Here is a 46791-nt window from a genome sequence, read left to right on the forward strand (position 1 = left end):
CGACGAACTCTCCGAGCAGGGTTCCTTCAAATGGACTCCATGGCGCATTCCAGACAACGTCAAACCCGTGCCTATCGAAACACTGTTTCCTGTTGTGGATGGTGACGAGGGGTAGCATCAAGGTTGGAGGCGATAGAAGTGTATCAAACTTTAGGCGGCTCACAATCAAGGAGATGGACACGTAACGTTCTCAATGCCCGTGAGGAGGCCAGCTGAGCGGGCCAACGAGTCGGACTACGGCCTAACTGGTAGTTAAGTGGAGTTTTTCAACGCAACAGCTTGAAGTCTCTCGGATCCAAGCTGGCAGCACACAGTTTCCCGCCCCAGTGTGCGCCCAGAATGCCCTGGCTGACGACGTCCTGCCCGCACAGATAGGGGCAATGCGCTTTACGGCAAACACCCCTTTACCAGCTAACCCCAATCGATACTGCAGACCAAGCAGGAGGATAACACCAATGTCGGGTCAAAGGTTCTTTGCCCAGCTTCCAGTTCAGTCTACCACTGAAGTCATTCTAGTTCTTGCCTTTGGCAGGCACCCAGACCGACATACTGGCCACTCAATACCTCTGTTCTGCTTGCTTCACTCTTCGGATAGCATCAATACCCTGCGGCTTGGGTCGTAGAGTATTTCAGCCCGGCGCGAGCTTACGGGGATCTCTTCCCCCCTATGCGACTTGAGTGCCAATTCCCTTTCTCAATTTCCTGGCTATTTCAGGGCATCCTTTTGCCAGGCGACGAATAGGCCGCTTTGTTCAAGTTGGATTCGCTAAACGAGGTTTGCGCCATCTCAAAAAGACACGTGGCCGATCAGCAAAGCGTCCCGCATCTTCGACCAAAACATCTCCACCGCTCCGGACCAGCTCAAAGCCCGCCTTTTCATAGAATGCGATTGCAGGGTTTGGCTCGTCTGTTCCAAACACACGCAGCATGGTGCGCACTAGGATGCTTTCAAAGGCGCTATCATTTTCTGCGATGAGGGCGCCCAAAAGCTTCGTCCCGACTCCGCTATTTCTGGCGCTGGCATCAACACCGAACTCCGAGAGATACATACAGGTCTCCGGTTCAACGTCATATGCCGCTGCCGAACTCAGAAAGCCTTCATAGGATTGGTATGGTTGCCCAAAACAGTATCCAAGAACCTTTGCCCCTTCAAATGCCAAAAGGACAGTCTTGGAATCGCCAATCGCTTTGGGTGCCCATTCCTTTGCCAACATAGAACCACTTGTATCGTTGTAGGGCACGCCTGCCTGAACGCGGTCAATGAGGGCAAAAAGCGCGTTCGGATCGGCAATTTGCGATGCAGAAAATAGGCGAACGTCCACCATGATCCTGTGCCTTTATTCCTTTTTTCGAGCAGCGCGACGACATCGTAGAGCCAACCAAGCTTACTTTGGTGCCTTGAAAAGTTTCAAATCCCAACATAGAGGTGTGTAACACTATAACACAAGCAGAACACTCGCCCTTCATGCACGCATTTCACAATAGGCGACCCCGAGGCATGAAGGACAAACCCCAAGACCATTTTGGTATCCTGCTTCGTGTATTGTCGGGCGTTTTCTTTGCGGCCATGATTGTCGCAGTGAAACTTGTAAGCACTGATGTGCCGCTGGGTGAGATCGTCTTCTTTCGGTCAGCGTTTGCTTTGATCCCATTGGTCGCCTTTTTGTGGGTACGGCAGGAGTTCCCATCAGGTCTACGGCCACGACGGCCCTGGCTTCATGTTGTTCGATCAGCGCTTGGCGCCATGGCTACTTTTACTTCTTTTGCAACTATTGCGCGCCTTTCGGCAGCAGAAGCCACATTGATTTCCTACCTCGCGCCGATCTTGCTAGCCATGATTGCCGTTGTACTGCTCGGCGAGAAACTCACCGTTTTTCGCGTAACCGGTCTTCTTTTAGGACTTGCCGGTGTCGTCGTTTTGATTTGGCCAGCACTTTCTTCCACGTCATTGGAAGATCAAGGTCGGGAAGGACAAAAGCTGATCGGCATCGCTTTGGGGCTTGCCACCGCCATTCTTACCGCTTTCTCTCTAATAGTGACGCGCATTTTGACCCGAACAGATAACCTAGGCGGTATCGCATTCTGGTTCGCGGTTGCCACTGCCGGCGCTGGATTGGGAACGTTGCCTTTGGGCTGGGTAATACCAGATCCGAAAACCATGGCGCTGCTCGCCGCCGCCGGTGCTTTCGGTGGTTGCGCGCACATAGCCATGACAATGGCTTTCAAATTTGCAGAGGCCTCGCGTCTCGCGCCTTTTGAGTACATCGCGCTGGTCTGGCTTGTGCTGGCGGACCTCATCATTTTTGAACTGCCATTGTCTCCAGCGTTTTTTGTGGCGCTGCCGTTGGTTCTAGCTGGCGCAATGGCTGCCGCTTTGGAGCGCGCCAAAAGAACCTAAAGTCGTTGCGAGATTTAGGTCTTGGCAAAATGTTACGTTATAACATATAGCCCTCATCAAGGTGGCGGGCTGATGCCATGCGACTCGACTCTTCAACACCAGGGTGGATTTGACACAATGAAAAAACTCACGATCGGCGTTGCGCTCGCCGCAGTTTCCGTAGGGGCTGCAATGGCACAGGACTTTCCGCTAACCGTCGAAAACTGCGGTCACGAAATTACCTTTGACGCACCGCCTGCAAGCGTAGTCAGCATCGGACAGGCGACGTCTGAAGCGCTGTATCTACTAGGACTTGGCGACAAGGTGGCCGGCACCGCAGTGTGGTTCACAGACGTATTGCCAGAATTCTCTGAAGTTAACTCAAAGGTTGAGCGCCTTGCAGACAACACCCCAAGCTTTGAGGCTGTAGTGAACAAACGCCCAGGCCTCGTGGCCAGCCAGTACGAATGGTATGTGGGTCCGAAGGGCTCAGTTGGCACTCGTGAACAATTCCACGATCTCTCCGTTCCAACCTACATCTGGCCCGCAGACTGTGTTGGAAAGGACAACAGCGTTGGTGTGGATGGCACGCGCCAAGAGCTGATCTCAACCGAAGTGATCTATCGCGGCTTGATCGAACTGTCTCAGATCTTCGGTGTGCCGGAAAGAGGCGAAGCAGCCGTGGCCGATCTCAAAGCACGCGAAGTGGCTGCCATTGATCGCGCCAAGGCGCTTGGCCTAGAAGATACATCCGCCCTCTTCTGGTTCTCCAGTTCCAAAATGGATGCAGACCCCTATGTCGCCGGAGAAAAAGGTGCGCCGGGTTTCATCATGACACAGCTCGGCATCGACAATGTAGTGGACTCCAACGAGGAATGGCCAACCGTCGGCTGGGAAACCATTGCCAAAGCCAACCCGACTTACATCGTCCTTGCCGACCTGCAGCGTCGCAAATTCCCAGCCGATGCGATTGAAGTCAAACAAGAGTTCTTGGCAACGGATCCGGTGGCAAGCCATATGGATGCCGTAAAAGCAGGCCGAGTGATTGTACTCGACGCCCATGCCATGGATGCAACGATCCGCACCATCTCTGGCCTCGAACTTCTGGCAGATGCCATGGAACAGCAGGCAGCAACTCAGTGACGACACGATCCTTCGGCGGGGGCAACCCCGCCGTTTCACTTTCATTTGGAGTGGCAGCAATGGTTGCCACCCTTGGCTTTGCTCTGGTGGTTGGCGAAACGCGGATCCCGCTGGAAGTGATTTGGAGCGTTCTGCGGATTGAGGCCGGTTATACTGCGCCTGAAGTCAATCCGATTGATCACGGCATTCTTTGGAGCTACCGCCTCCCACGTGCGATAGTTGCGATGGCTTGCGGTATGTCACTGGCGCTAAGTGGCGTTGTGCTGCAAGCTCTCCTGCGAAACCCGCTCTCCGATCCCTACATTCTCGGCCTCTCCGCCGGTGCGTCCACCGGTGCTGTGGCCGTGGCGATCCTTGGCTTTGGAGCTGGCGCGCTGACACTGTCAAGTGGCGCATTTATCGGCGCAATGCTGGCCTTTGGCTTTGTGGCTTGGCTGGCACGATTGGCGCGTGGTCCTGGTAGCTCTGCGACCTCCAGTCTTGCACTTTTGCTGGCCGGTGTTGCTGGTGCACAGCTTTTCCACGCACTCACCGCGCTGATCATCGCCAAATCTGCCGACGCCAATCAGGCGCGCGGCATCATGTTCTGGATGATGGGCAACCTATCTGGCAGCCGTTGGCCGGATGTGTATCTCGCAGTCCCAGTTGCTTTAGCTGGCGCTGGCGTGATCTTCGCCCATTTCCGAGCACTGGATGCAATGACTTTTGGCCGGGAAGCGGCGCAATCTATGGGCATCCGAACGGGGCTTGTTATGGCGGTCCTCATCGGCGTAGCTGCGTTGCTGACCGCTGTGATGGTATCCCTCACCGGCGCCATCGGCTTTGTCGGACTCGTTGTGCCCCACGCTATGCGTTTCATGGTTGGAGTGCAACACGCACGGCTGATCCCAGCGACCGCTTTGGCAGGAGGCATTTTCTTAATCCTAGCAGACATTGTGGCGAGGGTTCTTATACCGGGACAAACCCTCCCTATTGGTGTTGTTACCGCCTTGGTCGGGGCCCCCGCATTTGCTGTCATTCTGGTCCGGAGTTCCCGTGCGCATTCAAGTTGAGAACATCTCCAAGTCTATTAAGGGCAAGCCAATCCTGCGTGATGTGTCCTTGACCATAGCCTCCGGACAGTCTTTGGCATTGATCGGCCCAAACGGATCCGGCAAATCAACGCTTTTGAGAGTGATGGCCGGCCTGCTGTCTGCGGATCGCGGCCGTGTCACCGTTGATGGCGATCGGGTCGACAAACTATCCCCGCGCACACTTGCCCAGCGTTTGGGTTTTGTCACACAAGAAGCCGGAACCACCGACGCCATCCCTGTCATCGAAGCTGTAAAACTCGGGCGCACGCCTTGGTTGTCATTCGCCGCACCGTTTAGGACCAATGATCAGCAGATTGTTGATCAAGCGATGCGTGCCATGGCGATAAGCGAATACAAAAACACGTTATTCAATGCGCTATCGGGCGGGGAAAGGCAACGCGTGCACATCGCGCGCGTGCTGGCACAAACGCCACAAGTATTCCTCCTAGACGAACCGACGAACCACTTGGACATCCGCCATCAAATTGCGATCATTGACTGGGTCAAACAACAAAACGCAACGGTGGTGCTTGCCTTGCACGATCTAAACCACGCATTCGCGTGCGACCGGGTAGCTGTCATGAATGGTGGCGCGCTGGCAGCATTTGGACCGCCAAAGGACGTCTTGGTCCCCAGCGTAATTGAACCAGTTTTTAAAGTGGGAGTTCAACAGAACCATAGCAATTACTCAGACCACCCTGTCTTAACTTTCGTCAAATACAAAGCTGCTTAGCGATTGCTCAATACATCATGGGAGACAGAGCAACGGGTTTTCCTTTATGAAACTGACAACGATACCTGATGCAGCAAATGTCGGACTTCCGCCCATTCTGTACAGACGATTGGAAGTCCAGAAAAGGCCTCGGCAAGCGAAGCATCGAATGTCCTCTCCAAACTGCAAGACGAGGATTGTCGAAGTGTGGGATGCAAATTGATGAGGGTGATGCCTTAGTTTTTTCTGTTTGTCCTTAACTCCAAAAGACTAACGCACAGTTGGCATCTGGAATGCATCCGGCACCTGACGCGCCGCCTTTCGAAATACTTGCGCGAGGCTGTTGTCCGCGCTCGCAAAATCTCGCAAACACGTCCTAAACCCCATAAAGAAATTGCCTTCAGAACACCTCACAAAACTCTGTGCGACCGAATTTCGCCACCAGATTTTGCAAAAGAACGACATACCAAGCTCCGACTTTGCCCCAACCCATCCGGTGATTTTTCGAATCATTTTTTCAATTGACTCGCGAACGCAGCTTTGGCTAAGTCGGCGCATTCTGGTCCGGTTGGGATTCCATCCGGTGAAAAGGGAACGAGGTGCGGCGTCTGCCAATCCCTCGACTGCCCCCGCAACTGTAAGCGGAGAGCGACTTCGGCATATGCCACTGTCCCGGTGTTTGGGATGGGAAGGCCCGAGTTAGCTTTGACCCGCGAGTCAGGAGACCTGCCAGAATGATCACCCTGTCCGGACGCGGGGCGCGTCAAGGGCAACGGACCTTCCGTAGTGGTGGCATATGCTTCACCGTCTGCGGAGGATCTCCCTCCAAAGACAATTTAATTTGACTGGTCCTTATTGGGCCTAATGTCGGGAGTCGTATTGTCGGCTTCCGCAATGGATGGGACATGAACATCAATCTCCTGCGCGCCTCAAGCGCCCTTGCCCTGCTGCTCTCTCAGTCAGCCTTGGCAGACGAAGTAATCGACCTGGGCGAAATCATCATCAGCGGTGGCCTTACTCCGGTCGAAGAGTCGAAATACGGCCGTGCGTCCACGGTGATTACTTCGGAAGAACTGGCGGAACGCGGCATATCTTCGGTACAGGATGCGCTCCGCTCTGTGCCCGGTATCATGGTAAACGGTTCAGGCGACAGCTTTACCCAAGTCCGCATCCGTGGTGGTGAAGCCAATCACACCCTGATCCTGATCGACGGTGTCGAGGCCACGGGCGGCGACCGCGAATATATCCTTTCCGGCCTGGACACCGCAAACATCGAACGCATCGAAGTTCTGCGAGGGCCGCAATCGGCTTTCTATGGCTCTAACGCATCAACGGGTGTCATTAATATCATCACCAAGACCGGCAATGTTGGCACCGAGTACAGCACCAGCGTTGAGTACGGATCGGGGGGCGTCCGTGGGTCTGCGCGGGTTTCCACGCGCACCGAACGCGGCGGTATTTCATTTAGCCTGGCGCATGAGAACGACAGAGGTTTCGATATCTCTGGCGATGGCGGCGAAAAGGACGGCATTCGCCGCAATACACTTCAGTTCAAAGGTGACTATCTCGTCACTGACCAATTGAAGCTGGGTTTCAACTTCCGCAAGTCCAATGAAGCCTACGAGTCTGACAGCAACTCGAACTCGGCGACGAACGCCGCGCAGTATGTTGTCGACGATACTGCTCCGTTCAGCGATCGCGACGAGCAATTGGCGCAGGTCTATGCCGAGCTTGATACCCTGGGTGGCCGTCTCAAGCACCGCCTGTCCTTTGAACGTACGGACTATGACCAATCTTTCAGCGGCTTTGCCCCGACCGAGACCAAGACCGAAGCAGCCAAGTACCTTCTGAGCTTTGGCCTCGACGGACAACCTGCAGACTCTGCCAATCATCTTTTGAACGCTCTGGCCGAATGGGAAGAAGACAGCAGCAGCAGCAACGCGGCTTTCAACCGTGAGACAAAGTCTCTCGCACTGGAGTATCGCGGCAGCTTTGCCAATGGCTTCAACATTCAGCTTGGCGCGCGTCGTGACAACAACAGCGTGTTCGAAGATGCCACGACGTGGAACGCAAGCGCGTCTTACACGTTCCAGAACAGCGGCATCCGACTGCACACCTCGGCAGGTACCGGTATTGCGAACCCTTCGTACTTTGAATTGTTTGCAAACAACACCTACTCAAGCTCGTGGGGCACGTCGACCTACATCGGCAACCCGAACCTCAAGCCCGAGGAAAACCGGAGTTTTGACATCGGCGTCGAAGTGCCTTTCCTGCAGGAGCGTGGCTCGATTGACGTGACCTACTTCCGGGAAACACTGACTAACGAAATCGAAAGCTACTATTCGCATACCGACGCCACCCTTGGCGATGTGTATAACTACCGCAACCAGGCCGGGGACAGCGAACGCAAAGGTTTCGAAGTCGCAGCCAACCTCGAAGCCTCCGAAAAAGTCGACTTGCGACTGTCCTATACGCACCTCGACGCCACTAACCCGAATGGTTCGGTCGAAGTGCGACGCCCCGAGCATGAGCTACTTCTGAGCGCGACGGTACAGTCATTCTACGGCCGTGGGGCCATCACCACTGACATTCGCCACGTTTCAGGCAACTGGGACACCCAGTTCTTTGGCTCGTATGCAACGGCGGAACTGCCATCCTACACCACGGTAGATGTTGCCGCTCGCTATGATCTGACTGACAACGTGGTTCTGACCGGTCGCATCACCAACCTGTTCGACAAAGAGTACTCGGACGTTTGGGGCTACGCCAAACGCGGTCGTGCGATCTACGTTGGCCTGGAGTCCACGTTCTAAGGTGCAGCTCCGCATCCTGACATCAGCTTTGGCGGCCCTTTTCCTTTCTGGGGCCGCCTTCGGGCAGGAGGAAATTTCGCCTCCTGCCCATCCTGTGCGTGTGGTTTCCATGAACCTCTGCACGGACCAATTGGCCATGATGCTTGCGAAGGAAGGTCAGCTTCTTTCGGTTTCTTACCTTGCTCTCGACAAGCGCAGTTCGGCCATGACGGAGGAGGCCGAAAACTATGTCATCAACCACGGGCGCGCCGAGGAAATCTATCTTCTGCAACCCGACCTTGTGATTGCAGGCGCCTATTCGACACGCGCCACAGTCGACATGCTGCGTCGGCTTGGTGTTCCGGTGGCTGTCATCCAACCCGCACGATCCCTTGAGGATGTGCAAAATCGTATCGTTGAAATCGGCACCCTGCTTGGACGGGAAGATAGCGCGAAGAAAACCGCGCAGGACTTTTTGCGCCAACTCGAGATGTTGCGGGAACCGGATCACGTTGGCCCGCGTGCCGCGCTCTACTCTGCGCGCGGCTGGACGGCGGGTGATGCGACGCTGGCGGGTCAGATCCTGCGCGCGGCGGGCCTTCAAAACATCGCGGCGGAAATGGGTTTCGAACACGGTGGTGCAATGCCGCTTGAGGTTCTCGCCATGGCCAATCCCGACATGGTCATCACCTCCGCGCCCTACAGCGGCCATTCCCGATCCGAGGAAATCCTCCTGCACCCTGTCGTCGACACATACCGTCAGAATGGCGCGCGCGCCGGCATGCGCGACAGTGACTGGGTGTGCGGCACACCACATGTCTTGCGGGCAATTGAGCGACTTGTCGCTGACCGCGAACAGTTTGAAACGGAGGGCCGCTGATGCGCCTCGAACTTGGCCTTCTCCTGGTGTTGATCGCGCTCTTCGTGGTCTCGCTGACCGTCGGGCCGGCAAATGTCCCCGCCCGCGACAGCCTTGCTGCCCTGTTCGACCCCGGCTACGGGCCGCTGACGTTGGTCATGCAGGAAATTCGCCTGCCGCGCGCCCTGTTGGCGATTATCGTTGGCGCGGGCCTCGGGTTGGCGGGTGCTTCCATGCAGGGCTACCTGCGTAACCCTCTTGCTGAACCGGGGTTGATTGGTGTTTCCGGCTCCGCGGCCCTTGGCGCTGTGCTTGCCATCTATAGCGGTCTGGCGGCCGGAGCCTCGCTCGGGTTGCCATTGGCCGCTCTTGCTGGCGCATTGGTGGGAGTTTTTCTGGTCATGACACTGGCCGGGCCGCGCGGCGGGTCACTGACCCTGATCCTCGCTGGGATCGCGATTTCGGCTCTCGCAGGGGCTCTGACATCGCTGGTTCTGAACCTATCGCCCAACCCTTTTGCTGCAAATGAAATCGTATTCTGGATGATGGGTTCTCTGGCTGACAGGTCGATGACCCACGTTTGGCTGGCGCTGCCTTTCGTGTTGGCGGGCATTGCCATCATCGCGACCACCGCACGGGGATTGGATGCCCTCACTCTTGGCGAAGATGCCGCCCAGACCATGGGGATTGACCTTGGACGCCTGCGTCTGTTGCTGGTCTTCGGCACGGCCGCCATCGTTGGCGGCACCACGGCAGTGGCCGGTGCCATTGGCTTTGTCGGTCTTGTTGTGCCCCATATCCTGCGCCCGTTGGTCGGCGCGCGTCCCTCGCGCCTGTTGTGGTCCTCGGCGATCGGCGGCGCGATCATGCTGCAACTGGCCGATATCGCCGTGCGCCTGATCCTGCCTGAACGCGATCTCAAGCTGGGTGTCGTCACCGCCATCGTAGGGGCACCGCTGTTCCTGCACCTCATCTTCAAGACCCGGAAGGAACTGCCATGAGCCTTCTGTCCGTCAAGAATCTGGGCGTGACCCTTCGCAATCGAACGGTGTTCGAAGACATCAGTTTTAGCGTCCCAAAGGGCGAGTTCATTGGCCTCATCGGCCCCAACGGTGCTGGCAAAACCACACTGATGCGAGCGAGCCTTGGCCTTTTGCCTCACACGGGCAACAGCACAATCGCAGAGATGTCTGCGCGCGACCGTGCCCATGCCGTTGCATGGATGCCGCAATCGCGTGAAATTGCCTGGCCGATTTCCGTTGAACGGATCGTGGCGTTGGGAAGACTTCCCCACCTGGGGGCCGGGCAAAAGATGCCGCCTCAGGATCAGGCGCATGTAGATGCCGCGATTTCCCGTCTGGGGCTTGATGCCTTTCGCGCGCGCGCAGCGTCACGGCTTTCCGGTGGGGAACAGGCACGTGCGCTGATCGCGCGTTCGATTGCGCAGGACACACCGCTGTTGATGGCGGACGAACCGATTGCGGGGCTGGATCCTGCGCATCAGATTTCGACAATGCAGGTGTTCAGCGAGTTGGCCAAGGAAGGCCACGCGGTTGTCGTCTCGATCCATGATCTTGGGCTGGCGGCACGCCATTGCACGCGTCTTATCCTGTTGGCCAAAGGGGGCATTCTGGCAGATGGCAAACCACGCGATGTCTTGACCCCCGACCTGATGGCCGAAGCATTCGGGATTTCAGTCTGGCATGAAGAAACCGAACAAGGACCGGTGTTCCAGCCTCTGGAGGTGGTTTCATGAGCCGCGTTGCGTTGGACGCCCCCTGGCTGAGCTTTGACCTTGGCGCAGACATGCAGGTGTTGAGCTGGTCGCTGAACGCGCCCGGTTTCACCGAAGCCAACCGTATTCTGTGGCGGGAAGTGCGCAATCGCGATCTCCCTCCGGGTGCCGATGTGCATGAATGGGTATCGCGCGAATTGGCGAGGCGGGACGCAAGTGATGCGGTGCTGATGCTGACTTCGCGTGACATCACTTTCTACGAAGAACGCCGGACACAGGTTGGCGGCGTGACTGTCGACGCCCTTGCCACCGTCGGTCTTTCGAACGGTGAGCGCGTGGGCTCTCGCGTGGACTACTCGGGGCGCGACTGGGGCACGATCAATGTGGGGGTCCGCATCAGCGAAGGTCTGACGCAGGCGGCGCTGATTGAAGCCATGAGCATTGCCGTCCAGGCCCGCACGGCCGCAGTGATGGATGCAGGTTTTCGACTGCCCACCGGCATCGCAACCGGCACAGGTACGGATTGTGTCGCTATCGCCGCCCCCAAAGGCAGCACGCCTTATGCGGGGCTACATACAGACACCGGCGAAGCCATTGGCCGCGCCGTCTATGACGCGGTCTTTGCAGGGGCCGAGATTTGGATCAACGAAACAAAGGAGAGGCAACGTGCCAGAGCTTGAAAACGTACTGCGCGCAGCGCTGACGCAGGAAGACACCGGATGGAACATGGGGTCCTTTGGGGCCATCGCGGAATTCCATCACGTCTATGGTGACACGGCGCCGACCGCATTTGACGGGTTGCAGCAGGTCACACCCCGCGGCGGTGTTCGGATTGACCGCCTTGAAGGCGTCACGCCAGTTGCCTACGAAACCCTGAGCCCCAAGCCGCACCGCTGGACCCAGGCCGTATCGCTTTGCCTGCCAGAGGCCGAGGCCGCGATGCACCAGCGCGAGGTACTGACGGAACTGGGGCCAGACGCGAACGCGCTGCGCGAGGAAGATCGCGGCGCGGTTCTGTTTGACATGGGATTGGGTCAGTATCAGGTCGATTTTTGCATTCGAACAGCGGATGCCGCGTTGCTCGATGTGCTGCGTGCGCAGGAAGGCAAATCGCTGTTTGATCACGGCAATCCCGCCATGGGCGCCATCCTCAAGGCTCACCCGCATCGCGTTGCGCTTACCCGTCTCGGGCGTGTCGAAGTCTACCAGATGATCGGTGGCCCCGATACCGATGGCAAATCCCCGGAAGGCCCCCACACCCACGTGCTGCCAAAGCTCCTGCGTGCCGGTCGGACCCATTCGGCCAACACGCCCATCCCCGAAGGCTTGGTCCCCTGCTGTGGCGTGCATCCCGAAAACCCTGTGATTGGCAGGCTTGGGGAAGACAAACCCTTCGTGCGTGAGGCTTTCGATCTGTTCCAGGATCTGCTCAAGGCTTGGGGACCCGAAGCCTATGTGACCGGTAAGGACCGTGCTTGGAAGGCGCTGTCGGACGGAATGGCCGCAAGCGACGTGGTCGAACCCGAAAGCCGCGTTGGCCGCGCCGGATGGCGAAACGCGATACGCCAGTGGCGCGTGCTGCATGGCGACAGCGCATTGCTTTCGGACTGGGCAGCAACGTTCGACCGAGATCCGGATCAGGTTGACCCTGAAAACCCCGGACACTGAGCCCCGGAAACTGAGAAAGGACACGCCATGTCTCTCGCTGCACTAACAACTTTTCTTGCCACGGGCGGACCGGCTCTTTGGGTGATTGCCGCGCTCTCGACGATAACGCTTGGTCTTGGCTTGTGGAGGGTATGGGATTTGGCGCTGTTGGGGGTGTGGCGGCGACCGGACGAAGATCGCACCTCGAACGCAACCCCAAGCAGCCGGGTGGCAAAGGCCGCCCGCGACGGGCTGCAGCACCCCAATTTCACCCGTGAAATGGCTCTGGATGAAACCACGCGGGTGGCAAAGGCAGAGTTGATGGAACTGCGTCGCGGCGTGCGGCCCCTAGAACTGATCGCTGCCATAGCGCCCTTGGTCGGCCTGCTAGGAACTGTTCTTGGCATGATCGAAGCCTTTCAGGCCCTGCAACAGGCTGGCAACGGTGCAGATCCTTCGGTGTTGGCCGGAGGTATCTGGGAAGCCCTCTTGACCACCGCGGCCGGGATGGCCGTCGCCATTCCCGCTTCGCTGCTTGCCAGCTGGTTCGAAAGTCTTTCAGAGCGCGAACAGGCGCGTATGGAAGACGTCGCCGTGCGTGTGTTCAATGCCGTGCCGCCTGCCCAGTCAGGACCGGTACAAGCGGTCGCCTGATGCTGTCGTTGCCCGCATCCCGGCCACGCAAGCGGCCCAGTCTGACACCGATGATCGACGTGGTGTTCCTACTTCTGGTCTTCTTCATGCTGGCCTCGCAGTTTGGAATTGACCGGGTGTTGCCCTTGGGGGCGGGCGGGCAAAGCTCGGCCTATTCCGGTCCACCCAGGTTGGTCGCCATAGAACAGGATGGCGTTCTCTTGAACGGGCAACGCATGTCGATCGAGGATCTTGCAGGGGCGCTGACACCGCTGGTCACGTCTCAGGCGGATGCCATCGTGCTCAGGCCGGGTGATGGTGTGTCCTTGCAGTCCTTGATGAACGTGGCATCCGTGCTGGAAGTCGCCGGGTTCACGACCCTTTTGGTGACGGAATAGGATGGTGGACTTCTCTCTCCCACGCAAGCGATCATCAACCGAAGCGGTCTTGCCGATGATCAACGTGGTGTTCCTGCTGTTGATTTTCTTCCTGATGACGACGCGGATTGCACCTCAAGCCCCTTTCCCGGTGACCCCGCCGGACACCGAGACGGAGGCCACCTCCAAAGCTGCTCCCATGATGTTTCTGTCCTCTACCGGAGAGATGTTCTTTGAAGGCGCCCGAGGGGATGCCGCGCTGCAAGTCATCGCCACACACGGCCCCTACGACGAACCGGTGATCCTTCGGGCGGATGCAGAGGTGGCGGCAAAAGAAGTGGCCGCACTTCTGACGAAACTCCGGGCCATCGGTGTGACCGAAGTAAGTCTCGTAGGACAAAACCCATGACATCGGGCACGCGTTTCTTCCTTTTTCTGGCCCTGTCAGCAGGGGCACATGTCCTGCCCTGGGCGTTCTGGGGAGAAGACGGACAACAGGCTTCTGGTGGGCGCGGCGAAGAGGCTATGACTCTGGCGGCCATCCCGGAAAGTCTTGGAGACCTTGTGAAAAAATGGGAAGAACCAGTGCAAAGGCTGGATCACGCGCCGACGCTGCATCGCCCCGCGGTTCCGGAAGCACCACAGATCCCCACCCGACCGCAGGCCTTACAGGAGGTGTCGCAGCCCTCGCCCAGTCTTGCCGCAGCGATTGCCCCGGATTCACGTCCACACGTGGAAACCCAGCCGCCGCCGCCCCCTAAGCCCACGCCGCCCCCGAAGCCTGAACCGAACGCAAAACCCAAACCGCCGGCAAAGCCCAAACCGGCCTCTCCGCCACGGGCTGCCGAAAAGGCCAAAGGCCCCGGTCAGAACATGCATGAAGGGGCCGACAGCAAGGCCAAAGTCACGACCGGTACCAGCAAACGAGAGGCCACCGCCCTCAAGAAATGGGGCGCGTCCATTAGAAGCCGTGTTGAGCGGCAAAAGCGGAAAGGCTCTCAGCGAGGGAAATTGCGTATACGCGTTGAGGTGCATACATCAGGCCGTCTCTCTTTCGTGAGCGTCATAGCACCCTCTGGCAATCCCGCGTTGGATGCCGCTGCTCTGGCCGCAGTGAATCGCGCCCGCCTGCCCAAAGCACCGGCGGCAGTCCCAAAGGGTCAGTACAAATTCAGCCTGACAATGACTTACAGGCCATGAAAGGCGTGTGCGCAGGTTCTACTGAGGCGATGCCCGGGTTCACTTCGCTGTGTCCACCGTAGGCCCTTCCAACACAACACTTCCCACAACACTTGTCCCGCAGTAGCGGTCCTGCAACGACTTTGGTGCAATCTCGTGTTCCTGCGGGTGGCAGACATGTTCCGAAAACTGTCATCGTGATCGATCCCAAGTCATTGGTAATACGTCATCCTTTTTGGATGGTTCAGTTGAGCAGTTCACGAGCAAGGATTCTAAAAAAGCAACCGCTGGGCGTTCTGGTGCGTTTTTTGTCTCTAGGATGTCGCTGCTATTTCAGCACCGGGATTCTTGGCGTTCTATCCAAGTCCCGTAAGGTGCCGCCGTTTGATTTGAACGGTGGAGAATTGGGAAGCTGGTGAAACTCCAGCACTGCCCCCGCAACGGTAACGAAGGTCAGGTTTCGACAAACAACCACTGAGATGAGGATCTCGGGAAGGTGTCGACACCGGGTGAAAGCCCCTTCCAAGTCCGGAAACCAGCCTTGCGCATATGTCAAACCGCGGGTGGCGGTGGGGGCTCGCGACTCGGACGGCGTCCTCAAGCCTGCCGGGAGTGCCTTCCTGTCATCTGCTCAAAAAAGGCCGCGGGGCGCGGCAGGAGAGCCAGTAATGACTTCATCAAGCGAGCTTTTGGCGCGGCGTGTGCCGGGGCATTCCCTCGAACAGGCGTTTTATAACGATCCTGAAATCTTTCGTATCGACCTGGAGAATATTCACTACCGCGACTGGCTGTTTGCCATTCCAGCCTGTGAGTTGGAAAAGCCCGGCAGCTATGTCACCCACACGGTTGGCGCCTATCGCGTCATTATCGTGCGCAGTGCGGACAGCCAGATTCGCGCCTTTCACAACACCTGCCGCCATCGGGGATCGGTGATCTGCAAGGGCAAGAAGGGCCACGCGCCAAAGCTGGTTTGTCCCTACCACCAATGGACCTACGAGCTGGACGGCTCACTGCTGTGGGCCCGGGATATGGGGCCAGACTTTGACCCCACACAGCATGGTTTGAAAACCGTACATTGCCGCGAGTTGGCCGGGCTGGTCTACATCTGCCTCGCGGATGAGGCGCCCGACTTTGACACCTTTGCCAATATCGTGCGTCCCTATCTTGAGCCGCATGATCTGGCTAATGCCAAGGTCGCCCACGAGAGCAGCATCATTGAGAACGGCAATTGGAAGCTCGTCTGGGAAAACAACCGCGAGTGTTATCATTGTGGCGGCAACCATCCGGCTCTGTGCCGCACCTTCCCGGATGATCCGACCGTGACCGGTATCGAGGAAGGCGTGACCCCGCCGCACCTGCAAGCCCACTTTGATCGCTGTGAATCGGCCGGCATACCGTCGCAATTCTACCTACACGGGGACGGACAGTTCCGTGTTGCCCGTATGCCCCTGAAGGAAGGTGCCGAAAGCTATACGATGGATGGCAAGACCGCTGTGCGCAAATGGCTGGGCCGGGTGCCTTTTGCCGATGCGGGCTCCATGCTCAAGTTCCACTATCCTACCACCTGGAACCACTTCTTGCCGGATCATTCCATCGTGTTCCGCGTCACCCCGATCAGCCCGACGGAAACCGAAGTCACCACCAAGTGGCTTGTGCACAAGGATGCTGTTGAAGGGGTGGACTATAACCTCAAACGCCTGACCGAAGTCTGGGAAGCCACCAATGACGAAGACCGTCAGGTGGTGGAAGACAACCAGATGGGCATCGACAACCCGGCCTATGTGCCTGGGCCGTACTCAACGATCCAGGAAACTGGCGTGCAGCAGTTTGTCGACTGGTATTGCGACACCCTGGCCGCCCGATTGGCCCCTGAAACACTGGCAGCGGAATAGTCTTGATGAAGGATCTTGTTTCCACCGTCTGGCAAGATACCCAAATGCTGGAATGCGTTTCGGTGATCCCAGAAATGCCCAACACGGCAAGTTTCACCTTCCGTGCCCCTTCGGGGGCGCTGTTTTCCTATGATCCAGGGCAGTTCCTGACTTTGGAAATCCCGGCGCCAGATCAACCGGGCGGCGTGGTGCATCGCACCTATACGATTTCCTCGTCGCCGTCGCGTCCGCGTTCCATCACGATCACGGCCAAGGCGCAGGAGGACAGCATCGGCACCCGCTGGATGCTGGACAACTTGAAACCGGGGGTGCGCCTGCGCGCCCTTGGCCCAGCAGGCCTGTTCACAAATGCAGGGAGCACGGCGCAGAAGTACCTGTTCATCTCGGCCGGCTCAGGCATCACTCCCATGATGTCGATGACCACCTGCCTTTGGGACGAAGGCCGTGATCTCGACGTGGTCTTCATCAACTGCGCCAAACGCCCATCCGAGATCATCTTTCGCCAGCGGCTTGAGCATATGGCCAGCCGCACGCCTGGGCTGGATCTGAAATTCGTGGTGGAAGAACCTGATCCCTACCGGCCCTGGACAGGATATCAGGGGATGTTCAACCAGTTGATGCTGGGTCTGATGGCACCGGACTACCTTGAGCGAGAGGTCTACTGCTGTGGCCCCGAGCCATTCATGACCGCAGTGCGCGAGGCGCTTGCGGGTTTGGGGTTCAACATGGAGAACTACCACCAGGAGAGCTTTGGCGCACCGGTGGAGAACGAGGCCGATCAACCGCCGCTGGACGACGTCACTCTCGATGACGACACGCGGGCCGAAATCCATTTTTCTGCCTCGGGCGTCACCGCCAAGGTAGCCGAGACCGAGACGGTCCTGGCCGCAGCACGGTCTGTCGGACTGAACATCCCGTCAGGCTGTACTTTTGGCGTTTGTGGCACTTGCAAGGTGAAGAAGACCGAGGGCGAGGTTCACATGGTGCACAATGGCGGTATCTCGGAAGATGACATCGCCGAAGGGTATATCCTCGCATGTTGCTCCAACCCGCTTGGCAAGGTCGCGGTCGAGGTCTGACGCAATGAGGGGCGCTGAGACGCGCCCCTTGTTCTTTGTGCTGAAACCTCTGCCTTGTGCGTCAATTTCTTCCGAGACGCAGACTAGGCAAGCCTTGGTCAGGGCACGGCGCTTATTAGGCTCAGAAAAGCGTGGCTCGTCGGGCAGACGGTTGGCATCCTCGATAAAATGACCCTGACAAACGATCTGCTGTGCCCTTCAGTGGCATGTCGACTTTGAATTGCGTCTTGCTACCAAGATTGAAACTCACTTGGAACTCGAACTGCGTGCTCTTTCATCGACTACCTGCGTGCCATGTCCTCTTGCATCTTTGCAAACAAGCGTTCGAAGATCACCCGCCCAACGCCACTGACTTTGTCATAGCTGATCTGGTCAATATTCGACTCTGGCGATCCCACCACGACCAGCGCATACATCCCGTGCCGACCATGGACCTTGCAGCGAAAGCCGTAGATGCCGGGAATTTCCAATAGGACTTCCGCCTTTGGCTTGTGCTCAATATCCACCAGCCCAGCGCCCTCCGGCCACATGCCCTCAAGAGACGTTACCGTATGATTACCTGTAGAATTCAAAAACCGAACTGAATCTCCAGGCTCAATCCAAAGGTAATCCGGGCTGAAACGATAAACCTCTTCCGGTGTTAGGGCCGAAAGATCAATCAACTGATCGATGTCATGCACTTCGGCCTGAGCCCCGGTCCCTCCCCAAATCATACAGGCCATGCAGAAAGCAATGCTGCGGAATTTCGACATCATGTTTCCTCTCGTTTGATCTGGCTGCGCCAATCTTTTGCTCAATGTGACTCTACCGTTGGGGCGCCAGAATGGCCCTGCCTTCAGTCATGAGAACCACTTCCGGATCTGTCAGGTCAGGATACTTTTCCTTTACCAGATTGGTGACGGCCTGAGGGTACGTCCGGAACATCAGTTTTACATCGACCTCGACAGGAAACGCCGTATCCTCGGGAAGAAGAAACACTTCGTCCCGATATCCATCCGCAGGAATCTTGGAGTCTTCCAGCATTCGTTCATAGCGCCAGAACTCAAAGCCAACCGGTTTTCCGTACTTGTCGCCAAAGACCTTGCGAAAGAACCGCGCGTCTGGATCAACAGTTCCCGCATCGTCTACCTTCCCGCTTTCCAGAACAACCTGACCCGAAGCATCACGCACGGTAACGTCCAGCCAGACCTGTCGGAAGTCGGCAACACCAGTTGGCAAGGCATGCCCTGCCCCGGTGTTGGACACGCGCACGTTCAGATCACCTTCAGCAGTCAGGCTGGCTTCCACATCCGCGGCGGTGCGCAGCAACTCGATGCTCATTTGCTTGAGCTTGTCGTTGCGCAACCCGACCAAGTGATAATTCGCCCCCGTAAACTGGTGGGTCACCACGTTGTCTTTCACTCGCCCACCATCCGTCGAGATACCGGGCACATCTTCTCCAATCCGCTGAATGTCTCCATGCATATGGCAGTCAATACAGCTACGGTGCTGTGCGGGATTTTTCGGCGCATTGAAAGAGGACCGCTGCCATTCACCGTAAGTATCCACAATGACCGACCCGCTGCCCGGCGCGAATTCGTTGTGACACGAACTGCAAAGCGCAGAGTCGTTGTAGAAATCCTGACTGTAGGACTCTGCATGAACTTCAGGTTTCGCGTTGATTGCGTGGTTGGCAAGCCAGTTCAGAACGCTGTTGTCTGAGTTCTCAAAAACATAGGTCTCGCGATCCTTGATATTGACGGTAAAGCTGGCATTTGCCCCCGCTTTGCTACCCTGTGCGCTTTCCAGGTCCGTGATGCGGTGACAGAAAAGGCAACCGGTGCCCTCGTCAAGATCCGGCTCGCCTTTCTCAAGCGCCTCGAACAAAGAAGCACCTCCCCGTTCAAACATGTGCCCGGCATCCGTTGTCGCCGTAAGACCCGACAATAGCCCTTGTGGATGGTGGCAGCCCATACACCACTTGCGGAACTCTTCCCCTTCTGCCGCCGCCGCCACGTCTTCGACTACCTTGTAATAGGGGTTGGAATCCCCCATCAGCCGATGCAGGGAATCCGCCCATTGGTCGAACATGTCCGAGTGGCAAGCGGCACAAGCGGCCGAGTTCGTCCACTCCCCGGCATGGACCGTTTCACGCGCGTCATCCAGTCTAAGCCAGCTGGAGACCAAGGGAAGATTGCCTTTGCGTGTGACGTACGCGTGCAGATCAACCATCATCTCTCCCACCTCGGCTGGCGGGTCATAGGCGTCAACAAATTCTGCCTCCCCTTCCCCGTCATGGCCCATACCACCCTGCGTACCTTGGATGATCCTCACATAGTCTCCGATGAAATCACCTGCGATCATGGCGGCAAGATTGCCATGCCCGATGCGTGCATAGCGATACTTGTCGATTGCCGTATCTTCGAAAAGGTAGCTGTTGGTAAAGTTGAAGCCGTCCACATGGCAGGATTGGCAACTCATCCAGTAATCGCCGGTCATTGGAAAATCGGAATGACGATCCGTGTTGCCGGTATGGAAAAGCGTTTCCCCTGCACGCACCTCCGGCTCAACCGGGTCTGTTTCAACGAGGTCTGAGAATACAGACCTGTCAACGACAATGCTGCCATCGTTTTCTTTAAGGCGCGTCAGGTCAAGGCTCATTGCGTTTTGAACAAACAGCCCGTCTTGCCCAACCACCAGGCCGCGTGGATTGGCACCGGGCAGATGCCGCAGCACCTGAACTGCCTGTGCATCTCGCCTAACCTGCCCTTGGATCGAGAGAGGATCGCGATCCGACAGGTCAAACACCAATAGATCTTCGCTGCCCGCAAGGGTCACGAAGACACTCTGCCCATCTTCTGAAAATGCAGCGTCATGCGGATTTGAGACGATGATGGTCTTTGCTGACCCATCAAAACGCTTCTGCACTGGGTCTTTTAGATCAATCTGGCGGAACAACTCCTTGCGACGCCTCGGTAATTCGCGCTCCTGACCCGCCCGAAGATCGAGAACCGAAACAGCAGGGAAGATCGTCGATTGAAACTGAAAAAGGTGATCGAAGTTCCAGAGCACATGCGGCAACCAGGCTTCTGTTTCGTCCGAGTTGACTGCGATGTCATCCAACAACCGGGGATGACCTTGTGAAACGAACTCATCCGGATCCTGTGTCGACACAAGGCTGATCGTTCGGACGTGCTCCAACGGCAAGGCGGTGGTGTCGTAGATCGACACCTTCCCAACCATCGCATGTGTTACCAGAAGGCGCCCATCCGAAAGCAATGCAAGGCCACGCGGGGTTTCCTCGGTATCAAGCCGATAGACCAGCCCCTGCTCCGGGCTGACTGCGATCACCTGATGGTCCTCGAACAGTGTCACCCAATACACATCCCTCTTCGGATCAAACACAATCCCAAAGGGTCGCTTTCCCACGTCCAAGGCACCGGAAACCTTGCCTTTCTCCCAATTGGCAAACACCACGCGGCCACCGGTATAGTCGGTAACAGCCATGTCACCATTCCTGCCCAGAGCCACCCGCCGAACGTCTCCACCGACTTGAAGCTCTCCCAGCCTTGCACCGGTCGCCTTGTCAATCCAGCTCACGCTACCCGCGTTGAAATTGGCACTGAACAGCTTGGTACCGTTGTCGCCCTCGATCAGGGAACCGCTCTCTGATTGCGCATAGGCCGCGCCGACAATCATCGTCAAAACCAATAAGAAAGCGAGCACCCAGGTCGCAAGTTTCAGCATCGACCACCGCCACGCGTGCCAGACCACCAGCGCAGCCAGAGGCACGGAAGGAAGTAGGTGTCCCCAATAAGCCGCAACACCCGCAAACCCGCCCCGGTTTCCCCAAAAGACGAGGTAGACACCGCTCAGCAGAACACAGACCAACCCATATTCAATTACACGACCGGTCTTGCGTAGGCGCGACTTGGACGAGCGCTCAAGTATCTCCCTGTGAGCCAGCCAAAACGGCGCGACGAAAATAGGAAACAGAACCAGAGATACAAGGATATGAATGGTCAAAGTGCTGCGCTGTAAATGCCAGGGCAAGTCAAAACCATCCCAGAGAACGACACCACTTAACGTGAGGACATACAGGACAAACTCCGCAGGCTTCGAACGATACCCTTCTCGCCGCCAGAAAGAAGAAGTTGCCAGAAAGCTATGAAAACTATCAGATTTCGCCATTTAGGATACAGGTTCCCGCGCGCCTCGTTTTCTTTTCAGAATCCACGTACGCAGAAACCACCTTCCATACATTGACTTTGGACAAGCCGCCCTTTGCCAAACACGAATTTCCGCAGCTTCAATCTTCCGGATGCCCATGATGTTCCGCAAAAAAAGCAAGAAAGTTCGCCCCCAACGTCAACAGAATGCGTTCCCTCTCACGGCCCTAGCGTTTGGTTCCCCGTCTAAGCTCTGACGGCGAGACACCGTGATGTCGTTTGAAGGCAGTAGAGAAGTTCTCCGGGCTGCTGTAGCCCGCATCATAGGCAGCCTGGGCGACACTCGAACGATTATTCACAAGCGTCTCAAATGCTTGATCCAAGCGCACCCCCCGCACAAAATGAAGCGCCGAACACCCGTGAGCAGTGCGGAACAAACGGCTGACCTTCGAGGTGCTCGCGTTTCCCGCCTCAGCAAGGTCTCCAAGGCTCGGCATCTTCCCTTCCCCGCGGGCGAGTTCTTCCATCCGCGCAAGCTGTATCTGCTCTTGTGGCGATAGAACCTGCGCTTCCGTCTGATGGCTCAGTTTCGAAAACGTTCCTGCTACAAGGTTCAGGGCTATCGCCTCAGCCTGCATCCGTTCAACCGGGTCTTCGAAACTGTGCTTCGCCGCCAGCGCTTCCATTGCCGCTATGTCCTCTGCGCTTGCCGACCATTCATACCGAGCCTTTGCCCATTCGTCAGTTGCCGACTTCAATACCCCCAAACCGTTGTCATCCAGCCAATCATGGGACATCAGAATATTCACCTTGCGCACGTATTCACCCGGCAAAGACCGGCGCCAAAACGTTTCCGCTTCCTGCAAAGACGTTAACACCATGCGAACGGGGCGCCCCGGCTTTCGCCCCAGATCCATCGGCCTTCCATCCAAACTGGCCTCTGTATCCCCTTCAAGAAAACAATGAAGCACTGCTCCGGGTTTACGCACGGTTTCAATCTCGAAAGCCTGCACAGCATGCGCGTTCAGGGTATGAAGGCCAAACCCTTCGCGGAAATGCAGCGCCGTGACTGTTCCATCAAACACCTGGTTTTTCGGCAGGTCTGATGACCTGAACCAATCCAGCTGTCGCGGCTTACGCCCTTTTTGAATCGGAAGTTTCAAGGCTCCCATCACCAGCCTCCTGTTGCTTCGTTGCATCATCAAGCTGATCGAAGTGAGCCTATGAACATTGCGCAAAGGATTTAGACCATCGCGCAAAGGTCTTCGACTGGCGGTGTAAAGACGAAATCACTAGTAATCCGACAATAATAGTCAACAAACGAGGAATACACAATGCCGCGGATGTCACTGCGCCTTATCCTGATGGCCAGCACCGCCCTGGTCAGCCCCGCCTTCGCCGAAGAAGCGGGTGTTTACGAACTGGAAGAAATCCGTATTGAGGGCCAGGAAGCCCAGGAACTGCTGGGGAACGCTCAGGTCACAGAAGAAGAGATCGCAGCACGAAACCCGTCGACGATGCAGGACGTCTTCAACGGTGAAAGCGCCATCACCAGCAGCGGTGGTGCCGCGATTGCCCAGAAGGTCTATGTCAACGGCATCGAAGAAAGCCTCCTGTCCGTGACCATTGATGCTGCACGGCAAAACAAGTCTGCGTTCCACCACGCGGGCAACGTGCTAATCGATCCTTCGCTGCTTAAGGCAGTTGAGGTCAGCTCGGGTCTCGCACCAGCCGACTCTGGTCCCGGCGCCATGGCTGGTAGCATTGCCTACACCACAAAAGATGCGCGCGACCTCCTTGAACCTGGCGACAATTTTGGCGGCTTCACAACCCTCAGCGCAGGCACAAACGGCCAGGGTGTGCGCAGCACCCTCACTTTCTATGGTCAAGAAGGTGGTTTCGAGTACCTCCTGAACGGCTCGCGCCACTCTGGCAGTCAATACGAAGATGGTACCGGCACCACGGTCCCAGGGACCGAGCCGGATCTGACGAGCTTCATGGCCAAGCTGGCGTATACCTCTGACGAGGGTCACCACCTGTCGTTCTCGGCATCGCACACCGAAGACACCGGGCTGCGTGCAGCACAGTACAACGGCTACTACGGCGTCTTCTTCACCCGTCCTGACTTTTTCACCACGAACGACCGCACCACCGGCCTGCCGGTTACTCCGGTCCTGATGGAAGCCCTGTCTCAGCGCAAGTCTTATAACCTGACCTATACCAATGAAGCGCCGCAGGGGTGGTTCGCGCCGACCCTACAGATCGCTTACAACGAACAAACAATGGACGTTGTGGGTGTCTGGGGCGTTAACAAGAGCCTGAGCGCCGTGTTCAGCAATGAATTCCAGCTCGGCAATGGCACTCTGAACGCCGGTATCGACTACTTCAATGACTCGGCAGAGGGCTACAGCCGCTCTGCAATCAATCTCGGCTACCTTGGCCAAGAAAAGATCCGTGGTGTCGGCGTCTTCGCCCAAGCCCGTCAGGATCTGAACGAGCGCATCTCGGTCTCCTACGGTGCCCGTTTCGACTCGCAGAACTTCACGGGTGCTGACGGCTCACAATTCAGCGACTCCGGCGCAAGCGTGAACGCTTCGTTTGACTACATGCTCAGCGACACCCTATCCCTGAACGCGGGTCTGGCCTCGTCCTGGGGTGGCTACGAACTTGGAGAAGCCGCGCTCATCAACCTGAGTGCCCCCTGGGTCTATTCTGGCATGCAAACCTCTCGCGCGACCAGCGGCCGGATTGGCCTGCGCTATGCGTCTGGTGGTTGGGATGTCCGCGGAGCGCTGTTCCGGACCGAAGCCAAAGATCTGAGCGCAGTTCTTCCCAGCTTCCCGACCAACAACCGCGCCGCGACGACGACCCTCGACACGCGCGGTTTTGATGGCTCGGTTGGATATGCTTGGCACAACGGGTTTGCCCGCGTGAACTACACTTACGCAGACGTAACCGAGAACGGCGCTCCGATCGGCGGCACCCGCTACTACTACGGTCGTCCAATGGGACACATCTTCGGTCTCGAAGCAGGATGGCAGGCAACCGACAAACTGCGTGTCGGCGGTACGGCCCAGATCGCTCTAGAGAACGACGATGTGGCAACAGGTGAAGCACCGCTTGACGCTTACGAGGTGGTCAATCTCTTCGCGGAGTACCGTCCTGAGACCTACAAGAACCTCACGATCCGCTTCGACGTTCAGAACCTGTTCGACACCACCTATGTCGCGCGTGGTGCTGACACCACCGCGAGCGCCGTTGACCTCACAGAACCCGGCCGCACATTTGCAGTGACCGCCACGTTCGAATTCTGATCCAACTGATTTGAGCGAAACAGAAAGCGCCCGAGCCTTACCTCGGGCGCTTTTTCCTTCTCAGGAACAAATCTTAAACATGGTGAAGCACCAACGGTCTTCCCTGATGCTCAGAAACCTGAATGTCCATTTCATAGAGACCGGACAAGGCGGCGCTGGTCAAAATCTCCTCCGGTGCCCCCTGCAACGCGACTTCACCTTCCCTGAGCGCAACAACATGGTCTGCCCAAGCCGCGACATAGTTGATTTCATGCACCACCATGAGGACCTGACGCCCTCCCGCTGCTCCTGAACGGCTTACACCGTGAACCCGCTTCATCAAAGCGCGTGCGTGGAACATGTCGAGATTGTTCAACGGTTCATCCAGCAACAGCCAATCTGTGCCCTGCGCGAACCCCATTGCCACGAAGGCACGTTGCTGCTGACCGCCTGAAAGCTCGTCGAGAAAGCGCGATTGAAACGACAGCAGATCAAAGGCCGCAAGCGCCTGATCCACCGCTTCATGATCTTCCGGGCCCATACGCCCGCGATGATGCGGCCAACGCCCAAAGCCGACAAGGTCACGAACGCGCAACCGGCTCGCGACAAAATTCTGCTGGCTTACGATGGCCAAGGCTTTTGCGATCTGCGCGGTTGGCGTTTTGCCTACATCCTGCCCATCAATGGAAATGCTCCCCGTTTGCAGGGGTTGCAGACGTGCCACGAGGTTCAACAGCGTCGACTTGCCGGCCCCATTGGGGCCAATGATTGCCGTCGCCCCTGCCCTGGGAATGTCCAAGTTTATGTCTTTCAGAATCCTGGCGGACCCGATGTTGTGATTGACGTCGCGGATCGAGATCACCTGACCGCCCCCCGTAGAACAAGAATGAGAAACAACAGACCACCAAAGAACTCGACGATCACGGCGAGACTGGATTGCAAGCCAAGCACACGTTCAAACACGCCCTGTCCCACAACCAGGATCACGGCCCCGATCAGGGCCGCCGCTGGAACCAGCAGCGCATGCCTGTGAGTCCGCATCAAGGCGTGCGCAAGGCTTGCAACCAACAGGCCAAGAAAGCTGATGGGGCCAACAAGCGCGGTTGAAACCGCCACCAAGGCAGCTGTTATACCCAAGAGACCGACAAGAGCCCGGTCGTACGACACCCCAAGCCCAACCGCGGGCGAGCGCCCAAGCGCGATCACATCCAAAGGCCGCAGCATGGGAACCAGAACCGCGAACACCAGACAGCAAAGTCCTGTAGCCAAGTAGAGTGTCGTGAGATCCACCGCTCCAAAACTCGCAAACATCGCACCCTGTACAACACTGAACTCAGATGGATCCAGCAACCGTTGCAAGAACACTGTCAAAGAGCGGAACAGAATACCAACAATCACTCCGACAAGGATCATCCTGTGCATGTCCCGCCGTCCGCGCCCAAACAGCAGCGAGAACAGAACCATTGCCGCCAACATCATCAACAGCGTTTCCAAAAGGAACTTCGGCGTGACCGGCAAGGCCGCATAGCTCAGCCCGCCGAACAAGAACACCAATCCCGTCTGCACCATCAGGAACAGGGAATCGAACCCCATAATGGTGGGTGTCAGAATGCGGTTCGCGGCTACGGTCTGGAACACCACCGTTGACGCGCCAACTGCAGCCCCGACAACCACCAGGGCAAGCAAGCGCTCGGCCCGCAGCGTGAGGATGAATGGAGAAAACGACGGCAGCCCCCAAAGCATGAAAAACCCGCAGGCCAGCATCAACATACCGAGTAGAAGGATAAGACGACTATGAGGCACGGGCAGGTCTCGACAACAAAAGCCAAAGAAAAATAGTCGCACCGAAGACCCCAAAGATCGTGCCAGCGGGTATTTCATAGGGAAAACGAACAACGCGCCCGATGATGTCCGAAGCAAGAACCAGGATGCCTCCCAACCCCGCGACGATCGGCAGGTTCGCCCGCAAATTATCGCCCATGAACCTTGAGACGATATTGGGCACGACCAGGCCAACGAAGGGCACCATGCCAATGGTCACGACAACCAATGCCGTCACCATCGATACCGTCAGCAACCCCAGTGCCATGACCTGACCATAGTTCAAACCAAGGCTTACCCCGGCGGACTTGCCCAAGCCGGCGATTGTGAACTGATCCGCCGCAAAATAGGCAAGCACGGCCATCGCCCCGGCGAGCCAAAGCAACTCATAACGCCCGGCTAGAACACCGGAGAACTCGCCACTCATCCACACAGCCAGATACTGCAACATATCCGCCTGATAGGCGATAAAGATCACTCCTGCCCCGATGATGCCGCCATAGATCAGCCCTACCAATGGAACCAGCAGCGGTTGTGACGGAGGAAGCCGTCGCGCCAAGAGCAGAAAGCCGCCCATGCCGATCAAAGCCGAGATCGCGGCGATCACCATTTTCAGGAAAATCGGTGTAGATGGTGCCAGCAGAGTGACCAACAGCAATCCCAACATCGCTGCCTCGGTTGTTCCTGTGGTTCCCGGTTCGACAAACCGGTTCCGCACCAGAAGTTGCATGATGATTCCTGCAACCGCCATGCTGCTGCCTGTCAAAACGGCCGCGGCGGTGCGTGGCAATCGGCTGATGAGCAGGATTTTCAGTGCTTCCCGATCCAGCCAGTTTCCGGCCCAGGGGAGATCGGCAGTCCCAACAAAAAGACTGACGCCGCAAAGCAGCGTCAGCAGAAGGGCCATCGCGAGATAGGACGCCCGGGTATTCGAGAAAGCACTGGCTGGTGTCATTTTCAGGTATCTGGCGCGGCTTCTCTTACTGCGTGAACGCAGCGATGATCTCGTCCAAGGTGATCGAGACCGAACGAACACCACCACCTGCAACGTAGATATTGGATGCGCTCAGTGAAACGACTTGCCCCTTGCGCCAAGCCGTTGTCTGCTGGACCAGCGCGTTGTCGAGAGTCGCCATCGCACTTGCTCCCTCGGCACCAATGGCCGCGCCTCGGTCTACGACCAGAAGCCAGTCCGGGTTTGTTTCCGCAATGAACTCGAACGAGATGGCTTCACCGTGCGTCGAAGCAGAGACACCTTCACGTGCTTCCGGAAGCCCAAGGGCCGTGTGCAACCAGCCGAACCGCGATCCCTTGCCATAGGCGGAGATCTTCGGGCCATTGGTCAGAACGATTAGGGCATTGCCCTTGCCTTTCACCGCATCCTTCGCGGTCTGGTGCTTGTCGGCCAATGCGGCGGCCAAGGCCTCGGCTTCTGCTTTTTTGCCCAATAGTGCACCGTAGGCTTCCAGCCGCGCAATACCGATCCCGATAATATCCTCGCCCCAAATCGTCATGTCGATGGTCGGCGCCACGCGCTCAAGCTGCGGTACTACGGTCGAAGAACGACCGCCGGCCACGATCAAGTCCGGCTGCGCGATTGCCAGGGCCTCATAGTCTGGCTCAAACAGGCTCCCTGCCGGTTTCACATCTGCAAGATAGCCATCAAGATAGTTCACAAAAACCTTGCCCGGCGCGGCAACAACCGGAATGCCCAACGCCGAAAGCGTGTCCAACGCCGCAACGTCCAACGCGGCAATTCGGGTCGGAACTTCATCAAAAGAGACCGCGCCTTTCGCGGTTTCGATAGTGCGCGGCTCTGCCATCGCAAAACCCGAAACAACAAGAGATGCACCTAATGCAGCCACACGGCCAAGTCGCCAGATCTTCACGAGATTCCCCAATTCTGTCTTCAGGGCACTGGCGTCTGGCTTGTGCGCATTTTGCTTTATTGCGTTTTACTCCCAAGCGGCAGCAGGGTCCAGAAGACTCTCGTAAGAAAGCCAATAAAACATAAGCATTTCCTCGCATTCACCTGGCAGAGTTGGAATGTGAAAACAATTCCTGAAATGCACTACATGCACTTGCATGAAGTGAGATACATCCCTATAAGCCCGTTGCGAACTTAAAGCCAGGGAAGCCTCCCAAGCCATGTATTCACCTAACATGAGGGTAAGGCATGGCCCCCAAAATCACACACACAACAGCGCTCCTCCTTGGCGCTTCCCTTGCTGCACTTTGCGCTGCAACTCCATCCCTTGCGGATGACTCTGAATTCTTCTCCCTCGACCCAATCATCGTTGAAGGGAAAGACCCGGAAAGCACCTCTGCGGACAAGGCCGCCTCGGTATACGTCGCGGACGCCGAACTGGAACGCGCCCGCATGGGCGATCTGAAAGATCTTTTCGCAGGCATCGCCTCGGTCTCGGTCGGCGGAGCTATTCCCGTGGCACAGAAGATCTTCGTCAACGGCGTCGATATGCTGAATCTCGCGATCACCGTAGATGGCGTCTCCCAGAACAACCGGATTTTCCACCACGCAAGCGCCAACGCGTTTGACCCTGGCCTGATGAAGTTTGTCCGAGTCGATCCGGGTGTCGCAGCCGCTGACGATGGCCCCAACGCAATGGCAGGCGCCGTCCGCATGGAAACCATCGACGTCTCCGACCTTCTGGAAGATGGCGACTCCTTTGGCGGCACCTATCGCCTGAGCTTCGGCGACAACGGCGAAACGCTCCAGAACGCATTGACCCTTGGTGGTCGCGAAGGCAACTTCGAGTACCTCGCCTACTTGAAGCGCGCCGAGGGCAAGAACTACACAGCCGGCGACGGCTCTGAAGTGACCGGCACAGCGGCGAACCTTTGGGCTGGCCTTGTCAAACTGGCGCATACCAACCAGAGCGGTGGCCGCCTCGAATTCTCCGCGCAGCGCATGGATGACACGGAACTGCGCAACGACAAGGCCAACTTTGGCCCTGGAAGATGGGGCATCAACCTCTACGACACCGAGAGAACCATCTACTCGCTCAGCTTTGAAGCAAACAACTCCGGCGAGATGTGGGACCCGACCTTTGCGGTTGGCTTCTCCGAAACCGTCGTCAACAAACCCAACCCTTACGGCAGCATGGGTACGACAAACACCGTTTCGGCCAAGTTCCAGAACACGTTCCACCTGAGCCTAAGCAATACCGTCACAGCAGGCCTCGACTTCTATGATCGGACCGGGGACTACAGTGATCCAACAGACGGTTCGTTCAGCGAAACCGCGCGCAACCACGGCATTTTCGCACAATGGCGCGTGCAACCCACAGACCGCCTGAACGTCTCAGCCGGTGCGCGTTATGACTGGCAGAAATTCGACGGCAAGAACGCAGCCGACCCGACCTACAGCTACTCCGGTGCAAGCGGCAACCTCTCGCTCGTCTATGACGTCACCGACAGTTTCTCCGTGCGAGGTGGCTATTCGAACATTTTCGGTGGTGTCCAGATCGAGGACAACTACCAGTTTTGGCGCACTTTCAACTATGCCAGCCTCGAAGCTGCGCGCGCCCAGAACATCGTACTTGGTGCAGACTTCAGCCGCGGCGGTCTCACCATTGGTGGCGAACTGTTCCGCACCCGTATCGCGGACGTTCGCGAGTTCGACAGCAACTACGACTTTGAAAGCGAAGGCTTCAACATCTATGGCACCTACGGCTGGCACAACGGCTTTGCCCGCCTGACCTTTGCGCACAGCGAAGTCGAACGCGACGGTGTACCGATGTCCTCGGACTCCGTATTGGACTCCGGTACGCCGGTTGGCAGCATCATCGCCTTTGAAGTCCAACAGGAAATCGAAAGCTGGAATCTCCTGATCGGCGGCAGCCTGGACGTGGCGTTGGATTTCGACTCGGGCGCCAGCGAGTACGCAGATATTCAAGAGCTTCCCGGCTACGAGGTCGTGAACATCTTCGCGGAATACTCGCCGCCCAGCCTGCCGAACCTGAAAATCCGGGCGGAGATCCAAAACCTGTTTGACGAGGACTACGCCGACCGCGCCACCTTTGGCGGTGACTTCAGTGGTTTCTCGACCCTGAAAGAACCTGGCCGCACGCTCATGATCTCGGCGGTCACATACTTCTAAGAGCGCAGGTCTAAGAAATGAAAACCGCCCAGAATGGTCTCTGGGCGGTTTTCTATTTCGCAGCCAGAATGTGGATCAACAAGCGCGCAATCCGATAGGCATCGTCTGTATCCATCGTGTGTGCCAAAGCAGCCTGCATGGCGTCGTGATAGACGGGCCAGATATTCGCGTGCATACCGATACCCTTTTCGGTAAGAAACAAAACCTGTTTGCGCTTGCCATCGGCAATGTACTCACGTCGCAAAAGGCCGGCCTTTTCCATTCTCGAAATGTGGCGGGACAGCGCGTATTGGGGAACATAGAGCTTTTCTTCGAGGGCCCCCATCAATTGCCCCCGCTCGCCGCTCCTTTCGACCTCCAACAGGATTTCATACCAGATTGGATCATTGATACCCGCCTGTTTCAGTGCCTTTGCGATTTTGGGCTGTAGGTGGCGATGCACTCGCATAATGTTGAACCAGACCCGGTTATACGCGGTAATCTGTTCGTCATCGTCAAAAAAGGCGGCGTCTTCGGAAATCTGTGAAACGGAATCTTCTTGTGTACTGGAAGTCATTTGGGGGCCTTTTACCTAGCCACCAGACAATAGTCCGTCTTGAAAACCTTCGCCACTCTTGAACACCCAGTAGTGGCTTTCTCGATTCATGAACCGTGTTTCTGCTAGATGTTAAGCGCGGCGGTTTGCGGCAGAATGAAAGGGCCGGAAGACGGTGCCATGCTGACAGCGATCCGACAGCCATAAGCCTGCATGAGCATGTCATCGGTGAACACTTCCGTCGCCGTCCCCTGTGAAACCACGCCGCCATTGGAGAACAGAACCACTTTGTCGGCAAACATGGCGGTCAGGTTCAGGTCATGCATGACAGCAATGACACCTCCCCCCATGTCCGCAAAGGTGCGTGCCACCTGCATGATCTGCAACTGGTGGCCGATATCGAGGCTCGAAACCGGTTCATCCAGAAACAGCCATCTTGGGCCATCGTCACCTACCGGCTGCCAGACTTGCACCAGGACACGCGCCAATTGGACGCGCTGCTGTTCGCCGCCAGAAAGCTCTTGAAAGTACCTGCCTTGGTATCCGTCCAGACCAACACGGTGCAACGCCTCGTTCACGATCTGATCGCAGTTGAACGTCGCCCCACGCGATACACCAAGCCGCACAACTTCAAGCACGGTGAAAGGAAAGGCCAACGGGGTGAACTGCGGCAGCACGGCGCGTACCGAAGCAAGGTCTCCGGGCCTTGCATGGGCCACATCCATGCCGGACAACCGTACGTCCCCTATAAATGGCAATTCTCCGGTCACGGCCTTGAGGGCCGTCGACTTGCCCGAACCGTTTGGCCCGACAATCGCGGTCAACTGTCCGGGATGCGCGGTTAGATCGACACCCCTCAAAACAGGTTTCGACCCGTAGTTGACGCTCAAGTCTCTTGCAGTCAGCATATCAGAGATCCACAACACTGCGCTGACGCAGCAAAATCCAAAGGAAGAACGGACCGCCTACAAAGGCAGTAATAATTCCGATGGGCAATTCAGCAGGTGCAATGATGGTTCGGCTCAAAAGGTCTGCCAGCAACAAGAGTGCCGCCCCAAGCAGGGCGGAATTGACCAGCAGATACCTGTGATCGGGCCCGTTCACCAACCGCAGCAAATGCGGCACGACAATACCGACAAAGCCGATACCGCCACTCACTGCAACCGCCGCACCCGTTGCGCCGGCAACGATCAGAATGGCCCCCTGCTTTAGTCGCTGTACTTCAAGGCCCAGATGGCCAGCCGCTGCCTCTCCCAGGGCCAAAGCATTCAATCCCCGCGCAAGGAGCGGCGACAGGAAAAGCGGAAGTGAGATCAAAGGCACGGCAATGGTCAACCGGGACCAGCTCGCCCCGGCCAATGACCCCATGTTCCAAAAGGTGAAATCACGCATCTGCGCATCGTCGGCCAAGTAGACCAAAACCCCGGTCAGTGCCATCGCCAGCGCCGCAAGCGCAATACCAGCCAGAAGCATGGTTGCCACCGACGTACAGCCCCGCCGGGTCGCGATCCTGTACAGCACCATCGTCGCGCTCCATGCACCGACAAAGGCCGACACCGAAATCAGCCACGGCCCCAAGAGGGCGGCAAAGGGCAGCATGCCGCCCAGAACAATGACCACAACGGCCCCGAGGCTGGCCCCGGCGCTGACACCGACGATGCCCGGATCAGCCAGTGGATTGCGAAACAGACCCTGCAAAACGGCACCCGAGACCGCAAGCGCAGCCCCGACAAGACAGCCCATGATGACGCGCGGTAGCCGGATGTCCCAAAGAACAATCTGATCCCGTCGCGAGATGTCCTCTCCACGCACATAGTCAAACAGCGCGTGCCAAAGCGACGTATCCGAAGCCCCAACCGCAAGGCCGCTCATGCATGCCACGGCAAGTAGGACAATAAGTGCGAAACCGAGGCGACGTGCTCCTCGGCTGCGATCCCCTTCGGCAAGCCGATTGGAATAACTCTCAGAAAGGTTGGCCATTGTCAGCTACCGACGTTCTGCAATCCACCTGCAAGTGCGCGCACGGCCTGCCCCGTTCGTACCGAGAAGCCGAGCAGGAACATGCCATCCATGCGCAAGATCGCACCAGCAACGCCGGCTTTTGTGCTCGCCAGTGTCGGGTTCGCTAGCAGAGCCTCATCCGACAGGTCCATGCCACGGCGGCTGTTCATCACGAGGATGATATCCGGGTTCGCCATGATGACAGCCTCGTCCGTCAGCAACTTGTACCCTTCAAACCCCTGAACAGCGTTTTCCGCACCCGCCATGTGGATCATCCCTTCAGCGGCATTGTTCTGACCCGCAGCCAAAATTCGCCCGCCCTGAAGCGCGAGGACAAACATCACACGCTTACCGTTCAATTGACTTTCGGCAACCGCCGCATCGATCTCCGCCAGCACTTGGGAGGCCAGTTCTCTGCCCTTTTCCTCGACATCAAGTGCCTCGGCAACCACCTTGATCTTGGCTTCAACGGCGTCACGGTCAAAACCCAGCGGTACCGTAATAACCGGAATCGCAGTTTCACGGATGACGTCGAGGGTTTCTGGCGGACCACCGCCCTCTTCCACCAGGATCAAGTCAGGATCAACAGACAACAAGCCCTCAGCTGACAACCGACGCACGTAGCCTACATTCGGCAAGTCATGCGCCGCTTCAGGATAGTTCGATGTCGTGTCACGCGCGACCAGACGATGTTCCTGCCCAAGCGCATAGACGATTTCGGTAATCGAGCCGCCTGCTGATACAACGCGCTGATGTTCGGCCGCCCTGCTTTCAGAGACAAAAGACATGCACAGCAACGCCGTTGTCGCTGTGATCTTCGAAAGGTCCAGAAGTGAAAAACGTCTCAAACCGTCTCCTCCTTCTTCAGGTTGGGCAGCGCAAAAACCATTTCATTCCAACGTGCTGCGTCTTCCGGCTCAGCAAGAACACCAAATATCTGTAGGATGATCCCGCCGTCCTTGTCGAAGGCTTCAACGGAGACCGCATCACCGCGCCGGGTCGCCTTGGTCACCTGCCATACCTCCGCGATATCGTCGGTGCGAAGATGCATGTGAAAACTTGGATCAAGAACATTCAGCCACGACCCCATCTGTTTCAGGTTGTAGATCGGGCCCGTGTGGATCTCGATGCACCCCATGTTTCCGACGAACACCATAATCGGCATTTCGCTGTCCCGCGCCTTTTCAAACACGGTCGCTACCACCTCTGCGGCAAGCGGTCGGACATAAGGCGCCCCGGCGATACGATAAGCACCCAGACGATTCATCTTGAGCTTGCGCGTCATTTGCAGGAATTGGTGCGTGTCCGTGATCTTGTCCCATTCGGAACGCAGCTTTTCGGCCATCTCGACGCTGCCCTTGGCAGGTTCCGTAGGCGTTCTGGCGCGAACCTCCAGCGTGTCGCTTTGATCCGGTTCTCGCAACTCCTCCACCAGAGCATCCCATTCCTCCAGAATGGACGCCTCGCGAAGGAACACCTTGTGAACGGCATCCCCGGCAGCATCAAACACCTGCAAGGACCGCCGGGTTGATCCGTCTTCCAGAGTTTTCTCAACGGCAAACCCATGCTTCCATCGGCTGGGGAACATGCGAAGATCAATGTCGTGGTTTACCACAAGCGCTGCATGCGGGCCGCCGCGATAGTCATCATACACGCCAACTTTTTCGATCACACAGCTTTCGTTGCGGGTCAGTGCCATGACTTCACCAAGACGCATGACCCCTGGAATCAAACGATCCATATCGGCGGTGATGCGCACCACCCCCTGCCCCACATGGGCCGCAAGAAATTCTGCTTCGCTGGCGCCCAACGACTCCGCGAAATCACGCTCCCGCGCCTTGGGGTTTTCCAGGCGCGCCTTTCGAATACTTGATGGATCGATTTTCTGGTCCAAGGGCATAAGTCTCTCCTGCATAAACATGAAGAAACGCGCCTGGCTGAAACTCAGTGTGCTAACCGCAAGTGGCTTGTCGCAATTTCGTTGAGCTTTGGCTTATTCGCTTGATTGGCAGGGATCAAGCCCCCACCACCAAATTTCCGACAAAAAAGATATGGTATTTTTCTCGCCGCGAACGCCTTGTCAAAAATTGCCGCCCGGGTCATCGCAATTGCTGTCTGTCGCGACCCTGTCCCACATAAATTCTGCGCAAAAATCGTCAGGCCAATGCGACTCACAGATCACGTCCCGCGCCTGCAAACGATCCGGCTGGCTCACAGGATTTCCCGCAAAGCGTTGGGCAAAGTGGCTCGAAACGGATGCGAGCCTATGTGCAACCTCAAGTATCATACTATTTTTATCAACTACTAAGTTCGCTGGTGTCAAGTATTTATGAGATAAACACAACTCATTGACTTTAAACTATTATACCAAATTCAGACGCCAAGATCCCGCAGCCATGAACAGTTGATCGAACGATCTGAAACCCGGACCAAGGCTCCTAAAACCACATTCCGTGTTGATCTGGACCCGCCCGAAGGCTAATACCGTATAAAATTAGTCAGGATTCAACATGCGTTCAAACACTGGGACCTTTGAAACGGAACACGCCAGCAAATACCTTCAACAGCTGTGCAAACACTTTGCTCACAAGACAGACGTTGTCTTCGACGCCGAGAAAGCCGATGTTGTGTTCCCCTTTGGCAGCGCAAAAATGCTGGCTGCGAAAGACAAGCTGACCGTAACGGTCTCAGCCGAGGACGATGAAACCTTGTCCAAGGCGCGCGTCGTCATCGACAAACACCTCGAGCGCTTTGCCTTTCGCGAGAACTTCTCGACCATGGCGTGGTGTGCTGCCTGATCACATCCGAAACAGGGGCAAACAGTGAAACGGCTTCTTCAGACAACAACCTTCACAACGCTCGCGATTGCGCTTCACGCTGCTGTTGCGGCCTATGCGTTTCGGTCGGAAGGCTCGCAAGCCGGGGGTGTCGCAGGCGAAGCCATGGTCAGCTTGGTCGGCAGTAACTTTCAGATCGAGCAGATTGTCGAAGACTGGGAAACCAGCCCCGCGCTTGCCGACGTTGTGGAACCTCCTTTGGACCAACTGGTTCCAGACGTGCCCGATGCCCCCAGAATGCCGTCGGTCGACCTTGCAATTGCACCTTCTGCGGCGATTCAGATCGCATCGCTGCAAGCCCCAGATCGCCTGCTTCTTCCCGAAGTAGACACCACGTCTTTCACCCCTCCTCCCGCCCCCGAGCCAAAGCCCGAGGTTAAGGCTGAGCCGGAACCCAAGCCGGACGAGGTACAGAAACCCAAGCCTGAGTCCCAAAAAGCTGAGGAGAAGACGCTCAAAGCCAAGAAAACCCCCAAGGCAAAGGTTGCCACGGCTGCGTCTGCGCCTGTTCGGGAACAAAAGGCGGCCGGAACTGGCGGCACATCGCAGGCTGGCGTCGGCAAAAACGATGTAACAACTCTCGGCAAGGGCCAGGAACGCAAACTGTTCGCTAAGTGGGGCGCACGCATCCGGTCCAAAGTGGAGCGCCAACAGCGATATCCCCGAGGCCAAAAAGGCAAAGCCAAAGTCATAGTCAAAATCACCGTCAGCAATTCAGGCCAATTGAAAGGGGTTAGAGTTGCGCGTTCATCCGGCAATCAGGCCTACGACAAGGCTGCGCTTGCGGCTGTGAAACGCGCTCGGAAATTTCCCAAAGCTCCCAAGGGGCTAAACGCGCCGTCCTACGCGTTCAATTTGCCGATTACATTTATTCGCTAGCCCTGCCAATCACCAAGGCGCGGGAAGAGTGTTGAAATCCGCCCGAACGCCTAACCCAAAACTATGAATTGAGCGTCAGACCAAGTTTGAACCTCAACCTCACCACAGATGTGTCGATAGACGTAAGGAAGACTGCTCGTGTTTCACCACCGTTCCCTGACCAATTGGTCGCTTTCCCTCATTGCGGCTGCGGCGTTCTGCACGTCGCTGGCACCTACAGCCTTCGCACAGGAGACGGCACCTACAGTGCCCACCGCCAGCCCCGAAATCGCACAGCCCGCTCAACCCGTACTGACAGCAGAGACCTCAGGCGCGGCCCTTCCAACAGCGCCGGAAACGCCTGCCGAGCTCACCAACAATCCAGTCGATGCCACATCAGACGACCAATCGTCATTGGTCTCGTCGGACGTCGCGCTCTCGCTCGAAGCTCAACCTCTTTCGGAAGAGGTGGGAGAAACAACCGAAGAACCATCCGAGCCTGCGACAGAGCCCACACTCTTCGAACACGAAGCGGCTCAGCGCGTCGAAAAGTTCCTGCGCGATGGCGGGCCATCCATCTGGGCCATTTCGGCTCTGTCCGTGATCACCGTTGCCTTGATCCTGTGGAAGATCTGGCACCTGGCCTTGATCGGCGCATGGTCGCGCGGCAAGGCCGTGAATGCCCTAGCCAGGTGGGAAACAGGCGGTGGAACAGCGGCTTTCTCCATTGTTGAGAAACGGCGTGGCCTGCGGTCTCAGGTTGTTGCCGCCGCCATCAAAGCACGCCTGACCCACAACGAAGACACGGCGCGCGAAGAAACCTCACGCGTTGCCAAAAACTCCCTGGCGGATGCCGGTTCGGGCCTGCGGGCCCTTGAATTGATCGCCACGATCGCACCGCTCCTTGGCCTGCTCGGTACCGTTCTTGGCATGATCGCCGCGTTCCAGGCACTTCAGGAAAGCGGCAGTCGCGCCGATCCCGCCCTCCTCGCCGGAGGCATCTGGGAGGCACTTCTGACCACGGCCGCAGGTATGGCCGTCGCCATTCCTGCTTCGGCAGCCCTGACATGGTTTGAATCGGTCATCGACCGGATGCGCCGCGATGTGGAAGACGCCGCCGCCCGCATCTTCATTGCACCACTTCCAGCCGGTGACACCCAAGCCGGTTCGCTGGCAGCGGAGTAAAACTCGTGCAATTCACAACGCCAAGACCATACCGACGGCGCCCCAGCCTGACACCCATGATCGACGTGGTCTTTCTGTTGTTGGTGTTCTTCATGCTGGCATCGCGTTTTGGCATGGACCACGTTCTGCCGGTGCCTTTGGCGGGCCAGGGCAACGCCGATTTGTCCGGCCCTCCCAGATTGATTTCGGTCGATGCTGAAAGCCTGCGCCTCAACGGCATCGCAATGCCTCAAGAGGCCCTGCTGACCGAACTCGAACGCATCATGGACACCCCCGAACAGGCGCTGATTCTGCGCGCCGGTGACCAAGTTGAACTGCAACGCATCATTGATATCACCGAGAGCCTGCAATCCGCCGGCTTCCCAAATGTTGTTTTGCTGGAGTGACCATGGATTTTGCCGCCCCCCCCCGCAAACCACGCGCCGAATCCATCGTCCCCATGATCAACGTGGTATTCCTGCTGTTGGTTTTCTTCCTGATGACCGCGCAGATTGCACCGCCTGAACCCTTCGAGATCACCCGCCCAACCGCAGCGAAAGGCGCCGAACCGGCAGACACGCCAACGCTTTACATCAACAGCGAAGGCGAAATGCGCTACCTCGATCACGCAGATCAGGCGGCCCTATCGGCTCTGAAAGTCCTGTCTGCCGAGACACCGACACTGTTGATCAAGGCCGATGCCAAGACCAAGGCAAAGATCATAGCGCGCGCTATGCGAGATCTGGCCGAGGCTGGCTTCCGGAGTATCGAGGTCGTGGTGGAAACAACTCAAGGATGAAATTCCAATTCCGCCAAATGACGGCCATGAAATTCTTGACAAAAATACTTAATAAATTCACAAGACCCCCGCCAGCGTTGTGCCAGCCCAGGACTTTTCTTCAATCCTTCTAGGGGCAAAAAATGGCCAAAACGCTCACCATGGACGCGTCCGCTCTTGACGGACAGGGCTTCGACTCAACATCCTATTTCGCTGATTTCTTCGCCGGCATCGCTGACGACGGGTCGACCTTCTACGGCGGCACGCCGGATGCCGCCTTTGGTTCGACCTACTACATGAATGGCTCGCAGAACGTTCGTACCTATAATGACGGCACCGATCCGGTTTCCAGCGCTGTCATTCTGGACGGCGCGGACATCGCATATGACTTCATCCACTACGGCGCGCACATGGGCCACGGCATCTCGGGTTCGGTAGACACGCTTTGGTTCGGCGACTGGATCGACGGCACCACTACCGGTACCGAAGGTACGGGCGAAGCGGGTCGTGTTACCGGTTTTGGTACCGAAGTCGTTGTCGATGGTCTGGATCTCTACGCTGCCGCAGGCTCGGGTTCGGACGCGGCGACAAACGAAGTCTACTCGGTCTACAAGAACGTCCAAGACGGTGACGCCGCCGGGCTTGAAGCGCTGTTCTCGGAGTACGCCGTGGAAATGATCGGTACGTCCTCAGCGGATAAGCTGGTCGGCTATGGCAACGACGACGTCCTGATCGGAAACGCCGGCGCGGACGTGCTGACTGGCGCGTCAGGCGCAGACGTGCTGCTGGGCAACCGTGGCGCTGACAAGCTGCGTGGCGGCGACGGTGCCGACATGCTGCTGGGCGGCAACGGTAACGACAACCTGTTCGGTGGTCGTGGTGCAGACGTTCTCAAGGGCGGTTCCGGCGACGACGTCCTGAACGGTGCAAAGGGTACCGACCGCCTAACCGGAGGCGACGGCGCAGACACGTTCGTCATGCTGGCCAATTCCGGCCGTGACACGATCACCGACTTCGACACGTCCGAAGATATGATCGACGTTTCGGCCCTGGGTCTGACGCAACTGTCCGACTTCTCCATCAGCGAGACAGCAAGCAAGACCGTCCTGACTTCGGGTTCGGTTGAAATCCACCTGCTGGACATCGCTCAGGCAGATCTGTCGGACGACCTCTTCGTCTTCTGATCCGATCCAAACCAAAGGGGGCCGCGCTAATCCGCAGCCCCTGTTCCCACTTTCTTCAGGCTGATAGCTTTCATGCCCATCCTTTCCCCTCATCACTGGCTCATCGCCGCTTCATGCCTTTCAACCCTGTCAGCAGGCCAGGTTTTGGCACAGGAGTCTGACCCAATCCTCCTTGAGGAAATCAATGTCCGCGCGAATGATCTGGCGACACAGGAGAAGTCGCAAAGCACGATCGATAGTGAGCGTCTTGAAGAAGAATTCTCAGGAGCCCCAATCTCGACCGTCCTACAGAGTATTCCTGGCGTCACGACCGAAAGCGGCGATGGTGGCGACGCGGAGGTCGGCATCAACATTCGCGGATTGCAGGACCATGGCCGCGTTGCCGTCACCATCGACGGGGTACGCCAGAACTTTGCGAAGTCCGGCCATGGCGCAAACGGGACTTTCGCCGCCGACAGCGAGATGTTGCGCGAAATCACGGTACAACGCGGCGCGGGTGGCAAATCGGGGGCCATTGGCGGCTCTGTCGAAATGCGCACGGTCGGCGCGGATGATCTGATAGAAGACGGCGAAACGCAGGGCGGCGAAGTTCGTCTACGCTATGGTACCCTGACCAAGGAACCGACCCTGCACGCGGCGGCAGCCACGCGGTTCGGGGACACGGCTGATCTGACCTTTGCCTTCACCCGCGCTTTCAAGGACAACTACACCGCACCGGACGGGACATTTGTCTACGCCGGGCAACAGACCCGTAGCTACCACGCGGGTCTCGGTTTCAACACCCAGAACGGCCACCGTCTGTCCTTCACCGCGTCGACCTTGGCGCAGGACTACCTGGTCAGCCTGCAAACCAGCACACCCGACGATACGGACCTGCGCAAGAAGACCTTCACGCTTGGCTTTGAGAGCGACGACATTTTCAACGGCTGGTTCATGGACGGAACCCTGTACCAGACCGAAACAAACGTCCTTCGGACCGAACTTGATACCAGTTTCGTTCCAACCGGAACGGTCCACACCTACGAGACAGGCACCACCGGATTCGTCCTCGAGGCTGGGCGCACGTTCGAGACGGGCAACCTCCTGCACGATCTGACCATCACGACCGAGGCCTTCCGGGACAAAGTGGATACCCAGGCCCGAGTTGGCAGCCTGACCCCTTCGGGCACCCGCGATGTTTTTTCCTTTGCCGTCGAAGATCGCATCGATTTTGGTTCCTTCTCCACGACATTTGGTGTCAGCCATGACACCTACAAACTGTCCAGCCCCGGTATTCTGAACAAGGGCTCTGCCACCTCGCCCCGCATCGCAGTCAACGTACCACTTGGCACCTCGTTCCATGCGTTTGCCTCGGCAACCAAGGCCTTCCGGTCTCCTTCATTGAATGAATCGCTTGTCGAAGGTCAGCATCCACCTCCCACCTTCGACGTTAAGCCAAACCCGAACCTGCGCCCCGAAAGGTCGACCTCCTACGAACTGGGGCTAGGATACGTCAACGACGGTCTCTTTTCAGAAGGCGACAGGCTGGACATTCGCGGCACGCTGTTTCGCAACAACGTCAAGGATTTCATTGGCTTTGAATGGGTCGGCACACTGTTCAGCGGCTACTACCAGTACCAGAACATCGATCACGTCGAAATCCAAGGTTTCGAACTCGAAACCTCCTACACGTCGGACCGCTTCTTCATAAACCTTTCAGGTCAGCTGCTGGAGGGAAGAGATCTGTCAACCGGCAGTAAACTCAGTGAAATCCCGCCGGCGAGGGTTACTCTGTCGGGCGGTTTCTACAGCAAGGACGGCCGTTCCACCTACGGTGCCCGGCTTACAGCCACTGCCTCTCAAAAGGACTCGGGCGGCGTGGTGCGCACCCCGTCGTGGAGCACCGTTGATCTCTTCTACAACCGCGACCTCGGCGAGAACATGACCTTCTCGCTCGCGCTGAACAACATCCTCGACGCGACCTACACTATCCACCTTCAAACCGAGCCGCAGCCAGGTTTCAACGCGCAAGCGTCGTTGGTCTTCCGTTTCTGAACGACCCGCGACACAAAGGAGACGACATGTCCATCAAGATAGATCTCACCGCTGACGCCAACGGAGAAGGTGTCGATTTCAACCAGTTCCTGATCGACCACTTCACCGGGTATGTACCGTACCAGTTCCCGCTGTTCCTGCCTGCCGACGGTGATGAAACAACGCAGATCCTGCACCTGTCGACACCGACTGAGGGCCAAGAAGCGGACACCCGTGTCGTGCTTCTTGAGGGCAGCGACTTTTTCTACACCTTCTCGAACCACTCGGTCAGTGGCACCATTGATCAGATTCGTCTCGGCACGCTTGGTCCGGCATGGGATTCGCAAACCGAAGATCTTGTGACAAATGCCGATGGCCTTGTGGAAGACATGGGCGCAAGCGTAACACTGTCGAACCTCAACATCGTCAACGAAGTTGGCGTGCAGGGCGAAGTGCATGAAATCGTGCGTGGTTTCATGGGCGGCAGCCACAGCGGCACTGCGGTCGACGCCGATCCCTTCCTCGAACATGTCTGGGCGTCTGCGCACGATGTGACCGGCAGTACCGGCAACGACAGCTGGAAGGGCACCACATTCGGCGATATGGCAACGGGCGGCGATGGCAACGACAACCTGTCCGGCCTCAATGGCAACGACACGCTCAGCGGCGACAACGGTCGCGACACGCTGAACGGGGGAAATGGCAGCGACAACCTGAAGGGCGGAAACGGCTATGATAAGCTCTATGGCAACAAGGGCATCGACATTCTGAACGGCGGCCTCGGTGCCGACTCACTTTACGGCGGTAACGGCAAGGACAAGCTCTTCGGCGGCTCCGGCAAGGACAAGCTCAACGGCGGTGCCAAGGCTGACCAGCTGACCGGCGGTAACGGTGCCGACACCTTTATCTTCACCACCGCGTCCGAAGCCGACGGCGACTTGATCAAGGATTTCAATCAAGGTCAGAGCGATGTGATCAAGCTCACGAACATCGATGCTGACATCACTCTTGACGGAAACCAGGCCTTCACCTTTGTGGGTGCCGCTGGTTTGAGTGGCGTGGCAGGAGAACTGACCCAACGCTTCGCCAGCGGAAACACCATCATCGAAGGCGATATCGACGGTGATTCCGTCGCGGATTTCCAGATCACCCTGTCGGGCAACCACACGCTCACCACTGACGATTTCCTTCTGTAAGCCAGACATGTGGTGCTCCCAATTTCGGGGGCGCCACTCGCACCCATTGATTTGAGTCCCTCTCATGCCCGTCGACACAAGCTCCCCCGTCCTCAGCGCGATCCACACCGATCAAACCCTGGCCTCCAACCACGTGAAGGTTTACTTCGCAGCGGACGGTGAAAAACTCGATTTCGTGCTGAACCAGGGTAACTGGACGAGTTATGAACAGGCACAGGTCATGTCGGCGCTGGAAACCTACGCGGCCTTCACCAACCTGACCTTCGCGATCACCAACGATCTCAGCGAAGCCGATTTCAAACTCACCAAATCTTCGTCGGAACACGGATCTCTGGGGTTCATGAACGGCCCTGATCCGGCTTTGGGAGACGCGCAGGGCATCGCGTGGTTCAACACCTACCACTACTGGGGTGATGCGGCCTCGGGCTTACTGGATCAAGGCAGCTACACCTACACCATCTTCCTGCACGAGTTCGGCCACGGGTTGGGCCTCGCACACCCACATGACACGGGGGGCGGCTCCACGATCATGCCGCAGGTTGGCGACGGTGACGGCTTGGATCAGGGTGTCTACACGGTCATGACCTACAACGACGGCTGGCCGGACGCGCCGGAAGGCTCTCCCGACAGCCGTGCCTGGGGCTGGAACAGCACGCCCTCCCCCATCGACATCGCGGTCCTACAGGAAAAATACGGCACCAATCCAACCACCGGCGCGGGCAACACGCAGTACATCCTCGACGCTGCCAATCAAAGCGGCACCGGCTATCGCGCGATCTGGGATGTGAGCGGCACCGACGAAATCCGCCACAACGGAAACCAGAATGCGGTGATCGACCTGCGCGCCGCCACATTGCTGGCCGAAGTCGGCGGCGGTGGCTTTGTAAGCCACGCCTCCGGCATTCACGGCGGGTTCACCATCGCGCATGGCGTCACGATCGAAAACGCCACCGGTGGCCACGGTCGTGACAAAATCACTGGCAACGAGGTGGCCAACAACCTCAATGGACGCGAAGGCGTCGACACCCTGAACGGGCACGAAGGCGCAGATACGCTGGTTGGCGGCCAGGGAGGAGACAAGCTGTTTGGCGGTCTTGGCAAAGACAGGCTTGAAGGATCCAAGGGCAACGATGTCCTCAACGGTCAAAGAGGTTTCGATCTGCTCTTTGGGGGCAACGGCCAAGACAAACTTTTCGGAGGTCGCGGATTTGATACGCTCAAAGGCGGCAATGGCGCTGACCTTCTAAACGGCAACCAAGGCAACGATGTTCTGACCGGCGGGGCTGGCGCCGACGTCTTTGTCTTCGCGGCGGACGGCGGTCAAGACACCATCACCGATTTCACCCAATCCGACACGCTTGATCTTTCGGCACTTTCGATCGTGAACTTTGCCGCTGTTCAGGCCGCAGCCTCAACCTACGATCAAGGCACCCGGATCGTCCTGAACACTCTTCAAATCGACCTTCAGGGCTTTGCCATCGAAGACCTGACAGAGGATCTGGTCCTGCTCTGACGACCGTTCAACCCGCATCAGGAAGCACCTCGCCATCCGAGCGAACGCGAAACGCCAATCGAAACCAAACTTACTGAAACGCCTGACCAAAGACGAGTTCACTTCATAGGCTTGACGTAAAACAGCGATAGACCAGTCGTCTACGGAGTGCTTGCGGGACCGGCCTTGAAATCAGTCAACTCCGATAATTCTAGTCACCTATGTTGAAATCGGTGAAAACCGACAATCAAGCCAATGGGCAGGTTATTTTTAGGGGAAAACCAGGTTTCCTCTGCCGGCCTGTTGAGAGCACAGGACGCAAACCGGCAGAGGAAGGGAACGACCCGCTGGGGCAAGTCATTCTAACTTAGTAGCTCAGTGAACCATTTCGTGCGTGTTTGACACGCCGTCCAGAAGCAATCCCAGAGCACGAGCACACTCAAGCAACTCGCCCGCGCTATGTCCTTCACAGAGCACCATGGCATGGGCGTGCAAAGTGCTGTCTTGGCCGCGCCGTGCCGCCACAACCGCCCCCAGCAGTTGCTGCTCGTTTTCACTCAGAAACATGGAACAGTTCGCGCAATCCGGATTGGAAAAGCGAAACCCTTCCGTCCGATACCGCCGCATCGCCTGCACCAGATCAAGAACCGCGACAAGCGTCTCGGTAGACCTCTCTGCGGGAAAGGCTTCGACAGCGATAGCAAGGCAGCGAGTCCAGGCCTGGCTGTCGGGCTGCGCAAAACTCTGGCAAACCAATCGGACAACCGCCAAGACCGCTATGTCCAGCGCATCAAGCCCCGCCTCGTCAACGCGGCAATGGCCCGGCTGTCTGCGTCGCGATGTATTGTTAGGACCAAGGCACATGTGTCACTCCCAATTGCCTGAGGAACGAGGAGCGTGGGCGTGGCCACCGACTATTGTTTTTTCGTTTGGTACGCCGCGCCTCCCCGCTCCACTCGATTCCGGGAAAGCGGCCGCGCAAGGCATCAACCAGGGGTATCTGCAGGCCTTCCCGAAACTGGAATCTCAATCGCTGGCGCAGGAGGCTAGCAGCTTCGACTGCTATCTGACAATTTTAGTAAGTTATTACAATCCCAAAATGCACTGCCTTTAAATTCCATCGAATTTGCTCAATGCAACGGACCAAACTGTTCTGGGACCGAGTCGGCTTTCCATCGAGAGAACCACACGCACGTGCCCTCGTGCCACTAGAAGGGCACACTTCCCGGCGATCAACTAACTGACACTTGGCCATTAATCCTGGAGGTAGAAAACACCACAAAAACGGTGTTGTTGCTCAAACCGGTCACGCGAGGAGAACAGTCGAGTATTCGTTCGCGCGGTTTTCTTCAATGATTTCAATGAAGCTCTCTTACGACCGTAGATCGACCGATCTACCAAAACAGATTCAGAAAAAGAAAAATACATGATGATGAGACGCGCTGGGCAGTGACACGCAGCGAGAGGTTTGTGGAAACCCCTCTCTCCCTGAGCAAAGCAGCAAGTGAGCCTGGAGGGGGGGAGAAAAAATTTATCCCCTCCCGACGAACGATCCAAAGCGATTCTGTTGCCTCATGAAGACTCATCTTGAGGCACCTTGAATCATGACCAAACATCCCCTCCCTCCCTCTGGCTCTGTCGATCCGCTTCTGAAGGTCGGTGAAGCCGCTGACTTGTTGTCGATCAGCGTACCGAGCTTCTGGCGCCGCGTTGCCGACGGCTCCGTGCCAAAGCCCATCAAACTCGGTTCGGCTTCGCGCTGGCCGCAGTCCGAGATCCTTGATGTGATCGAAATGGCGAAGGCCAACCGCTAGGAGCATTTCGCTTCACGGCAAATGCCCCTCTACCAGCAG

42 protein-coding genes and 2 riboswitches are annotated in these 46791 nt (G+C 57.3%); of the genes, 28 read left to right on the forward strand and 14 right to left on the reverse strand.

Translation table 11 applies throughout. From position 1 onward, the window contains the following. Positions 1-752 precede the first annotated feature (752 nt). Positions 753-1325, reverse strand: a complete 573-nt coding sequence (locus NNA36_RS19115) for a GNAT family N-acetyltransferase (protein ID WP_255110100.1) — start codon at positions 1323-1325, stop codon at positions 753-755. A gap of 173 nt (positions 1326-1498) precedes the next feature. Between NNA36_RS19115 and NNA36_RS19120 the strand changes: the two genes are divergently transcribed. From NNA36_RS19120 to NNA36_RS19195, 16 genes are all read left to right on the forward strand, one after another. Beyond that, complete coding sequence (locus NNA36_RS19120; RefSeq protein WP_255110102.1) at positions 1499-2398, forward strand: DMT family transporter; 900 nt, start codon at positions 1499-1501, stop codon at positions 2396-2398. 171 nt (positions 2399-2569) lie between these two features. Further along, positions 2570-3520 carry an ABC transporter substrate-binding protein gene (locus NNA36_RS19125; RefSeq protein ID WP_255110181.1) on the forward strand — a complete coding sequence of 317 codons (951 nt, stop codon included), beginning with the start codon at positions 2570-2572 and terminating at the stop codon, positions 3518-3520. Positions 3521-3579: 59 nt separating this feature from the next. Next, positions 3580-4572, forward strand: a complete 993-nt coding sequence (locus NNA36_RS19130; RefSeq protein WP_255110104.1) for an iron ABC transporter permease — start codon at positions 3580-3582, stop codon at positions 4570-4572. Further along, complete coding sequence (locus tag NNA36_RS19135; RefSeq protein WP_255110106.1) at positions 4556-5326, forward strand: ABC transporter ATP-binding protein; 771 nt, start codon at positions 4556-4558, stop codon at positions 5324-5326. Before NNA36_RS19130 ends, NNA36_RS19135 begins: the two co-directional genes overlap by 17 nt. Before the next feature lie 522 nt (positions 5327-5848). Continuing rightward, a riboswitch (cobalamin riboswitch) is annotated at positions 5849-6054 on the forward strand. Between the two features lie 156 nt (positions 6055-6210). After that, entirely contained in the window at positions 6211-8118 is a 1908-nt protein-coding gene (locus NNA36_RS19140) for a TonB-dependent siderophore receptor (protein ID WP_255110108.1), read from the forward strand. A gap of 109 nt (positions 8119-8227) precedes the next feature. Further along, positions 8228-8977 carry an ABC transporter substrate-binding protein gene (locus NNA36_RS19145; protein ID WP_369681693.1) on the forward strand — a complete coding sequence of 250 codons (750 nt, stop codon included), beginning with the start codon at positions 8228-8230 and terminating at the stop codon, positions 8975-8977. Continuing rightward, positions 8977-9957 carry an iron ABC transporter permease gene (locus NNA36_RS19150; RefSeq protein WP_255110112.1) on the forward strand — a complete coding sequence of 327 codons (981 nt, stop codon included), beginning with the start codon at positions 8977-8979 and terminating at the stop codon, positions 9955-9957. The genes NNA36_RS19145 and NNA36_RS19150 overlap by 1 nt, the downstream gene beginning before the upstream one ends. Continuing rightward, positions 9954-10712 carry an ABC transporter ATP-binding protein gene (locus NNA36_RS19155; protein ID WP_255110114.1) on the forward strand — a complete coding sequence of 253 codons (759 nt, stop codon included), beginning with the start codon at positions 9954-9956 and terminating at the stop codon, positions 10710-10712. The genes NNA36_RS19150 and NNA36_RS19155 overlap by 4 nt, the downstream gene beginning before the upstream one ends. Further along, the gene (locus NNA36_RS19160; RefSeq protein ID WP_255110116.1) at positions 10709-11371 is read left to right on the forward strand and encodes an adenosylcobinamide amidohydrolase; all 663 of its coding nucleotides are present in this window, start codon (positions 10709-10711) and stop codon (positions 11369-11371) included. The genes NNA36_RS19155 and NNA36_RS19160 overlap by 4 nt, the downstream gene beginning before the upstream one ends. Next, complete coding sequence (locus NNA36_RS19165) at positions 11358-12359, forward strand: hypothetical protein (protein ID WP_255110118.1); 1002 nt, start codon at positions 11358-11360, stop codon at positions 12357-12359. The genes NNA36_RS19160 and NNA36_RS19165 overlap by 14 nt, the downstream gene beginning before the upstream one ends. Positions 12360-12386: 27 nt before the next feature. After that, on the forward strand, positions 12387-12992 hold the full coding sequence (locus tag NNA36_RS19170) for a MotA/TolQ/ExbB proton channel family protein (protein WP_255110120.1): 606 nt from the start codon (positions 12387-12389) through the stop codon (positions 12990-12992). Continuing rightward, on the forward strand, positions 12992-13369 hold the full coding sequence (locus tag NNA36_RS19175) for a biopolymer transporter ExbD (protein WP_255110122.1): 378 nt from the start codon (positions 12992-12994) through the stop codon (positions 13367-13369). The genes NNA36_RS19170 and NNA36_RS19175 overlap by 1 nt, the downstream gene beginning before the upstream one ends. Position 13370: 1 nt before the next feature. Beyond that, entirely contained in the window at positions 13371-13757 is a 387-nt protein-coding gene (locus NNA36_RS19180; RefSeq protein WP_255110124.1) for a biopolymer transporter ExbD, read from the forward strand. Beyond that, on the forward strand, positions 13754-14548 hold the full coding sequence (locus tag NNA36_RS19185) for an energy transducer TonB (RefSeq protein WP_255110126.1): 795 nt from the start codon (positions 13754-13756) through the stop codon (positions 14546-14548). The genes NNA36_RS19180 and NNA36_RS19185 overlap by 4 nt, the downstream gene beginning before the upstream one ends. A 334-nt stretch (positions 14549-14882) precedes the next feature. After that, positions 14883-15086: riboswitch (cobalamin riboswitch) on the forward strand. 109 nt (positions 15087-15195) lie between these two features. After that, on the forward strand, positions 15196-16419 hold the full coding sequence (locus tag NNA36_RS19190) for an aromatic ring-hydroxylating dioxygenase subunit alpha (RefSeq protein WP_255110128.1): 1224 nt from the start codon (positions 15196-15198) through the stop codon (positions 16417-16419). Between the two features lie 5 nt (positions 16420-16424). After that, a complete protein-coding gene (locus NNA36_RS19195) occupies positions 16425-17498 on the forward strand; it encodes a hybrid-cluster NAD(P)-dependent oxidoreductase (RefSeq protein WP_255110130.1) in 1074 nt (357 codons plus the stop codon). Between the two features lie 281 nt (positions 17499-17779). Here the strand turns inward: NNA36_RS19195 and NNA36_RS19200 are convergent, their stop codons facing one another. The 3 genes from NNA36_RS19200 to NNA36_RS19210 all read right to left on the reverse strand — a co-directional run bounded on the left by NNA36_RS19200 (position 17780) and on the right by NNA36_RS19210 (position 22818). After that, positions 17780-18253 carry a plastocyanin/azurin family copper-binding protein gene (locus tag NNA36_RS19200; RefSeq protein WP_255110132.1) on the reverse strand — a complete coding sequence of 158 codons (474 nt, stop codon included), beginning with the start codon at positions 18251-18253 and terminating at the stop codon, positions 17780-17782. A gap of 49 nt (positions 18254-18302) precedes the next feature. After that, entirely contained in the window at positions 18303-21668 is a 3366-nt protein-coding gene (locus tag NNA36_RS19205) for a hypothetical protein (RefSeq protein ID WP_255110134.1), read from the reverse strand. A gap of 205 nt (positions 21669-21873) precedes the next feature. After that, positions 21874-22818, reverse strand: coding sequence for an AraC family transcriptional regulator (locus NNA36_RS19210; RefSeq protein WP_255110136.1), 945 nt, complete (start codon positions 22816-22818; stop codon positions 21874-21876). Between the two features lie 162 nt (positions 22819-22980). Between NNA36_RS19210 and NNA36_RS19215 the strand changes: the two genes are divergently transcribed. Next, positions 22981-24960, forward strand: coding sequence for a TonB-dependent receptor (locus NNA36_RS19215; RefSeq protein WP_255110138.1), 1980 nt, complete (start codon positions 22981-22983; stop codon positions 24958-24960). A 73-nt stretch (positions 24961-25033) separates the two neighbouring features. On the opposite strand, the gene NNA36_RS19220 is transcribed toward NNA36_RS19215, so the two are convergent. The 4 genes from NNA36_RS19220 to NNA36_RS19235 all read right to left on the reverse strand — a co-directional run bounded on the left by NNA36_RS19220 (position 25034) and on the right by NNA36_RS19235 (position 28583). Next, entirely contained in the window at positions 25034-25801 is a 768-nt protein-coding gene (locus NNA36_RS19220; RefSeq protein ID WP_255110140.1) for an ATP-binding cassette domain-containing protein, read from the reverse strand. Continuing rightward, entirely contained in the window at positions 25798-26742 is a 945-nt protein-coding gene (locus tag NNA36_RS19225) for an iron chelate uptake ABC transporter family permease subunit (protein WP_255110142.1), read from the reverse strand. The genes NNA36_RS19220 and NNA36_RS19225 overlap by 4 nt, the downstream gene beginning before the upstream one ends. Next, positions 26732-27667 carry an ABC transporter permease gene (locus tag NNA36_RS19230; protein ID WP_255110143.1) on the reverse strand — a complete coding sequence of 312 codons (936 nt, stop codon included), beginning with the start codon at positions 27665-27667 and terminating at the stop codon, positions 26732-26734. Before NNA36_RS19230 ends, NNA36_RS19225 begins: the two co-directional genes overlap by 11 nt. A gap of 73 nt (positions 27668-27740) precedes the next feature. After that, positions 27741-28583 carry a siderophore ABC transporter substrate-binding protein gene (locus NNA36_RS19235; protein WP_255110183.1) on the reverse strand — a complete coding sequence of 281 codons (843 nt, stop codon included), beginning with the start codon at positions 28581-28583 and terminating at the stop codon, positions 27741-27743. Positions 28584-28936: 353 nt separating this feature from the next. Between NNA36_RS19235 and NNA36_RS19240 the strand changes: the two genes are divergently transcribed. Next, positions 28937-30880: a TonB-dependent siderophore receptor gene (locus NNA36_RS19240; RefSeq protein WP_255110145.1), complete on the forward strand. Its 1944-nt coding sequence runs from the start codon at positions 28937-28939 to the stop codon at positions 30878-30880. Positions 30881-30932: 52 nt separating this feature from the next. On the opposite strand, the gene NNA36_RS19245 is transcribed toward NNA36_RS19240, so the two are convergent. From NNA36_RS19245 to NNA36_RS19265, 5 genes are all read right to left on the reverse strand, one after another. Continuing rightward, entirely contained in the window at positions 30933-31436 is a 504-nt protein-coding gene (locus NNA36_RS19245) for a MarR family winged helix-turn-helix transcriptional regulator (protein WP_255110147.1), read from the reverse strand. A gap of 104 nt (positions 31437-31540) precedes the next feature. After that, positions 31541-32323, reverse strand: a complete 783-nt coding sequence (locus tag NNA36_RS19250; RefSeq protein ID WP_255110149.1) for a heme ABC transporter ATP-binding protein — start codon at positions 32321-32323, stop codon at positions 31541-31543. Position 32324: 1 nt separating this feature from the next. After that, on the reverse strand, positions 32325-33395 hold the full coding sequence (locus NNA36_RS19255; protein WP_255110151.1) for an iron ABC transporter permease: 1071 nt from the start codon (positions 33393-33395) through the stop codon (positions 32325-32327). Positions 33396-33397: 2 nt separating this feature from the next. Then, positions 33398-34264 (reverse strand): hemin ABC transporter substrate-binding protein, encoded by an 867-nt coding sequence (locus tag NNA36_RS19260; RefSeq protein ID WP_255110154.1) that lies wholly within the window; start codon positions 34262-34264, stop codon positions 33398-33400. Beyond that, positions 34261-35316 carry a hemin-degrading factor gene (locus NNA36_RS19265; RefSeq protein WP_255110157.1) on the reverse strand — a complete coding sequence of 352 codons (1056 nt, stop codon included), beginning with the start codon at positions 35314-35316 and terminating at the stop codon, positions 34261-34263. Before NNA36_RS19265 ends, NNA36_RS19260 begins: the two co-directional genes overlap by 4 nt. A gap of 610 nt (positions 35317-35926) precedes the next feature. Here NNA36_RS19265 and NNA36_RS19270 point away from each other — a divergent pair. The 9 genes from NNA36_RS19270 to NNA36_RS19310 all read left to right on the forward strand — a co-directional run bounded on the left by NNA36_RS19270 (position 35927) and on the right by NNA36_RS19310 (position 44959). After that, positions 35927-36214 carry a DUF2218 domain-containing protein gene (locus NNA36_RS19270; RefSeq protein WP_255110159.1) on the forward strand — a complete coding sequence of 96 codons (288 nt, stop codon included), beginning with the start codon at positions 35927-35929 and terminating at the stop codon, positions 36212-36214. Between the two features lie 24 nt (positions 36215-36238). Next, entirely contained in the window at positions 36239-37132 is an 894-nt protein-coding gene (locus tag NNA36_RS19275) for a TonB family protein (protein ID WP_255110161.1), read from the forward strand. Between the two features lie 138 nt (positions 37133-37270). Next, complete coding sequence (locus NNA36_RS19280; RefSeq protein ID WP_255110162.1) at positions 37271-38296, forward strand: MotA/TolQ/ExbB proton channel family protein; 1026 nt, start codon at positions 37271-37273, stop codon at positions 38294-38296. Between the two features lie 5 nt (positions 38297-38301). Beyond that, positions 38302-38682, forward strand: coding sequence for an ExbD/TolR family protein (locus NNA36_RS19285; RefSeq protein ID WP_369681695.1), 381 nt, complete (start codon positions 38302-38304; stop codon positions 38680-38682). A 2-nt stretch (positions 38683-38684) separates the two neighbouring features. Further along, positions 38685-39074, forward strand: coding sequence for a biopolymer transporter ExbD (locus tag NNA36_RS19290; protein WP_255110166.1), 390 nt, complete (start codon positions 38685-38687; stop codon positions 39072-39074). A 122-nt stretch (positions 39075-39196) separates the two neighbouring features. After that, entirely contained in the window at positions 39197-40237 is a 1041-nt protein-coding gene (locus NNA36_RS19295) for a calcium-binding protein (protein ID WP_255110168.1), read from the forward strand. A 144-nt stretch (positions 40238-40381) separates the two neighbouring features. Next, positions 40382-42271: a TonB-dependent receptor gene (locus NNA36_RS19300; protein ID WP_255110170.1), complete on the forward strand. Its 1890-nt coding sequence runs from the start codon at positions 40382-40384 to the stop codon at positions 42269-42271. A 26-nt stretch (positions 42272-42297) separates the two neighbouring features. Further along, entirely contained in the window at positions 42298-43446 is a 1149-nt protein-coding gene (locus NNA36_RS19305; protein WP_255110172.1) for a calcium-binding protein, read from the forward strand. A gap of 64 nt (positions 43447-43510) precedes the next feature. Next, on the forward strand, positions 43511-44959 hold the full coding sequence (locus NNA36_RS19310; RefSeq protein ID WP_255110174.1) for a M10 family metallopeptidase: 1449 nt from the start codon (positions 43511-43513) through the stop codon (positions 44957-44959). A 354-nt stretch (positions 44960-45313) separates the two neighbouring features. Here NNA36_RS19310 and NNA36_RS19315 read toward each other — a convergent pair whose 3' ends face one another. Continuing rightward, the gene (locus tag NNA36_RS19315) at positions 45314-45802 is read right to left on the reverse strand and encodes a hypothetical protein (RefSeq protein ID WP_255110176.1); all 489 of its coding nucleotides are present in this window, start codon (positions 45800-45802) and stop codon (positions 45314-45316) included. 740 nt (positions 45803-46542) lie between these two features. Between NNA36_RS19315 and NNA36_RS19320 the strand changes: the two genes are divergently transcribed. Further along, complete coding sequence (locus NNA36_RS19320; protein WP_255110178.1) at positions 46543-46752, forward strand: AlpA family transcriptional regulator; 210 nt, start codon at positions 46543-46545, stop codon at positions 46750-46752. The last annotated feature ends 39 nt before the right edge of the window (positions 46753-46791 follow it).

The organism is Shimia sp. CNT1-13L.2, assembly GCF_024331145.1.
Lineage (GTDB): Bacteria > Pseudomonadota > Alphaproteobacteria > Rhodobacterales > Rhodobacteraceae > Shimia.

Excerpts from the sequence above, each read along its gene's own strand:
- NNA36_RS19115 (WP_255110100.1), bottom strand. The coding sequence starts at position 1,325 with ATGGTGGACGTTCGCCTATTTTCTGCATCGCAAATTGCCGATCCGAAC.
- NNA36_RS19120 (WP_255110102.1), top strand. The coding sequence starts at position 1,499 with ATGAAGGACAAACCCCAAGACCATTTTGGTATCCTGCTTCGTGTATTG.
- NNA36_RS19125 (WP_255110181.1), top strand. The coding sequence starts at position 2,570 with ATGGCACAGGACTTTCCGCTAACCGTCGAAAACTGCGGTCACGAAATT.
- NNA36_RS19130 (WP_255110104.1), top strand. The coding sequence starts at position 3,580 with ATGGTTGCCACCCTTGGCTTTGCTCTGGTGGTTGGCGAAACGCGGATC.
- NNA36_RS19140 (WP_255110108.1), top strand. The coding sequence starts at position 6,211 with ATGAACATCAATCTCCTGCGCGCCTCAAGCGCCCTTGCCCTGCTGCTC.
- NNA36_RS19145 (WP_369681693.1), top strand. The coding sequence starts at position 8,228 with ATGAACCTCTGCACGGACCAATTGGCCATGATGCTTGCGAAGGAAGGT.
- NNA36_RS19150 (WP_255110112.1), top strand. The coding sequence starts at position 8,977 with ATGCGCCTCGAACTTGGCCTTCTCCTGGTGTTGATCGCGCTCTTCGTG.
- NNA36_RS19155 (WP_255110114.1), top strand. The coding sequence starts at position 9,954 with ATGAGCCTTCTGTCCGTCAAGAATCTGGGCGTGACCCTTCGCAATCGA.
- NNA36_RS19160 (WP_255110116.1), top strand. The coding sequence starts at position 10,709 with ATGAGCCGCGTTGCGTTGGACGCCCCCTGGCTGAGCTTTGACCTTGGC.
- NNA36_RS19170 (WP_255110120.1), top strand. The coding sequence starts at position 12,387 with ATGTCTCTCGCTGCACTAACAACTTTTCTTGCCACGGGCGGACCGGCT.
- NNA36_RS19175 (WP_255110122.1), top strand. The coding sequence starts at position 12,992 with ATGCTGTCGTTGCCCGCATCCCGGCCACGCAAGCGGCCCAGTCTGACA.
- NNA36_RS19180 (WP_255110124.1), top strand. The coding sequence starts at position 13,371 with ATGGTGGACTTCTCTCTCCCACGCAAGCGATCATCAACCGAAGCGGTC.
- NNA36_RS19185 (WP_255110126.1), top strand. The coding sequence starts at position 13,754 with ATGACATCGGGCACGCGTTTCTTCCTTTTTCTGGCCCTGTCAGCAGGG.
- NNA36_RS19190 (WP_255110128.1), top strand. The coding sequence starts at position 15,196 with ATGACTTCATCAAGCGAGCTTTTGGCGCGGCGTGTGCCGGGGCATTCC.
- NNA36_RS19195 (WP_255110130.1), top strand. The coding sequence starts at position 16,425 with ATGAAGGATCTTGTTTCCACCGTCTGGCAAGATACCCAAATGCTGGAA.
- NNA36_RS19200 (WP_255110132.1), bottom strand. The coding sequence starts at position 18,253 with ATGATGTCGAAATTCCGCAGCATTGCTTTCTGCATGGCCTGTATGATT.
- NNA36_RS19205 (WP_255110134.1), bottom strand. The coding sequence starts at position 21,668 with ATGGCGAAATCTGATAGTTTTCATAGCTTTCTGGCAACTTCTTCTTTC.
- NNA36_RS19210 (WP_255110136.1), bottom strand. The coding sequence starts at position 22,818 with ATGGGAGCCTTGAAACTTCCGATTCAAAAAGGGCGTAAGCCGCGACAG.
- NNA36_RS19215 (WP_255110138.1), top strand. The coding sequence starts at position 22,981 with ATGCCGCGGATGTCACTGCGCCTTATCCTGATGGCCAGCACCGCCCTG.
- NNA36_RS19230 (WP_255110143.1), bottom strand. The coding sequence starts at position 27,667 with ATGGCCCTTCTGCTGACGCTGCTTTGCGGCGTCAGTCTTTTTGTTGGG.
- NNA36_RS19235 (WP_255110183.1), bottom strand. The coding sequence starts at position 28,583 with ATGGCAGAGCCGCGCACTATCGAAACCGCGAAAGGCGCGGTCTCTTTT.
- NNA36_RS19240 (WP_255110145.1), top strand. The coding sequence starts at position 28,937 with ATGGCCCCCAAAATCACACACACAACAGCGCTCCTCCTTGGCGCTTCC.
- NNA36_RS19245 (WP_255110147.1), bottom strand. The coding sequence starts at position 31,436 with ATGACTTCCAGTACACAAGAAGATTCCGTTTCACAGATTTCCGAAGAC.
- NNA36_RS19250 (WP_255110149.1), bottom strand. The coding sequence starts at position 32,323 with ATGCTGACTGCAAGAGACTTGAGCGTCAACTACGGGTCGAAACCTGTT.
- NNA36_RS19255 (WP_255110151.1), bottom strand. The coding sequence starts at position 33,395 with ATGGCCAACCTTTCTGAGAGTTATTCCAATCGGCTTGCCGAAGGGGAT.
- NNA36_RS19265 (WP_255110157.1), bottom strand. The coding sequence starts at position 35,316 with ATGCCCTTGGACCAGAAAATCGATCCATCAAGTATTCGAAAGGCGCGC.
- NNA36_RS19270 (WP_255110159.1), top strand. The coding sequence starts at position 35,927 with ATGCGTTCAAACACTGGGACCTTTGAAACGGAACACGCCAGCAAATAC.
- NNA36_RS19290 (WP_255110166.1), top strand. The coding sequence starts at position 38,685 with ATGGATTTTGCCGCCCCCCCCCGCAAACCACGCGCCGAATCCATCGTC.
- NNA36_RS19295 (WP_255110168.1), top strand. The coding sequence starts at position 39,197 with ATGGCCAAAACGCTCACCATGGACGCGTCCGCTCTTGACGGACAGGGC.
- NNA36_RS19305 (WP_255110172.1), top strand. The coding sequence starts at position 42,298 with ATGTCCATCAAGATAGATCTCACCGCTGACGCCAACGGAGAAGGTGTC.
- NNA36_RS19310 (WP_255110174.1), top strand. The coding sequence starts at position 43,511 with ATGCCCGTCGACACAAGCTCCCCCGTCCTCAGCGCGATCCACACCGAT.
- NNA36_RS19315 (WP_255110176.1), bottom strand. The coding sequence starts at position 45,802 with ATGTGCCTTGGTCCTAACAATACATCGCGACGCAGACAGCCGGGCCAT.
- NNA36_RS19320 (WP_255110178.1), top strand. The coding sequence starts at position 46,543 with ATGACCAAACATCCCCTCCCTCCCTCTGGCTCTGTCGATCCGCTTCTG.